Origin of the sequence: Leisingera thetidis (genome assembly GCF_025857195.1) — a bacterium.
GTDB lineage: Bacteria > Pseudomonadota > Alphaproteobacteria > Rhodobacterales > Rhodobacteraceae > Leisingera > Leisingera thetidis.
Map to the genome: position 1 here is coordinate 173015 of NZ_CP109789.1, position 57671 is coordinate 230685.

General features: G+C 60.1%; 39 protein-coding genes and 22 pseudogenes (2 of these 61 running past the window's edge). 21 read left to right on the forward strand and 40 right to left on the reverse strand.

Annotated elements, in window-relative coordinates:
• A protein-coding gene (locus tag OKQ63_RS23505; RefSeq protein WP_264214308.1) for a LysR family transcriptional regulator crosses the window boundary here: on the reverse strand, positions 1-560 show its 5' portion. The gene continues 328 nt to the left of window position 1, outside the view; the window shows 560 of its 888 coding nt (coding positions 1-560); it begins with the start codon at positions 558-560; the stop codon falls past the left edge of the window.
• A gap of 95 nt (positions 561-655) precedes the next feature.
• Here OKQ63_RS23505 and OKQ63_RS23510 point away from each other — a divergent pair, with 95 nt between their 5' ends.
• The 3 genes and pseudogenes from OKQ63_RS23510 to OKQ63_RS23520 form a co-directional block, all read left to right on the forward strand.
• Positions 656-886 (forward strand): hypothetical protein, encoded by a 231-nt coding sequence (locus OKQ63_RS23510; RefSeq protein ID WP_264214309.1) that lies wholly within the window; start codon positions 656-658, stop codon positions 884-886.
• 394 nt (positions 887-1280) lie between these two features.
• Positions 1281-1934 carry a DUF1326 domain-containing protein gene (locus OKQ63_RS23515; protein ID WP_264214310.1) on the forward strand — a complete coding sequence of 218 codons (654 nt, stop codon included), beginning with the start codon at positions 1281-1283 and terminating at the stop codon, positions 1932-1934.
• Between the two features lie 63 nt (positions 1935-1997).
• Positions 1998-2521 (forward strand): annotated as a pseudogene (locus OKQ63_RS23520) (IS5 family transposase); the annotation flags it as partial.
• Here OKQ63_RS23520 and OKQ63_RS23530 read toward each other — a convergent pair.
• Positions 2406-3896, reverse strand: coding sequence for an IS4 family transposase (locus tag OKQ63_RS23530; protein ID WP_434086074.1), 1491 nt, complete (start codon positions 3894-3896; stop codon positions 2406-2408). The pseudogene OKQ63_RS23520 and the gene OKQ63_RS23530 overlap by 116 nt on opposite strands.
• Before the next feature lie 178 nt (positions 3897-4074).
• On the opposite strand from OKQ63_RS23530, the gene tnpA reads away from it, so the two are divergent.
• The 4 genes from tnpA (at position 4075) to OKQ63_RS23550 (ending at position 6807) form a co-directional block, all read left to right on the forward strand.
• Positions 4075-4476 (forward strand): IS66-like element accessory protein TnpA, encoded by a 402-nt coding sequence (gene tnpA, locus OKQ63_RS23535; protein WP_175393025.1) that lies wholly within the window; start codon positions 4075-4077, stop codon positions 4474-4476.
• Positions 4473-4820: an IS66 family insertion sequence element accessory protein TnpB gene (tnpB, locus tag OKQ63_RS23540; protein ID WP_141889229.1), complete on the forward strand. Its 348-nt coding sequence runs from the start codon at positions 4473-4475 to the stop codon at positions 4818-4820. Before tnpA ends, tnpB begins: the two co-directional genes overlap by 4 nt.
• A gap of 62 nt (positions 4821-4882) precedes the next feature.
• Complete coding sequence (gene tnpC / locus OKQ63_RS23545; RefSeq protein WP_264214427.1) at positions 4883-6511, forward strand: IS66 family transposase; 1629 nt, start codon at positions 4883-4885, stop codon at positions 6509-6511.
• Positions 6511-6807 (forward strand): hypothetical protein, encoded by a 297-nt coding sequence (locus tag OKQ63_RS23550; protein WP_264210717.1) that lies wholly within the window; start codon positions 6511-6513, stop codon positions 6805-6807. The genes tnpC and OKQ63_RS23550 overlap by 1 nt, the downstream gene beginning before the upstream one ends.
• 250 nt (positions 6808-7057) lie before the next feature.
• On the opposite strand, the gene OKQ63_RS23555 is transcribed toward OKQ63_RS23550, so the two are convergent.
• The 10 genes and pseudogenes from OKQ63_RS23555 to OKQ63_RS23605 form a co-directional block, all read right to left on the reverse strand.
• Entirely contained in the window at positions 7058-8896 is a 1839-nt protein-coding gene (locus OKQ63_RS23555; RefSeq protein ID WP_264214311.1) for a tetratricopeptide repeat protein, read from the reverse strand.
• Positions 8897-9394: 498 nt separating this feature from the next.
• A pseudogene (locus OKQ63_RS23560) lies at positions 9395-10592 on the reverse strand (IS91 family transposase).
• Between the two features lie 12 nt (positions 10593-10604).
• A pseudogene (locus OKQ63_RS26065) lies at positions 10605-11217 on the reverse strand (tyrosine-type recombinase/integrase).
• Complete coding sequence (locus OKQ63_RS26205; protein ID WP_264214313.1) at positions 11214-11486, reverse strand: site-specific integrase; 273 nt, start codon at positions 11484-11486, stop codon at positions 11214-11216. Before OKQ63_RS26205 ends, OKQ63_RS26065 begins: the two are co-directional and overlap by 4 nt.
• Before the next feature lie 489 nt (positions 11487-11975).
• Positions 11976-12248 (reverse strand): hypothetical protein, encoded by a 273-nt coding sequence (locus OKQ63_RS23580; protein ID WP_264214314.1) that lies wholly within the window; start codon positions 12246-12248, stop codon positions 11976-11978.
• 16 nt (positions 12249-12264) lie between these two features.
• Entirely contained in the window at positions 12265-13611 is a 1347-nt protein-coding gene (locus OKQ63_RS23585; protein ID WP_264214315.1) for an ISNCY family transposase, read from the reverse strand.
• A 119-nt stretch (positions 13612-13730) separates the two neighbouring features.
• A pseudogene (locus OKQ63_RS23590) lies at positions 13731-14214 on the reverse strand (IS30 family transposase); the annotation flags it as partial.
• Between the two features lie 319 nt (positions 14215-14533).
• Positions 14534-15559: an IS110 family RNA-guided transposase gene (locus OKQ63_RS23595; RefSeq protein WP_264214316.1), complete on the reverse strand. Its 1026-nt coding sequence runs from the start codon at positions 15557-15559 to the stop codon at positions 14534-14536.
• A gap of 85 nt (positions 15560-15644) precedes the next feature.
• Positions 15645-16181, reverse strand: a pseudogene (locus tag OKQ63_RS23600) (IS30 family transposase); the annotation flags it as partial.
• A 135-nt stretch (positions 16182-16316) separates the two neighbouring features.
• Entirely contained in the window at positions 16317-16625 is a 309-nt protein-coding gene (locus tag OKQ63_RS23605; RefSeq protein WP_264214317.1) for a hypothetical protein, read from the reverse strand.
• Positions 16626-16867: 242 nt separating this feature from the next.
• Here OKQ63_RS23605 and OKQ63_RS23610 point away from each other — a divergent pair.
• Together OKQ63_RS23610 and OKQ63_RS26285 are read left to right on the forward strand one after the other, a co-directional pair.
• Positions 16868-17472 (forward strand): annotated as a pseudogene (locus OKQ63_RS23610) (IS110 family transposase); the annotation flags it as partial.
• A 69-nt stretch (positions 17473-17541) separates the two neighbouring features.
• A pseudogene (locus tag OKQ63_RS26285) lies at positions 17542-17691 on the forward strand (IS256 family transposase); the annotation flags it as partial.
• A gap of 198 nt (positions 17692-17889) precedes the next feature.
• On the opposite strand, the pseudogene OKQ63_RS23620 reads toward OKQ63_RS26285, so the two are convergent.
• From OKQ63_RS23620 to ribB, 19 genes and pseudogenes are all read right to left on the reverse strand, one after another.
• Positions 17890-19136, reverse strand: a pseudogene (locus OKQ63_RS23620) (IS256 family transposase).
• 100 nt (positions 19137-19236) lie between these two features.
• Positions 19237-19690, reverse strand: a pseudogene (locus OKQ63_RS23625) (transposase); the annotation flags it as partial.
• Between the two features lie 436 nt (positions 19691-20126).
• Positions 20127-20960 carry an S-formylglutathione hydrolase gene (fghA, locus tag OKQ63_RS23630; protein WP_264214319.1) on the reverse strand — a complete coding sequence of 278 codons (834 nt, stop codon included), beginning with the start codon at positions 20958-20960 and terminating at the stop codon, positions 20127-20129.
• A 3-nt stretch (positions 20961-20963) separates the two neighbouring features.
• Positions 20964-22077 (reverse strand): annotated as a pseudogene (locus tag OKQ63_RS23635) (S-(hydroxymethyl)glutathione dehydrogenase/class III alcohol dehydrogenase).
• A gap of 20 nt (positions 22078-22097) precedes the next feature.
• Entirely contained in the window at positions 22098-23024 is a 927-nt protein-coding gene (locus OKQ63_RS23640; protein WP_264214320.1) for an electron transfer flavoprotein subunit alpha/FixB family protein, read from the reverse strand.
• Positions 23024-23782 (reverse strand): electron transfer flavoprotein subunit beta/FixA family protein, encoded by a 759-nt coding sequence (locus OKQ63_RS23645; RefSeq protein ID WP_264212152.1) that lies wholly within the window; start codon positions 23780-23782, stop codon positions 23024-23026. Before OKQ63_RS23645 ends, OKQ63_RS23640 begins: the two co-directional genes overlap by 1 nt.
• A gap of 12 nt (positions 23783-23794) precedes the next feature.
• Positions 23795-24983: pseudogene (locus OKQ63_RS23650) on the reverse strand (acyl-CoA dehydrogenase).
• 15 nt (positions 24984-24998) lie between these two features.
• Positions 24999-26204 (reverse strand): 3-oxoadipyl-CoA thiolase, encoded by a 1206-nt coding sequence (gene pcaF / locus OKQ63_RS23655; protein WP_264214321.1) that lies wholly within the window; start codon positions 26202-26204, stop codon positions 24999-25001.
• Between the two features lie 4 nt (positions 26205-26208).
• Positions 26209-28287, reverse strand: a complete 2079-nt coding sequence (locus OKQ63_RS23660) for a 3-hydroxyacyl-CoA dehydrogenase NAD-binding domain-containing protein (protein WP_264214322.1) — start codon at positions 28285-28287, stop codon at positions 26209-26211.
• Positions 28288-28305: 18 nt separating this feature from the next.
• Positions 28306-28728: a RidA family protein gene (locus tag OKQ63_RS23665; RefSeq protein WP_264214323.1), complete on the reverse strand. Its 423-nt coding sequence runs from the start codon at positions 28726-28728 to the stop codon at positions 28306-28308.
• Entirely contained in the window at positions 28725-29138 is a 414-nt protein-coding gene (locus OKQ63_RS23670; RefSeq protein WP_264214324.1) for an acyl-CoA thioesterase, read from the reverse strand. The genes OKQ63_RS23665 and OKQ63_RS23670 overlap by 4 nt, the downstream gene beginning before the upstream one ends.
• A gap of 39 nt (positions 29139-29177) precedes the next feature.
• Positions 29178-30797 (reverse strand): AMP-binding protein, encoded by a 1620-nt coding sequence (locus OKQ63_RS23675; RefSeq protein ID WP_264214325.1) that lies wholly within the window; start codon positions 30795-30797, stop codon positions 29178-29180.
• Positions 30798-30799: 2 nt separating this feature from the next.
• A pseudogene (locus OKQ63_RS23680) lies at positions 30800-31958 on the reverse strand (acyl-CoA dehydrogenase family protein).
• A 111-nt stretch (positions 31959-32069) separates the two neighbouring features.
• Entirely contained in the window at positions 32070-32870 is an 801-nt protein-coding gene (locus OKQ63_RS23685; RefSeq protein WP_264214326.1) for an enoyl-CoA hydratase family protein, read from the reverse strand.
• Positions 32871-32876: 6 nt separating this feature from the next.
• Positions 32877-33347 carry a MarR family winged helix-turn-helix transcriptional regulator gene (locus tag OKQ63_RS23690; RefSeq protein ID WP_264214327.1) on the reverse strand — a complete coding sequence of 157 codons (471 nt, stop codon included), beginning with the start codon at positions 33345-33347 and terminating at the stop codon, positions 32877-32879.
• A pseudogene (locus OKQ63_RS23695) lies at positions 33347-34106 on the reverse strand (SDR family NAD(P)-dependent oxidoreductase). The gene OKQ63_RS23690 and the pseudogene OKQ63_RS23695 overlap by 1 nt, the downstream one beginning before the upstream one ends.
• Positions 34103-36418, reverse strand: a complete 2316-nt coding sequence (locus tag OKQ63_RS23700) for a bifunctional salicylyl-CoA 5-hydroxylase/oxidoreductase (RefSeq protein WP_264214328.1) — start codon at positions 36416-36418, stop codon at positions 34103-34105. The pseudogene OKQ63_RS23695 and the gene OKQ63_RS23700 overlap by 4 nt, the downstream one beginning before the upstream one ends.
• A gap of 1184 nt (positions 36419-37602) precedes the next feature.
• Positions 37603-38727, reverse strand: a complete 1125-nt coding sequence (locus OKQ63_RS23705; RefSeq protein WP_264214329.1) for an LLM class flavin-dependent oxidoreductase — start codon at positions 38725-38727, stop codon at positions 37603-37605.
• Between the two features lie 169 nt (positions 38728-38896).
• Positions 38897-39448: pseudogene (ribB, locus tag OKQ63_RS23710) on the reverse strand (3,4-dihydroxy-2-butanone-4-phosphate synthase); the annotation flags it as partial.
• Positions 39449-39917: 469 nt separating this feature from the next.
• Here ribB and OKQ63_RS23715 point away from each other — a divergent pair.
• The 9 genes and pseudogenes from OKQ63_RS23715 to OKQ63_RS23755 form a co-directional block, all read left to right on the forward strand.
• Positions 39918-40427: an NADPH-dependent FMN reductase gene (locus OKQ63_RS23715; protein WP_264214330.1), complete on the forward strand. Its 510-nt coding sequence runs from the start codon at positions 39918-39920 to the stop codon at positions 40425-40427.
• Positions 40424-40978 (forward strand): flavin reductase family protein, encoded by a 555-nt coding sequence (locus OKQ63_RS23720; protein WP_264214331.1) that lies wholly within the window; start codon positions 40424-40426, stop codon positions 40976-40978. The genes OKQ63_RS23715 and OKQ63_RS23720 overlap by 4 nt, the downstream gene beginning before the upstream one ends.
• Positions 40979-41163: 185 nt before the next feature.
• The gene (locus OKQ63_RS23725) at positions 41164-41583 is read left to right on the forward strand and encodes a RidA family protein (protein ID WP_264214332.1); all 420 of its coding nucleotides are present in this window, start codon (positions 41164-41166) and stop codon (positions 41581-41583) included.
• Complete coding sequence (locus OKQ63_RS23730) at positions 41583-42497, forward strand: alpha/beta hydrolase (protein WP_264214333.1); 915 nt, start codon at positions 41583-41585, stop codon at positions 42495-42497. Before OKQ63_RS23725 ends, OKQ63_RS23730 begins: the two co-directional genes overlap by 1 nt.
• A 100-nt stretch (positions 42498-42597) precedes the next feature.
• Positions 42598-43812: an MFS transporter gene (locus tag OKQ63_RS23735; RefSeq protein ID WP_264214334.1), complete on the forward strand. Its 1215-nt coding sequence runs from the start codon at positions 42598-42600 to the stop codon at positions 43810-43812.
• 311 nt (positions 43813-44123) lie between these two features.
• Positions 44124-45173 carry an aromatic ring-hydroxylating oxygenase subunit alpha gene (locus tag OKQ63_RS23740; protein ID WP_264214335.1) on the forward strand — a complete coding sequence of 350 codons (1050 nt, stop codon included), beginning with the start codon at positions 44124-44126 and terminating at the stop codon, positions 45171-45173.
• A 20-nt stretch (positions 45174-45193) separates the two neighbouring features.
• Positions 45194-46150, forward strand: coding sequence for a PDR/VanB family oxidoreductase (locus tag OKQ63_RS23745; protein ID WP_264214336.1), 957 nt, complete (start codon positions 45194-45196; stop codon positions 46148-46150).
• Between the two features lie 72 nt (positions 46151-46222).
• Positions 46223-47221 (forward strand): AraC family transcriptional regulator, encoded by a 999-nt coding sequence (locus OKQ63_RS23750; protein WP_264214337.1) that lies wholly within the window; start codon positions 46223-46225, stop codon positions 47219-47221.
• A gap of 199 nt (positions 47222-47420) precedes the next feature.
• Positions 47421-47585: pseudogene (locus OKQ63_RS23755) on the forward strand (transposase); the annotation flags it as partial.
• Between the two features lie 128 nt (positions 47586-47713).
• Here OKQ63_RS23755 and OKQ63_RS23760 read toward each other — a convergent pair.
• Positions 47714-47986 (reverse strand): annotated as a pseudogene (locus tag OKQ63_RS23760) (ATP-binding protein); the annotation flags it as partial.
• 202 nt (positions 47987-48188) lie between these two features.
• On the opposite strand from OKQ63_RS23760, the pseudogene OKQ63_RS23765 reads away from it, so the two are divergent.
• Positions 48189-49434, forward strand: a pseudogene (locus OKQ63_RS23765) (IS256 family transposase).
• A 98-nt stretch (positions 49435-49532) separates the two neighbouring features.
• On the opposite strand, the gene istB reads toward OKQ63_RS23765, so the two are convergent.
• The 8 genes and pseudogenes from istB to OKQ63_RS23805 form a co-directional block, all read right to left on the reverse strand.
• Positions 49533-50324 carry an IS21-like element helper ATPase IstB gene (gene istB, locus OKQ63_RS23770; protein ID WP_264214338.1) on the reverse strand — a complete coding sequence of 264 codons (792 nt, stop codon included), beginning with the start codon at positions 50322-50324 and terminating at the stop codon, positions 49533-49535.
• A complete protein-coding gene (gene istA, locus OKQ63_RS23775) occupies positions 50314-51843 on the reverse strand; it encodes an IS21 family transposase (protein WP_264214428.1) in 1530 nt (509 codons plus the stop codon). Before istA ends, istB begins: the two co-directional genes overlap by 11 nt.
• 475 nt (positions 51844-52318) lie before the next feature.
• Positions 52319-52462 (reverse strand): annotated as a pseudogene (locus OKQ63_RS23780) (IS6 family transposase); the annotation flags it as partial.
• A gap of 64 nt (positions 52463-52526) precedes the next feature.
• Positions 52527-52646, reverse strand: a pseudogene (locus tag OKQ63_RS23785) (transposase); the annotation flags it as partial.
• Positions 52647-52793: 147 nt separating this feature from the next.
• Positions 52794-53499 (reverse strand): annotated as a pseudogene (locus tag OKQ63_RS23790) (maleate cis-trans isomerase family protein).
• 54 nt (positions 53500-53553) lie between these two features.
• Positions 53554-54472 (reverse strand): annotated as a pseudogene (locus OKQ63_RS23795) (fumarylacetoacetate hydrolase family protein).
• Between the two features lie 20 nt (positions 54473-54492).
• Positions 54493-55613 (reverse strand): annotated as a pseudogene (locus OKQ63_RS23800) (cupin domain-containing protein).
• Complete coding sequence (locus OKQ63_RS23805; RefSeq protein ID WP_264214339.1) at positions 55610-56674, reverse strand: carbon-nitrogen hydrolase family protein; 1065 nt, start codon at positions 56672-56674, stop codon at positions 55610-55612. Before OKQ63_RS23805 ends, OKQ63_RS23800 begins: the two are co-directional and overlap by 4 nt.
• 90 nt (positions 56675-56764) lie before the next feature.
• On the opposite strand from OKQ63_RS23805, the gene OKQ63_RS23810 reads away from it, so the two are divergent.
• Positions 56765-57349 carry a LysR family transcriptional regulator gene (locus OKQ63_RS23810; RefSeq protein ID WP_264214340.1) on the forward strand — a complete coding sequence of 195 codons (585 nt, stop codon included), beginning with the start codon at positions 56765-56767 and terminating at the stop codon, positions 57347-57349.
• A gap of 48 nt (positions 57350-57397) precedes the next feature.
• Positions 57398-57671, forward strand: partial view of a type 2 periplasmic-binding domain-containing protein gene (locus tag OKQ63_RS23815; protein ID WP_264214341.1) — the 5' portion only. The gene runs 29 nt beyond the window's last position; 274 of the gene's 303 nt are visible here — the first part of the coding sequence; it begins with the start codon at positions 57398-57400; its stop codon lies off the right edge, out of view.

Consider the following 57671-nt stretch of genomic DNA (forward strand, 5'->3'; position numbering starts at 1 on the left):
AGGTCTTCGACCGAGGTCGGCAACCCGCGTTTTTCAGCGTAGGAACGGGATCCGAACAGCGCGTAACGCGCGGTGCTGATCTTGCGGCAGATCAGGTCTGGATGGGGGGGACTTCTTGTCACGCGCAATGCTACATCCGCTTCGCCAGCCGATAGATCCAGGACTTCGACGCTGGGCAGGAATTCGAAGCTGACATCGGGGCGGAGCAAAGAGAACTCGCTGAAGATCGTTGCAACCCGGGGCGAGAAGTTGCCGGAATAGGCCGTGATCCGGATCGGCCTTGTGCTGCGCAGCGTTTCAACCGTCTGGGCCAGGCAGGTTGCCGCCGCTTCGATTTCTTCCGCGTTCCGCAGGATCGTTCGTGCTGTTTCGGTCGGCCGGAAGCCGCGCGTGTCCCGCTCGAACAGGGTTATGCCAAGCTCATGCTCAAGCGCCTCAATGCGGCGCGCAACGGTTGGCTGGGCCATGCCGAGTTGGCGCGAGGCAGCCAAGGTGGACCCCGCGCGCACGACGGCAAGAAAGACCCTGATTTCTGACCAGCTCCGGAATTCGTTCTTCATTTTTGTAGAATAGCACATCGCCGCGGCCGATACCGGGAAAATCGCGAAGCTGCTACAGTGGGAGCATCTTCGCAGCAGCAGAAAAGGCCCGAGAGATGAACGCATTTATGACCAGCGCCCGCACTGTCCCGCCGCTTCAAAAGGTTCTTGACTTCATCCAGCGTGTTTTTAACTTCGCCCCGCGTCCCCGCCCTGAGGAAACGCAGCCCGATGACGCCCGGGTCCGGCGGGAATTCATCTGGGAGGTTCTTTCCCGCAACCCGGATGCCTTTTCCAGCGACGCCGACGTCCAAAGCATGATGAGTATGTATCCCGGCAGGTTCTGACTAGTTCGGGGCCGACCTTGAGCGCCAATCCGCCGTCCGCTGCAGACCGTCGAATGGCCACTATCGGGCCTGTCGCGCCGATCGGCAAAGCCCAGCCGCCTTTGCTTCGCAAAGTCAGGAAACTGCGGGTCGCTGCCACCCGTGCCGAACACAGCATCATGCACTTTGCGCTTTGAGCGCTCATAGCCTTCGTGAGCCAGGCGGATAGGCTGTGCCACCCTTTGGCGGCGAGTAAACCCATGCGAAAATACCAAATGGCGCTGTGAAATAGGATTTCACGCAAACCAGGCAGAGTAAAGCAAATCGTGGGACGGTTGCCGAAAAGACTGTTCAGATGTACGCTATTTTTACTCATGATGCGCCCAAGTTGTGATAACAAACGAAAGGGCATAGAATGTCAGCTGTTCCGGACTGGCATATTGTCGGCGAATGGTTTGATAACTGCAGCTGCGCCGTAGCTTGCCCCTGCACGTTCGGTCAAGCACCGGATAACAATCTCTGCGAGTTCGTTTTATTCTACTATATCAGGGAAGGTCATTTTGAGACCGTCCAACTTGATGACCTCTGCCTTGCCAGGGTCGGATACTTTGAAGGAAATCTCTGGGACTACGAGGCTTATGTTCGTGGCGGGGCCATTATTGATGTCCGAGCCAGTCATGCTCAGGCCGAAGCAATTACGGAAATATTCTCTGGAAGTGTTGGTGGTTGGCCGCAGGAATTCGCCAAATGCGGAGGGAGGGGTAGAGAATCTCTTGGTTCCGAACGCGGTGCATTTTCATTTGAGATTGCACCCAACCAGTCTCGGTGGGGCGTTGATGTACCGGGTAAAGTTAAAGCGTGGGCAAAAGCGCTAAGTGGACCGACAAGCGCTCCAGGAGAACCTCCAAGATTGAAAAACTCTCCAGGTTGTGAGGTGGGCCCTGGTCAGATTGTCACGTGGGGTAAATCAACAGTTTGCAAAGTAAACGCATTCGGCTTCGAATTTTCGTGGACCGTGAGTTCTTCAAAGCATTGCCCATTTGATTGGCACGGAACGGATTCCTTTTAGGCTCAAGATCCATTGATTTCCTTCTGGCAGCGTGTTTCACGGTTCAAAAAACGAGCGGTGAGCGTGCCTGATCTCTTCTGGCTTACGGACGCGCAGATGGCGCGCCTGAGCCCTGTTTCCCGAAGTCCCAGGGCAAGCCGCGTGTCGATGACCGTCGTGTGTTGAGTGGGATTATCTTCATCAATCGTAATGGGTTGCGATGGCGCCTCCCCCTGCTGAATACGGTCCCCAAAAGACGTTGTATAATCGGTGGAAGCGGTGGAGCGACAAAGGCATCTTCGCGCAGATGATGGCTGGACTGGCTGCCGGGCATGGCGAAGATAAGACCGTGATGATCGACGCGACCTACCTCAAGGCCCACCAGACAGCGACCAGGATGGGCGTGGGAAAGGGGGGGCGGTCGCCTGATTGGCCGGACCAAGGGTGGCATGAACACGAAGCTGCACGCGATCTGCGACAGCCAGTATCGTATCAGGCAGCTCGGCCTGCCGACGGTCCGCTTCCAGGAAAGTGACCAAGGAATTTTGGTAACCGCCCGATTTGACTTGCTGTTACCCATAAGTGTCTGGCGGCGTTGCGATACGGGCTCCTTCGACGAGGTCGGCGAGGCGGGAGAAGCCTCGCCATATGACGGTCGTCCCCGGTGGCGCGTCGGAAGCGCGGTCGAGATAGCCTCCGAGGCGCGCGACCGCTCTGACATAAAAAATCAAGATTGCGCGGTTCTTGCCGCTTTCTGTCCGGGGTCGCGAGTTCGAGCATGCGGCGCTCAGCTTCGGTGAAGACGGCAGCCGAAGATGCTTCAGGTGCCTCCCGGCACAGCATCGTCAGCCATGACACGCGCCAGGCCACGACGCAGCACAACGCGATGCAATTGGCCAGACGATCAGCCGTGGCCAAGCGCAGCTCTTCGATCCGGCACCCGGTTTTAAGGGTCCGGAAAAAGGTCTCGATCTTCCACCGCAGCGCGTACCACTCGAGCTTGTGTACAGCGTCCGCGTGGGTCGCCACCGGCAGGTTCGTGATCAGCTTCCAAATGACGGGCGCCCGGCCTTCCGGCGGGTCGAACTCCTCGGCGTGGATGATCTGGAGGTCCTGATGCCGGTATTTCCGCTGTTTGCCGATCGGCGGCCGGACCGTCATTGTTGCGTACCGGACCGACAGCACAGCGCGATGATCCTTGCCCTGCGCGTCGCGGAACCGGACTTCGTGGGTTCCGCTCGACTGCACCTCCGCCATCACCTTGGCAATGGTTGTGCCGCCATCCTCCGCCAAGCGGTCGACACAACTCCGGACGAGGAAATTCGTCCCGAGTTCTTCAGCCAGGCAGTAGAGCTCGTAGATGTCGCTTTCCCGGTCGCCGACATGCACACAGCGCTCGGGCGCGCCTGCCAGCTCAGTGGACAGGCGCAGATTGTCGAGCCAGCGCATGCTTTCCTTCTGCTCGATCGGTACCCGGGTCGGATTGATCTTGCGCTTGAGCGCGGCGGTCCCTTTGAACTTTGCGCGCGACCAGAACTTGGCGGCGGTCAACCCCAGCGGCAGCCCGTCAGACGTGATCGCCAGGCTGGCATGCATCAGAAGACCGCAGACCGCATGCTTCTGGTAGCGGCCTTCCTTCAACTTGCGTCCGGTCGACACTTTCGTGAACCCGATCTTCTCCGGAGCCGAGCGCTTGAAGGAGAATTCCGTAGTGTCCTGCAGGATCAGGATGGGACCGTCGGTCGCCTGGATGCGCAGGGCAGAGGCGGCGAAATGGCCCTCAAGGATCTTGTCTTCGCTGACATTTCCATTGGAAAAGAAACGGTAAGCAGCCTTGGTATTCGACCAGTCCTGGAACGCCGTGGGCAGCGATTTCCCCGGCCGCTCCCCGAGAGCCTCGAGCATTGCCCCGAGCCGACGGTTCAGCCGGGCGTCACCCAAATCACACCCGGCGGTTTCCGTTTCCACCCACTTCTGCCCCATGCCCGCACCTCAATTATTCGGTGCCACATGACGAATCATGACCGGGGCTTCTCGGGCAAGACCAAGTCTTGTGGGTGAATCAATTCGCCACACGACTTGTGGGTAACTTCAAGCCGATTTGAACCGCCTGCTCGTTTGTCCTGGAGATTGCTAAGAGACGTCCATAAAGACGTCTTTAATGACGTCTCCTACAGGGAGGGAGGCAGCTGTGCGGGGCGAAATTCTTGGCTTGGAGCGTCGGCGCCGCTGGAGTGACGACGAGAAGTTGGCGATTGTGCTTTCGGTCGGGGTGAACGGCGCGACCGTGTCGCAGGTCGCACAGCGCCACGAGATCAGGCGGCAGCAGATCTATGCCTGGCGATACGAGCTGAGGAGGAAGGGGCTTCTGACGCCAGACGACGCGACGCTATTCCTGCCCGTCGATATTACGTCGCCGCCGGAACCGCCGGAAGCGTGCGCCCCTGAAGCGAGCTTGGCGTTGATTGAGGTGGTTCTGCGCAATGGTCGCAGCTTGCGGGTCGATGCCCATGTGGATGCGGCGGTGCTGACCCGTTTGATCCAGGCGGTGGAGGCGGCATGATCGGCCCGGGCACCGGCATTCGCGTTTACCTGGCCTGCGGTCACACTGATATGCGCAAAGGTATCGCGGGGCTTTCAGCGATCGCGCAGGATGTCTTGAGGCAGCGGCCATCGAACGGTGCCGTGTTCGCGTTTCGAGGGCGCCGCGGCGACAGGGTGAAGCTTCTGTATTGGGATGGCCAGGGCTTTTGCCTGTATTACAAAGTCCTGGAGAAGGGTCGTTTCCCATGGCCTGCGGCGACGGATGGCAGCGTGCGTCTGACCGCCGCTCAATTGGCCATGCTCTGGGAGGGGATCGACTGGCGCAGGCCGGATTGGGGCGCGCCACCAGCCCGGACGGGCTGATTTATCTCTCTGGAATTGTTTGTTTTTATGGCGTCCGATCTGGGAGAATGGTATCCACCACCATGTCCGTAGAAGCCACGCCTCTCCCCAATGATCCCTCCGTTCTGAAGGCGATGATCGCCGCGTTGCAGGCGGAGAACCAAAAGATGTCCGCCAGTTTGCGGGCGCATGATCTGCTGGTTCAGGCGCTGCGCGTCCGGATTGCCAGATTGCAGAAGCAGAAATTCGGCTCCAGTTCGGAAAAGATCGAGCGGGAGATCGAGCAACTGGAACTGGCGCTGGAGGACCTGCAGGTTGCGCTCGCCGAGGCGGATGAACTGCCGCCGGAGGGCGATGATGAGCCGGAGACGGACAACCAGACCCCGGAACCAGCCGAACCGCGGGAGTCGAGGCGCCGCCGTCCGAAGGTGTCGCAGGACACGCCGCGCGAACGCCGCGAGCTTGACCCCGGCGACAGTTGCCCGGATTGCGGGGGCGATCTGCGTGTGGTCGGGGAGGATGTCAGCGAGCTGATCGACATGATTGCAGCCCAGCTGAAGGTCATCGAGATCGCGCGTATCAAGAAATCCTGCCGGCGCTGCGAGCGTATGGTTCAAAGCCCGGCACCCAGCCGTCCGATCCCACGGAGCATGGCGGGCCCGAACCTTCTGGCTTATGTGCTGACCTCGAAGTTCGACGACCACGTGCCGTTGTATCGTCAGAACGAGATCTTCGCCCGCATGGGGGCAGACATCCCTGACACGACCCTGGTCGACTGGTGCGGCGGGGCAATGAAGACGCTGGCGCCGCTGATCGAGAAGATCGAGGCCGAGATCATGGCCAGCAATCTTCTGCACGCAGATGACACGCCCATCCGGGTTCTCGATCGCGGCCGCCGCGACAAGGGGCTCGGAAAGGGCGTCAAGAAAGGCCGGATCTGGGCCTATGTCCGGGATCAGCGCCCATGGGCGGGCACGGCCCCGCCGGGTGCGGTCTATCACTTTGCCCCGGACTGGAAGGAAGAGCATGTCCTCGCCCATCTTGGCGAGACCAGCGGCATTCTCCAGGCTGATGGCTACAAGGGGTATGCCAAGCTCTATGCCGCGGACCTGGACGGCAAGAGCCAGTTCCGGGAGGCCGCGTGCTGGGCGCATCTTCGCCGCGACTTTCACGATGTCTGGACCGCGACGAAATCCGCAATCGCGCGCGAGGCGCTCGACCGTATCGGCAAGCTCTACGACATCGAACGGGAAATCAGCGGCAAGCCTGCCGAACTGCGGCTGGCCGTGCGCCAAAAGGAAAGCAAGCCCAAGGTTGATGCGTTCCGGGACTGGGCCGAAAGGCAGCTCACCCGTATTCCCGGTAAGAGTGATCTGGCCAAGGCGTTCCGCTACGGGCTGAGCCGCTGGGCTTCATTCACGCTGTTTCTGGAGGACGGGCGCGTGGCCATCGACAACAATCCCGCCGAGCGCGCGCTGCGGCCCATTGGCGTTGGCAGGCGGAACTGGCTATTCGCGGGTTCGGATACCGGCGGTGAAACGCTCGCCCGCGCCATGACCGTCATCGAGACGGCAAAGATGAACGGCCTCGATCCGCAGGCCTACCTCGCAGATGTCTTGGACCGTATCCACGATCACATGGTCAACCGGCTGGCCGAATTACTCCCTTGGAACTGGAAGCCGGCAGATCAGAAACGCAGCGAGGCTGCGTGATGGCAGCGACGACCTACGTCTGCTCCATCGCCCATGTCGCCAGCCTGCTGGGCGAGGATCCTGGACTTCTCGAGGCCATCGTCAGCAACGACGACAACCTCTCCTACGGCAACATCGTCAGCGTCCACATCGGACGGGACGACTACATTACGGCGCTGACCGACGAGGGCATCGACGAATTGCGCGACATGCTGGCATCAGCACGAGTGTCCGTTGAGGCATGGCACAGCTTCCTCGAAGACTTCGTCGCTGAGCCCGACATCATCGCCCGCGTCAACAATCAACCGCTGCGGTAAAAATCGGGCGCTTACGAATTTTGCGCCGGCAGCATCGTTGGCGCGGCTCCCCTTGTCTACGGCCGCTTTGGGCTGCCTGGCGTCGTCTGGCAGAAGCGTCCTGGTGAAGTTTCGCTGCAACCCTGCCGCCGCATCGCCGCAAGTCGGCAAAGAGCCCATAATGCCGGATGCTGCACCGCGTTCGAGCGGCTGCTACCGGGAAGGTTCGGCCTGATGCGATTACTCAGGCAGGCCGGCCTTGAGCAGGTCATCAGCCCATTTGTCGACGTAAGGACGATGCTTGTATCTGAGCTTCCTGATATCGGCCACAGTCTGATCCGGTTCGTTTTTTCATGTAGGCCGCGATCATTACGCGTGCTTCATCAACACGTCCAACCTGAACCAAAGCAGCCGCCAGTGTGCGGCGAACCCCGTTTGGTGGGTTTACCATTTTCTGCAAAGTCGCAATGGCTTCGTCATGCTGACCGGCCATGTATTGGGCCCAGCCCAGATTCCAGAGATACCATTCCGGGTAAAAGGGATTGTAGCGCATCGCCTCCTGAGCCTGGGCGACCGCTCGGCCGGCGTCTCCTATCGAAACCAGGAGTTCAACCATCTCCATCAGTAATCTTGGATCATTCGGATTGAGCAGAAGTGCCTGGCTGTAGGCGGAAAGTGCCTGATCGGACTCGCCTCGTGCCAAATGGACATGGCCGAGCGCCCACAAATTCCAATAGTCATTGGGATTCAGTGCCACAGCTTTTCGAACGTTGGAGAGGGCCAGATCCAAAGATTCTGACGTGTCTTCGACCCATTCGTAGCGCCAGTCACTTGCATACAAGAAGCCCAATTGCGCGTATGCCCTGGCGTAATCCGGATCTAGCTCTATAGCTTTCTCGAGCGAACGGCGCGCCTTGCCGTTGTTTTCCTTCCCCCAAGCCAGATAGTGGTAAAAGCCCCGCTGATAGTAGTCGTAAGCGCTGAGGTTTTCTGTCGGCCGGTTCAGGGCGCGCTCGAATTCCGCATTGGTCACCTTGACTTGAAGTGTCCCAGCGATCGTCTTGAGGATCTCGCTTTGAATGGCAAAGAGATCTTCTGCCTTGCGGTCGTACCGTTCAGCCCAAAGATGATAGCCGCTCAGAGCGTCAATTAGCTGGACGTTGATGCGGATTGTGTCGCCAGTTCGCTGAATGCTGCCCTCAAGCACGTAGCGGACCCCAAGCTCTTCAGCCACTTGCTGCACTTTGACCGCCTTTCCTTTATAGGAAAAGGTCGAATTGGCGGAGATGACAAACAGGCTTTTGAATTTCGAAAGATCCGTAATCAGATCATTGGCAATGCCATCCGCAAAATACTGCTGTTCCGGGTCGTTGCTCAGGTTTGAAAAAGGCAGCACGGCAAGCGATGGCTCGTCCGGCAAATCATAGGCCATCCTGTCAATTCTTGCCGGACTGAAATCCGGGCCTTGCGCTTGCCACCAGACCGCGCCGCCGATCACAACGGCGAGAACTACTACGGCTGAGATCAGCGCCAGTCGCCAGCGGATCCGGCCCGGCGGCTCTCTGGCCGGTGTTTTCGGTGGCGCCTCCGTTGTCTCTCCAATTACCACGCGGTAGGTCGCCACGGGTTCCTCGATGTTTTTGACGGCCTTTTCACCCAGGTAGTCAAAGGTGAAATTGAGCTTGTTGTTGACCTGACTAAAAACATTGCGGGCGACGCAGACGCCGCCCGGGTCCGCAAGCCCCTCAATTCTTGAAGCCACGTTGACGCCGTCGCCGTAGATGTCTTCACCCTCCACGACGATGTCGCCAATGTTGATCCCGACACGGAAGATTACGCGCAGGTCATCGGGCACCTCACGGTTGCGCATGACCATACTTTGCTGGATCTGAACAGCACATAGCACAGCCTCTACAGCGCTGGGGAATTCCGCGAGGATCCCATCGCCCATGAGTTTAACGATGCGGCCCTTGTGTTCAGTGATCTTCGGCTCGATCAGCTCTTGTATGTGAGCCATGAGCGCAGCGAGCGTGCCCGACTCATCAAAACTTATCAGCCTAGCGTATCCCACCACATCGGCTGCAAGTATTGCTGCTAGTCGGCGATCCATTGGTGGCTCCTTTGGCACCAAGGATAGCAACATCGCTTCAGCGGTTCCATATTGCACGAGAGTTTGCCAGTGGTGCGGAGCCGATCTCAGGCCGTAGTTGCCCCAATGTTGGCCGTGGTGGCCAAAGCGGACGTACGGAATATTCCAGCAATGTCTCCTTCGTCTAAGATTTTTCGATGCGGGCCAGTTGGTTAGGTTGGGCTTGGCGGGGTGGTCCGCGTTGACAAATCTGACAAGGTGGAAGCCGCGGGATGTGTGTGTGCTGCGCTATGGGGAAAGCGCAGGCATCCGCCATGGATATTGGTGGAAGTTTCGCGGGGTTTGCTGAGCTTGGGCGATTGGCGGCACGGCCTTTTGGGGCAGTGTCTGGAAACTTCGCGGGTCTTGCCGGGGCGGTTTTCATCGTCTTGAGCTGCGAGCACGAGCGTAGGCCAAAGCGCACCGTTGACCAGCATGGGAAGTTTCTGATCTCAGAGCGGTTGTGAGACGGGCTTTTCATCATGCGGCCTGCAATCTTGGTGGTGCCCGGGATCGCGGAATCTCGCCGCGCCGGAAGGTTTCGATGATGCGCATGGGTCCGCCGCAATCGGGGCATGGTTCGCGCAGGGCCAGGGGTTCTTTGAGGTCGTCTTCTGGCTGGTCCGGTTCGCCAGAGCCCGCCGTTCCGAGAACCGCGCGGACCCGGGCGACTTTCTCTTTGCGACCACTGCCCGCGAGGAAGCCATAGTGTCGGATGCGGTGGAACCGGTCGGGGAGGACATGGATCAGAAAGCGGCGGATGAACTCGTCGGTTGCAAGTCGCATCACCTTCATCCGGTCCCCGCGCTTGATCCGGTAATCCTTCCAGCGGAACGCTACGGTGTCGGCGTCAGCGCTGACCAGGCGATGGTTTGAGATTGCCACGCGGTGTGTGTACCGGCTCAAATAGGCAAGCACCGCCTCCGGACCACCGAAGGGCGGTTTGGCATAAACAACCCAGTCGATCTTGCGCAGCGGGGCCGACCATTCGGCGAAGGCGGGTGCGTCTGCCAATCCCACAAGATCTCCGAAGAGTCTCAAGTGCCCGGCACCGTGCAGAGCCATCAGCCCGTCCAGAAACAACCGACGGAACAGCCGCGACAGCACGCGCACATGCAAAAAAGAACCCTGGCTTGCACGCAACCCACCTTGTGCCGTCCGGCGACAGGCCGCCACCCGGGACGATCATGTGGATGTGGGGATGATGGGTCAGAGCCGAGCCCCAGGTGTGCAGCACGCTGGTCAAGCCGACACGGGCGCCGAGGCGCTTGGGATCGGCGGCGATTGTCATGACCGTTTGAGCGGACGCTTTGAACAGCAGGCTATAGAGCGCCCGCTTGTTCCAGAGAGCAATCCGCGCAATCTCGGCCGGCAGGGTGAAGACCACGTGGAAGTACTCCACGGGTAGAAGGTCCTCGGCGCGTGCTGCCATCCAGTCTCGCGCCGCTGGTGCCTGACACTTCGGACAATGCCGGTTCTTGCAGCTGTTATACGCAATATGCTGGTGGTTGCACTTGGTGCAGGCCGCCACATGCCCGCCGAGCGCCTCCGTTCGGCAGGCTTCAATCGCTGACATGGCCTTCAACTGCGCCAGGTTCAGATGCCCGACATTGGCCCGCCGATAGGCAGGACCGTGGGTTCGAAAGATGTCAGCAACCTCCAGCTTCGGGCGCGGCACTGCCCGCGCGCGTCACTCCGACCTTCGGTCCCGGAGCTGCACCAGCAACTCGTAGGGGCTGTCGGTGTCGCGGATCAGCTTGGTCGCGACATGGGTGTATTGCGCCGTCGTGCTCAGCTTGGCGTGCCCAAGCAGAACTTGAATGACCCGCACATCTGTTCCGGCTTCTAGCAGGTGGGTTGCGAAGCTGTGGCGCAAACTGTGCAGCGTGCTCCTCGGCTTCTTGATCCCAGCCAGATGCTTGGCTGCGCTGAAGGCACGATGCAATTGGCGGGGTGAGAGCGGATTGATCCGGGGCTTGCCTGGAAAGAGCCAGCCATCCGGCCGCGCCTCGCGCCAATAGTCGCGCAGAAGCGCCAAAAAGGCCAGGCGACAGCATTACCTTGCGATCCTTGCCGCCCTTGCCTTTCTCGACATGGATCAGCATCCGGTCGCTGTCGATATCGGTGACCTTGAGATTGCAGACCTCCGACGCCCGGAGCCCGGTGCCATAGGAAATGCTGAGTGCAGCGCGGTACTTCAGCCCCGGGCCGGGCGCGACCTTCAGCAGCTCGAACACCTCTTCGGCGCTGAACACGACCGGTAGCTTCCTTGGCTCCGTGCGGTAGTGCAGGCATTGCTTCATCTCCGGGCGCTGGCATGTCGTTTCAAAAAAAAGAACCGCAGCCCGACAAGCCGCACATTGTAGGTCGAAGGGGTGACATTCGTGTTCACCATATGCAGCTGGTAAGCGCGCAGGTCTTCGGGCGTTGCAGTATCCGGCGATCGGCCAAGAAACTCGGCAAAATATCGAACGGCCCTGATATGCGCTTTCTGCGAACTCTCCCCGAGCCCTTTGATCCGCATATCTTCGATCATCCGCTCTCGAAGCGGTGTGGTCTTTGTGTCCGCCATGGGACCCTCCTGTCTGTTGATTGAGAGACCCCAATCGTCAGACAGACACGCCCATTCCCAAAATCTCAGTCGTCAGATCATCCCGCAACGGTATCACCGAGCGCCCCTGCCGCGGTAGCGGCTTCGTCCTTGTCCCGCATTGTGTGAGCTCACTGGCTGCAAAACCTCGCAGTCGCAGCGAACGACCGGAACGGCGGGCCGCGCCGCAGCGTAAAACCTCACCTGGTTGCTTTAAACGGCCGAGTTTGCAAATGGCACTATCTGCGCGAAGCGGCCTCAGGTTGATGTGCAGGGTGCTCCTGCAGCGAATGTCTGGGAGCCGCGGCCCGGATGCCTCCTGGGCCGCGCTGTGAGCGCTATGTTGCAACCATCCAGAAATGTCACCGGCTGCGCAAAGCAGAAACGTCACCTAGGGGCGTGACGGGAGCAAGGCTTTGCAGCCCGCAGACCCCAAATATCGGAGGGCTGAAAAGCCTTGCGAGGCTCAGGTCATAGACCGAGCTTTCGCCGCTCTTTCTTATTGTAGAATGCTTTGATGCCTTCTTCTTGCAGGATCTCTTCGAAGGCGCGCCAGGCGAGGCCATCACCGAAGAAGGGCGGGTTATCGGAAACCGTCAACGTGCCGAACTGGTTCTCCACGGACAGGATCCAGCCGGGATCGATGCTGGTCCGGTAGATCTCAACATCGAAATGATGCCCGTCGATGACGACGGATTGCGTGTAATCGGAGAAGATGATCTCTGGGTTGTCGTCGGCAGTCATGCCTTCATTCTTGGGCCTATTCAGCCGCGTGCACAATCTTCTTCTTGGCCCGCGGCCCTGACGGCCGGCCTGGTCTCCGGCCATTCGGCTTGTAACCCATCTTCTCTGAGTTCGTCCGCACCTTGGGCTTGGGCGGGGCGGCCTCCTGCATCTCTTTGATGTGCTCGAGGACAGCGCTCAGGCGTTTGTTGCCGGTGATAGCCGCATGGGTCACGCGCTGATCCATATCGAAGATTTTGTAGGGCAGGGAGCGGCCTTTCCAGCGCACCTCAAACCGGCCATCCACGAAGGCGTAGGTGTCTACATATTTGCCGGCCAGGCCGCGTGTGATCTCGCTTTCCTCGAGCATGATCCGCTTGCGGTCATAGGAAAACGTCAGTTGCTTGCCAACATAGCGGTTCTCGCGCCAGCACAGGACATCTGCCAGCCGATCCGGCTCGACATTCAATGCGCGGTGAAGGTTGTCAGATTTGGCTGGGGCTTTGGCGAACTTGACATTGTAGCGTTCCTTGAAGCCCTGCAGATAAGCGTTTCCAGCCTCCATGTCCGAGATGCCAGCGAGCCGCAGTTCCTTCACCAGCCGGTCCTGCAATGTGCGGTTGGCGCGTTCCACGCGACCCTTCGCCTGGCTTGAGTTGGCGCACAAAATCTCGATGTTCAGCTCACTCAGAGCGCGCCCGAACTGGGTGATCCGCGCGCCGCCCTTGGCGTCTTCCTTGGCCACGCGAAACACCGAGTGCTTGTCACTGTAAAATGCAACCGGCCGCCCATGGGTATGCAGGTAGCTCTCAAGCGCTTCGAAGTAGCTGAAGGTGCTCTCTGACTTCACAAACCGCAGTTCCATCAAGGTGCTTGTCGCGTCGTCAATGAACACAAGAAGAGTGCAGGGCGGCGCGCGATCCTCAAACCAGCGGTGATCCGAGCCGTCGATTTGGATCAGCTCGCCAAAGCATTCCCGGCGCAGGCGCGGCTGGTGGAACTGGCGCCGCTGTTTGCGGGACAGCCAGATGCCGTCTTCAATCATCCATTTGCGCAGCGTCTCACGGGACACCTTGAACCCGTGATGTTCCGCCAGCTTTTCCGCGGCCAGCGTCGGCCCGAAATCCACATAGTGTTCTTTTATCAACGCCAAGGCATAGTCGCGCTTCGCCTTGTGAATCCGGTTGTTCGGCGGCTTGCCACGCGCTTTGTGCCGGACCGCCGCCGCACCATCCAATCGATATCGCTTCAGCAGCCTGAATACCTGGCGCCGCGTCAGATCCAACAGGTTCGCCGCGTTGTCTACCGTCAGCCGGCCATCATCGACCTGCGCCAGAACTTCCACACGATTCAGCTCGCGCTCGCTCATCATCACCCATCCCATGCCCGATCTCTCTGCCTGTTATCATTGCAGGCGAGAGTGACACTTCTGAATTGCTCATGGGTGACATTTTAGAATTGCAGTGTGAACTCACGGCGAAGTGCAGTTTCTGATATCCTGTTTTATTCCAACCGGTTCTGAATTTCCATCAGGTTTGTTTCGAAGACCTCGGCTGGTGTCCGATAGCCGAGGCATTTGCGCGGCGTGGAATTGAGGCGGTGGCAAATCGACCTTAAATATCGGCTTGTCAGCGCCGTCGGTTCGGTCGAGCGGGGCAGGTATTTTCTCAGCCTGTTGTTGGTGTTTTCAACTGTGCCTTTCTGCCAGGGAGCCTCGGGGTCACAAAACCAGCTGTCGGCTCCGATACCATCCTTCAGGCGCTGCCAAGCTGAGAACTCGGTGCCGCGGTCGAAAGTGATCGACTGGCGCGCATCCGCTGGCAGGGGAGCCAACCCGTTGATCAGAGCTTCCATGATCGGCTTCGATTGCCGGTCCTCGTTGCGCATGACGACAGTGTAACGGCTGACGCGCTCAACCAGAGACGTGACGTTGATCTTTCCATGCTCTTTGCGGAACATCATCAGATCGCACTCCCATGTGTGGATACCTCGGTCGATGCAAGCATTCTTCTGGACGGTTCGAACATGTGATCGGGTACGGTCATGTGTCATGTGTGGATACCTCGGTCGATGCAAGCATTCTTCTGGACGGTTCGAACATGTGATCGGGTACGGTCATGTGTCAGGCCTCGATGTGCGGCGTTTCACATGCCGCGGGCCGGTATGGCGATGCGAAGGTTAGGTCCATATCAATGCGCCCGAGCTTGACGCTCTCTGGGAATGTCTGGTTTCCCCAACCTCGATCTGGCCGATCGTTTGTCCTTACTATCCAAATGTCCGTCTCACATCTGCCGGTCAGGGCCGTCTCAGTCGACCGCGACCGGGTCCTTGAAGTCTTCCTGTTTCGTCATCATTGCCCAGATTGCCCGGGCGGTCTTGTTCGCCAGGGCGATGGCGACCAGCATGCGAGGTTTGCGCGCCAGCATCTGCTCCAGCCAGGAACCCTTGGGAGCGCCGTTCCTCACCGCCCACCGGACCCGGGTCATGGCGCCGATGATCAGCAGCCGCCGGATGTCGCGCTGGCCCATCTTTGACGTTCGACCCAGAACCTGTTTGCCTCCGGTGGATTTCTGCACCGGGACCAGCCCGAGCCATGCCGCAAAATCGCGTCCGCGACGGAACCCTTCGAGTGGCGGCGCGAAGGCTTGAATTGCCATGGCGCTGACCGGGCCGACCCCGGGGGCGGTCTGCAGGCGGATCGTCTCCGGGTCGGAACTTGCCTCTTCTTTCAGGCGCTTCTCGATCCCAGCGATTTTCTCTGTGACAGCGTCGAGCTGGTCGAGGTGCAGTCGGCAGAGCTCGATGACGACCGGCGGCAGCTCGCTGTTCGGCGCGTTGATCTGCCTGGCCAAGTGCTTGACGAATGTCCGTCCGGGAGGCGCGACGATGCCATATTCCATCAGGTGGCCGCGCAGGGCATTGATGATCGCATTGCGCTGCCGGACGAAGAGATCGCGGGTCTTGAAGACCATCGATCGGGCCTGTTGCTCGGCGGATTTTACGGGCACGAACCGCATGGTCGGGCGCACGACCGCTTCGGCGATGGCCTCGGCATCGTTGGCATCATTTTTCTGGCGCTTCACGAACGGTTTCACGTAGATCGGCGGGATCAGGCGAACCTCATGCCCCAGCTCCATGATCTCTCGGCCCCAGTAGTGGGATGATGCGCAGGCCTCCATGGCTACGAGGCAAGGCGGCTGTTCGCTCAGAAACTTCAGGACCTGCGCCCGCGAAAGCTTCTTGCGAAATACTGGTGCGCCGGTGGCCGAGGCGCCGTGCAACTGAAAAACCGACTTTGCCAAATCAATGCCGATGACTTTAACCTCTTCCATGGGTACCTCCTCCGATCAGGTGTTTTCGACATCACCACTTTGGCACATTGCGATGCCGTTTCGGGGTGAGGTATCCACACCATCAATGCCCAAACTCCGTGCGCTCTGAGATGCGGTCAGGCCTATGTGACAAGCTCTGGCTGTCAAAGATCCGGGTGCGGTTGTGCCTGCGGTGCCCGCGCGGTCTGCGGCGTCTGCGATGTTCGGGGAGATGGCGGTAAAACTGCTCTTCGCGGCCATCCTTGGAATAGGCGAAACGGTAGATCGTCTCGTGGCTCACGCGGATCGGATGGCGCTCCAGGCGCATCCGGCCTGCGATCTGTTCGGGGGACCAGCCGGCCTTGAGCCGGTCCTCAATGGCAACCTTGAGTTCCGGGAAAACAATCATCTTTCGATGAATGGCACGGCGGCGCTCATACATGTCTTGCGCGGCTACGGCGTGATAACCATCCAGTTCGGGAAGTTCAGAATCTGTGTGCCGGTTCCGTTTAATGTCTCGGTAGATTGTCGAAGCATCACGGCACAAACGATCCGCAATCTCTGCAATCGGCATTTTGGCTTCAAGCCACTTGGCAATCCTCCGGCGTTCATCCAGACTCAGGTGAGAGTAGTGGCGTCCCATTCAACATCCTCCGTGCAAGCTTCTGTATTCGTACAGAATTTGCACTTCGTTTGTGAATCCACCCAGCTACACACTTTTGCACTGTAATCCGGCTTATGTTAAATAGGTCAGCCTATCTGACCTGAATTCCGACCGCTAAGCGTGCGGCTGGCTGATGCAGTATTGTCGACAGGCAGCTGCACGCCACGCGGTTGGCCAGCGCCGGTTCCCAGCTTTGTGCAGAATCACATCCCTCGTTCCTTTCATCGTCTCAATCGCACGGGAAAAACCCGTTCCGCCAGGTCGTGCGCTGATCAGCTGCTCATGCTTGCCAACACCGGTCAGGCCTTCGACATCGGTCTCCATGATCAGCTGCAGAACAGCCACGGCGACGGCGCGCAGAAAATTGCCGCCGTCCTGCTTGTGAAGAAGCTCGGACAGGTCCGTGTTGGTCTTATCCGGCATGTTAAAGGCGGCGCCTTGAAACCCTGCCGGTCCGCGCGGATCGGGGTTAGGATGGCAGCATCCGGGATTTGGTGCGCCGGGAGTACGAGAGTGCGGGCAGACCGAGCTAATGGCATGGGCTGCGAGCCCGAGGTTACATCTGGTTGCCCCTGCGGCTTGCCCGGATGCGCTGCGAGCGCGGATCTGTAGTTGCCGCGTGCCCGCCGACTCCTGCGATGTGAACGCCAACTAAAGGAGCGGCGATGCGGATCATTGGAATGGACATTCACAGGGATTTTGCCGAGGTCATGGCGCTGGAAGGTGGCGAGTTGACACATTTGGGCCGCGTTGACATGACACGCGACAATCTCGCGGCCTTTGCCGTAAAGTGGAGGCTACGGCCCATGTCGTGTCGGAATCGACGAGCAAAACGACGACGGTGGTCGAAATCCTGTCGCCCCACGTGGCCCTGGTTGCGGTAGCCAACCCGCTTCAAGTGCATCTGATCGCGAAGGCCAAGACCAAGACCGACAAGATCGATGCAGGCGTTCTGGCGAAACTCTACGGCGCAGGTTTCTTGCCCGAGGTCTGGATCCCGGACGAAGCGACACTGGCGCGGCGGCGGCAGGTCGCGCGTCGGACACAGCTTGTTAAGCATCGTGTTCGGCTGAAAGCCTACGTTCAGTCGATCCTGCACGCGCATCTTGTCCCGCGGTGCCCCCATGCGGATCTCTTCGGCGGCAAGGGACGCACCTGGTTGGGAGTTCAGGAATTACTGGATGATGAACGCATCGCGGTGGAGCGCCATGTCGCCGAATACGACCGTCTGACCGTTGCCTTGAAGGACATCGAACGAGACATCGCCAAGGCGGAGCTGGCGGGACTATCCTGAATTTTGTGCCTTGGCGTGGTAGTTCAATTTTGAGGAGACCCACGTATGAGCATAGACAAAGACCTGCTGGACCGGCTGATGGAAGGGCGTTCGCCCGGCGACCTTTTCGGCAAGGAGGGCATTCTTTCCGAACTGACCAAGGCGCTTGCGGAACGTGCGCTGAGCACCGAGTTGGACGAACATCTGTGTGAACAAGCATGCAATTTTGGTTCTGACTCAGTTTTGGTGCAACTTTCGGCCCCTCTCAGATCAGGTCGCTTGAACGAGCCGCGCTTTGAGCAGGTCGATGTTCGCCCTTCCATACATCTGGCGTTTGAGTGTCTTGAGGCGGTTAATCTGCCCTTCGGTCTGCCCATTCGAGAGCTATTGTCAAATCTGGTGTTTGGGCGGTCATCAAGCGGCGGCCTGATCTTGTGTTGATGGCTTGATGCCGTTGATGAAATCGACGCCTTCGATGACGTCTGCGAGATGAGCGAAGCCGCGCAGCTTGCGCCAGCTTTTCTCAGCGCATTGGCCGAGCTTGAACATCATGTGGAGCATCCCGTCCCGGCTCAGGCATCCCTTGGTGCGTTTCGTGCGGTGGCGGATGGTGGCGAACGCGCTCTCGATGGGATTTGACGTCCTGATGCTCTGCCAGTGCTGGGCGGGGGAAGTCGTAGAAGGTCAGCAGTTCGTCGCGGTCCTTGACCAGGCATTCGACCGCCTTGGGGTATTTCGCTTCGTAGGTGCCGACGAACAAGTCAAACTCCTTGCGGGCATCTTCACGGGTCTCGGCCTGCCAGATGTCGTGCAGCGCCTTCTTTGCCTTGGGCTGACTGCGCTTGGCAGATAGTTCAGAACGTTGCCCGTCTTATGCACCCAGCAGCGCTGTTGCCGGGTGGAGGGATAGACTTCCTCAAGAGCCGCCCAAAATCCCATGGCCCCGTCGCCGACCGCCAGTTTCGGAGCGTTGAGGCCGCGGCTTTTGAGCCCCAGCAGGACCTCGCGCCAGCTTTGGGTGCTTTCCCGCACGCCGTCCTCGATGGCCAGGAAATGCTTCTCGCCGCGCGCATTGACGCCGATCACGACCGGGCGCAGAGCCGGTCATCTGTGCCGCGCAAGCCGCTGTAGATCCCGTCGGCCCAGACATAGACCCATTCATCACGGCCAAGATCGGCCTTGCGCCAGGCGTCGTACTCCTCCGCCCATTGCGCCTTCAGCCGCGCCACTGTCTTGGCCGAGAAGCCGGTCGCGTCCGGGCCCAGGAGCGCCTTGAGTGCTGCGCCCATCTCGCCCGTAGAGATGCCCTTGAGGTACAGCCAGGGCAGCGCCGCCTCGATCGACTTCGCCTTGCGGACGTAAGGCGGGACCAGCGCCGAGCGGAACGCCACAGGCGCGCCCGTCTTCGAGCGCACCTTCGGGATCTGCACCGTGACCGGGCCGATCCCGGTCTGCACGGCGCGTTCGGGGTGGTGTCCGTTCCGAACAACCGCGGCCCGGCCCTCCGGGGTGCGGTGTTTCGCAAATTCGGCCAGGAAAGCGTCCAGCTCCGCCTCGACCGCCGTTTGCAGAAGCTCCCGCGCGCCCTTGCGCAGAAGATCCGTCAGCGGGTCCGACACGGTGTCTCGACCGGCAAATTCGATGATGGTAGCGTCATTCATGGTGGTGCGTCCTCGATGGTTGGTGGTTTGTTTGGCGACATCAAACCAACCAGATGCACCGCCAGCTTTCAAACCGCCCAAACACCAGATTCAGCCATAGCTGCCCATTCGACCATGGCTCCCTCAGCGCTGCGGCGACCGCGGCTTGATCGCGCCGGAGCCCACGAGCAAAGGCACCGAGCAGCCCGTCCTCCGCTTCTTTTCAGCCATCCTTCCAGCGCGCCTTCGCGAGCATTGCGTATCATGTCCGTAAACCGGTCGGTCAGTCTGCGGGCTTCAGCGAGGGCTGGCAAAGAAGCTTCGATCCTTGCGACTTGGATGGCATCTGCCTTGCACAGATGATTCCGGCCCAAGGTCAGGAGGCGGGCAATCTTGCGCGCGGGCGGCGATTTTTCTGTGCCCGATGGCGCTGCCCGCTCGGCACGGCGCTGGCGCGTGGCCCATTCCCCGACGACACGGAGGCTGCCCTGGAAACCATCGGCCCGCAGCCGGCGCCAGAGTTCGGCGCCGTTCCGGCAGCCGTCCGCCCATTCCCGCTCCAGTCGCGGCAGCCAAGGGGTGTCTGACGTCAGCGCCAATGGGACAGTTTAGGGTGATTTGATAAGAGAGAGTTTCTTCTGTAATGGGGCGTCCCATGTCAACTGTGAACTTCGAACGCGAAATAATCGCGGTATAAGGTCATCTGTGGTCATCGGGGGCTACGTGTGGCCCTTGGTTAAAGTCGCCAAACTCCACCGCGACCATACACCTCGATGGCCACCCGGATTACACCGTTGAAGGCGCGAAATTACACCAAGTGCGCGGACACTAACATGGAAGAACCATGAACCTGGACGGACGAATTGCTTTTCCGGTTGACAAAGTCGCAATCAGAGAACCGATCCGTGAACCGACGCAGCATAACCGTGAGCCTGCGGGAATTGTCCGGCATTGAATTGTAGTTGCCATCTACCGACTCTATGCCTTCATGGCTGATCCACCGCTCAACCGTCACCAATCAGCTGTTAGCCTATCGGCATGCCAGTTCACGTGATCTTCGGCAAAGCTTGCGACGAAAAAGTAGCTGTGATTGTATCCACTGTGCGTCCTGTATAACAGGGGCACAGACGCGTCTGTGGCAGCGTCCACTAGCTCTTGCGGGCGCAATAGATCGAGAAACTGATCATCACCGCCCTGATCAACAAGGATATCCCGTTTCCAGCCTTTTTTGCGGAGCAGTAAGCTGGCGTCATGATCCAGCCACGAGGCCTCATCTGTGCCGAGGTAAGCTCCCAGCTGTTTACGTCCCCAATCAGATTTACTGGGGTTGGCAATGGGCGCAAAGGCGGAAACTGAGCGGTACTGACCCGGGCTGTGTATTGCCAGGGTCAAAGCTCCATGCCCACCCATTGAATGGCCTGTAATTCCATGGATTTCGGTAACTGGGAAAGCTCCGCACACCAATGAGTAAAGTTCCCGGGCAACATAGTTATACATGCGGAAGTGCCGCGCCCAAGGCTCTTGCGTTGCGTTGACGTAGAATCCTGCACCCTGGCCAAGATCATATGCCTCGTCATCCGCAACGTACTCGCCACGCGGTGACGTGTCCGGGAACACAAGTGCTAAGCCACGCTTGGCTGCAAATTGCTGCAAGGAAGCTTTGGTCATGGCGTTTTCATGGGTACAGGTCAGGCCTGACAGGTACCACAATACAGGAACCGAGTTGGATTCGGCTTGCGGAGGCAGATAGATGCCAAAGGTCATGTCGCAGCTGCAGGCATCCGACGGATGCCTGTAAACTGCGTTCTTGCCACCGAAGCAAATTGTGCTTTCGACCAACTCCATAGATTAGAACTCCACTACGGCGCGAATGCTTTCGCCTTTGTGCATCAGCTCAAAGCCTTCGTTGATTTGCTCCAGCGTCAGCTTGTGGGTGATCATCGGGTCGATCTCGATCTTGCCGTCCATGTACCAATCGACGATTTTCGGCACATCGGTGCGGCCTGCGGCGCCGCCAAAGGCGGTGCCGCGCCAGCTGCGGCCGGTGACCAACTGGAACGGGCGGGTCGAGATCTCCGCCCCCGCCGGCGCCACGCCGATGATGATGCTTTCGCCCCAGCCCTTGTGCGCCGCTTCCAGCGCGGTGCGCATCACGTTGACGTTGCCGGTGGCGTCAAAAGGTGTAGTCGGCGCCGCCCTTGGTCAGCTCGACCAGATGCGCCACCAGGTCGCCCTCGACCTCGGCCGGGTTGACGAAATCGGTCATGCCGAACTGCTTGGCCATCTCGACCTTGCCCGGGTTCAAATCGACGCCGACGATCTGGTCGGCGCCGGCCAGCCGCAGGCCCTGGATCACGTTGAGGCCGATGCCGCCGAGGCCGAACACCACGGCGCGGGAGCCGATCTCCACCTTGGCGGTGTTGATCACAGCACCGATGCCGGTGGTGACGCCGCAGCCGATGTAGCAGACCTTGTCAAACGGCGCGTCCGGCCGGATTTTCGCGAGCGCGATTTCCGGCACCACGGTGTGGTTGGCAAAGGTGGAGCAGCCCATGTAGTGGTGGATCGGGGTGCCGTCCAGCATCGAGAAGCGGGTGGTACCGTCGGGCAGCAGGCCCTGGCCTTGGGTCGAGCGGATCGCCTGGCACAGGTTGGTTTTCGGGTTGAGGCAATATTCGCACTCGCGGCATTCCGGCGTGTAGAGCGGGATCACATGGTCGCCGGGCTTGAGGCTGGTGACGCCTTCGCCGACCTCGACCACGACGCCTGCGCCTTCGTGACCCAGGATCACCGGGAAGATGCCTTCGGGGTCGTCGCCCGAACGGGTGAATTCGTCGGTGTGGCACAGGCCGGTTGCCTTGATCTCCACCAGAACCTCGCCCGCCTTCGGGCCTTCCAGGTTCACGTCCATGATTTCGAGCGGTTTGCCGGGGGCAACCGCAACGGCAGCACGTGTGCGCATTTGATTTCCTTGCAATTTCTTCAGAGTTTTTCGGTCAGGGCCGGGAGGGCTTCAAACAGGTCGGCAACCAGGCCAAAGTCCGCAACCTGGAAGATCGGTGCTTCTTCGTCCTTGTTGATCGCCACGATGACCTTGGAGTCCTTCATGCCGGCCAGGTGCTGGATGGCACCGGAGATGCCCACGGCGATGTAGAGATCCGGGGCAACAACCTTGCCGGTCTGGCCCACCTGCCAGTCGTTCGGAGCGTAGCCCGAGTCGACCGCGGCGCGCGATGCGCCAACAGCGGCGCCCAGCTTGTCGGCCAGGCCTTCGATCAGTTTGAAGTCTTCTTCGGAGCCGACGCCGCGGCCGCCGGAGACAACGATCCCGGCCGAGGTCAGCTCGGGACGGTCGCTTGCGGCAACCTTGTCTTCGACCCACTCGGACAGGCCCGGGTTGGCCGCAGCCGAGATCGTCTCAACCGAAGCCGAGCCGCCGGTCCCGGCTGCGTCAAAGGACGCGGTGCGGATCGAGACGACTTTCTTGGCGTCGCGGGACTTCACGGTCTGGATCGCGTTACCGGCATAGATCGGGCGCTCGAAGGTGTCGCCGTCGACAACGCCGGAGACGTCCGAGATCACCATCACGTCCAGCAGCGCGGCGACGCGCGGCAGCACGTTCTTGGCGTCGGTGGTGGCGGGGGCCACGATGTGCTCGAAATCGGAGGCCAGGCCGGCGATCAGGGCTGCGGTCGGCTCCGCCAGGCGGTGGCCCAGCGATGCGTCCTCGGCAACCAGAACCTTGGCAACGCCTGCGATCTTGGCAGCTTCTTCGCCAGCCGCGGCAGCGGAGGCGCCGGCCGCCAGAACGGTCACGTCACCCAGCTTGGAGGCTGCGGCCACGGCCTTGGCGGTTGCGTCCAGCGCCAGCGCACCGTCGGTCACTTCAGCAAGGAGAAGAACAGCCATTACACAGCCCCCGCTTCTTTGAGTTTCTCAACCAGCTCGTCGACGGAGCCGACGATGATGCCTGCGGCGCGGGCCGGCGGCTCTTCGGTCTTGACGATTTCCAGGCGCGGCGTGACGTCGACGCCGTAATCGGCGGCGGTTTTCTCGTCCAGCGGCTTCTTCTTCGCCTTCATGATGTTCGGCAGCGACGCATAGCGCGGCTCGTTCAGGCGCAGGTCCACGGTGATGATGGCGGGCATCTTCACGGAAATGGTCTGCAGGCCGCCGTCGACCTCACGGGTCACCTTGGCGGTGTCGCCTTCGATGTCCAGTTCAGAGGCGAAGGTGCCCTGGGACCAGCCCAGCAGCGCCGACAGCATCTGGCCGGTTGCGTTCATGTCGTTGTCGATCGCCTGCTTGCCGCAGAGCACGACGCCGGGCTGCTCTTCCTCGACCACTTTGGCGAGGATCTTGGCAACCGCCAGCGGCTCGATGTCGGTGTGCACGTCGTCGGCAGCAACCACCAGGATGGCGCGGTCCGCGCCCATGGCCAGCGCGGTGCGCAGGGTTTCCTGGGCCTGCTTCACGCCGATCGAAACCGCAACCACTTCGTCAGCCTTGCCGGCTTCCTTCAGGCGGATGGCTTCTTCGACGGCGATTTCGTCGAAGGGGTTCATCGACATTTTCACGTTGGCGAGATCGACACCGCTGCCGTCCGCTTTGACGCGGACCTTCACGTTGTAGTCAATCACGCGCTTGACAGGCACGAGTACCTTCATATTCACGCCCTCTTAATAGAATGCCTGCAGACCGGTCTGGGCCCGCCCGATGATCAGGGCATGCACATCATGTGTGCCCTCATAGGTGTTTACGGTCTCCAGGTTGACCATGTGGCGGATGACGTGGAAATCCGCCGAGATTCCGTTGCCGCCATGCATGTCGCGGGCCTGGCGGGCAATATCCAGCGCCTTGCCGCAGTTGTTGCGCTTAATGACCGAGATCATCTCAGGCGCCATGCGGCCCTCCTCGAACAGGCGACCGATGCGGAGGCCGGCTTGTAGCCCGAGTGAGATTTCGGTCAGCATGTCGGCCAGCTTCTTTTTGGTAGAGCTGGGTCTGCGCCAAGGGCTTGCCGAACTGCCTGCGGTCGAGCCCGTATTGCCGCGCCCCGTGCCAGCAGGCCTCGGCCGCACCCATCGCGCCCCAGGCAATGCCGTAGCGCGCGCGGTTGAGGCAGCCGAATGGGCCCGAGAGCCCCTCGGCATTGGGCAGGAGCGCGTCTTCGCCCACCTCGACACCGTTCATCACGATTTCACCGGTGATCGAAGTGCGGAGCGAGACCTTCTTGCCGATCTTCGGCGCCGACAGCCCCTTCATCCCCCTGTCCAGCACAAAGCCTCGGACCCTGCCGTCATGGGCGTCCGTCTTGGCCCAGACCACAAAGACATCGGCAATCGGGCTGTTCGAGATCCACATCTTGGTGCCAGTCAGCCGGTAGCCGCCCTCGATCTTCTCAGCCCGGGTCTGCATTGAACCAGGATCGGAGCCGGCATCGGGCTCGGTCAGGCCGAAACAGCCGATCCATTCGCCCGAAGCCAGCTTGGGCAGATATTTCTGGCGCTGCTCCTCCGAGCCATAGGCATGGATCGGATACATCACCAGTGAGCTTTGCACCGACATCATCGAACGATAGCCCGAATCCACCCGCTCAACTTCGCGCGCCACCAGCCCATAGCTAACATAGTCGGCGCCGATGCCGCCGTATTCTTCTGGCAGAGTGACGCCCAGCAGGCCGAGCGCGCCCATTTCCCGGAAGATCTCCGGGTCGGTCTCCTCTTTTAGGAAGGCCTCATCGACCCGCGGCAGCAACTTGTCCTGCGCATAGGCGCGAGCGCTATCCTGGATCATGCGCTCTTCCTCGGTGAGTTGATCTGCCAGCCGGAACGGATCGTCCCAGGCGAATGAATTAGAGCCCTTCATGGCATGTCCTTTCTCTCAAACGCGTTCCAGCAAGAGAGCCACCCCCTGGCCGACGCCGACGCACATTGTAGCGAGCCCGTAGCGACCGCCGGTCTTTTGCAATTCAAGCGCGGCGCTGCCGACAATGCGGGCACCGGACATGCCCAGCGGGTGGCCCAGTGCGATGGCGCCGCCATTGCGGTTCACGCGCGGGTCGTCATCGGCAATGCCCAGCCCGCGCAGCACCGCCAGGCCCTGCGCCGCAAATGCTTCGTTCAGTTCGATCACGTCGAGTTGGTCGGTGCCGATGCCGGTCAACCCAGCCAGTTTTTGTACTGCGGGCACCGGGCCATAGCCCATGACACGCGGCGCAATCCCCGCCGAGGCGGCGCCCACGATGCGCGCCAAGGGTTCTAATCCTTGCGCCTTGGCGCCCGCTTCGGAGGCCACGATAAGCGCCGCCGCGCCGTCATTGACGCCGCTGGCGTTCCCGGCCGTGACCGTTCCACCGGGGCGCACGATCGGACGCAGGCGGGCGAGATCTTCCAGCGTGGTGCCGACGCGGGGGTGTTCGTCCTGCGCTACCTCCGCCGTCTTGCCGCGGCCCAGATCAACGGTGATCGGCGCGATTTCCCTCGCCAGCCGCCCGGAGGAGATGGCCGCTTGCGCACGCTCCTGCGAGCGCAGGGCAAAGGCATCCTGGTCCTCGCGGGTCACACCGTATTCGACCGCCACGTTCTCTGCGGTTTCCGGCATGGAATCGGTGCCCCATTCCGCCTGTATCTTCGAGTGGACGAAGCGCCAGCCGATAGTGGTGTCGTGGATTTCCGGGGCGCGGGCATAGGCGGCGCCGGACTTGGGCATGACAAAGGGCGCGCGGGTCATGCTTTCGACGCCGCCGGCCATCGCCATCGCCATGTCGCCTGCGCGGATGGCGCGGGCGGCGGCGGCTATCGCCTCCATTCCCGAGCCGCAGAGCCTGTTGACCGTCACCCCAGGCACCTTTTCCGGCAGGCCGGCTAGAAGACCGGCCATACGCGCCACATTACGGTTGTCCTCTCCGGCCTGGTTGGCGCAGCCCAGCCAGACCTCCTCGATGGCAACAGGGTTAAGGCCGGGATTGCGCGCTAGCAACGCCGAAATCGGATGCGCGGCCAAATCGTCAGCGCGCACTTTCGACAAGGCTCCGCCATAGCGGCCAATTGGGGTGCGGATGTAGTCGCAGATGAAAGCGTCGTTCATAGGGTCATCCCGTTTTGTCGGCGTGTGTGTCGAAATTGGCGAGGTTGAGGCCTCCGGCGATCAGGCTGTCGAGGAGGGACGGCACGCTCCACGACAGGGGGTCGTTCTTGGCATAAGTCGCGATGCGGCGGCGCAACTGATCCAATCCAACCTTTTCGGCAAAATGCATCGGTCCCCCGCGCCACCGCGGGAAGCCATAGCCATGCACCAGAACGAGGTCGATGTCCGCGGCCCGATGTGCGATTCCCTCGTCCAGGATACGCAATCCCTCGTCGATCATCGCTGTGATGGCGCGGTCGGCAATTTCTTCATCGCTGAAGTCACGGCGGATCACACCGGCTTCGCGCGAAGCAGTTTCGATCAGCTCTGTCACCACCGAGGGCGAAGTATCTTCGGCAGCGCCCGGGTAGTCATACCAACCTGCGCCGGTCTTGCGGCCAAGCCGTTCTAGCTCTTCCACCATCCGGTCGGCTATTGGGATGTAGCGGATGCCCTCAGCGTCGCTCAGGTTCTTTCGCTGCCGGTTGGCATAGGCGATGTCGAGTCCGGACAGATCCTGCACCGCATAGGGGCCCATGGCCATTCCAAACCCAGTCATCGCCTTGTCGATCTGCCAGGGTAGAGCGCCCTCCAGCAGCATTACGTCGCAGATTTGGCGGTAGCGGGTGAGGATTCGGTTACCTATGAACCCGTCGCAGACACCGGCTTCGACAGGGATCTTACCCAGCCGTGCAGCCAAGCCAAAGACGCTGGCGAGGGTCTGGTTCGTGGTGCCGGCGCCCGGGATGATCTCCAGCAGCTTCATCAGGTGCGCAGGGCTGAAGAAATGCAGTCCCAGGCAACGGCTTGGAGCGGATATGCCTTCAAATACCTTGTTGACGTCCAGATAAGAGGTGTTGGTGGCTAAGATCGCAGAGGTGGGAAGTACGGCGTCGAGCTCTGCAAAGACCTGGCACTTGACGTTCAGGTCTTCGAATACCGCTTCGATAGCGATGTCGAAGGCAGGCAGGCTGCCGTAGCCGGTCTGCACCGCTATTCGGGCCTTGCCTGTTTCGGCCTCTTGCGCGCTGATCTTATCGCGTTTGACGGCCTGGTCGAACAACGAGGCGATATTGGCCCGGGCCTTGTCCGCGGCGCTGATGCTGGCTTCGACAACGGTGACCGCCACCTTGGCCTGGTCAAGCGCATAGGCAATGCCTGCACCCATGGAGCCGCCGCCGACAACCAGAGCGGTTTCGATTGGCGTAGGCCGGGAGCCGCGTTTGGTTCCCTGGGACTTCGCCGCGGTTTCAGCAAAGAACACATGACGCAGTGCAGCCGCCTGCTCTGTCTGGCGCAGCTCCAGAAAGCTGGTCCTTTCCTGCGCCATGGCTTCAGAAAATGGCAGCCGAGTGGCAGCCTCAAGCAGGTCAAGTGCAACCTGCGGCGCGGTCTGGCCGCGGGTGCGTTTGGCTGCCGTTTGTCGCAGGTTGGAAAAAAGTCCGGGTTCCGGTTGCGGCGCCGGGAGGGCGCTGGCAGGCAGCGCCGCCGCCAGCACCCGGGCGGGCACTTGCTGAGCTGCGGTCAGCGTATCCGGCGCCACCTCATCCACCAACCCCAGCTCTTCTGCGGCTAAAGCGCCTATCCGGCCGCCCTGAGTGATCAGACCCGCAGCCTTGGCAAGGCCGGTGATCCGCGGCAGCCGTTGGGTGCCGCCCGCACCGGGCACCACGCCCAAGGTTACTTCGGGGAGGCCAAGAAGCGCTTCGGGCGCGGCAATTCGATAGCGGCAAGCCAAAGCGATTTCCAGCCCGGCGCCAAGGGCGATGCCGTTGATCGCGGCGATGCTGCCCATCGTCTCAAGCCGGTTCAGCACATCCGGCAGATGCGGCTCCTGCGGCGGGGCGTTGAATTCGCGGGCATCACTGCCGGCGGAAAAGGCCCGGCCCGCGCCGGTGACGATGATCCGCTCCGCCTGCGCTATCTCCGCTGAGTCCAGAGCCGCGTTCAGCTGTCGGCGCATGGTCTGGCCAACCACATTAAGCGGCGGGTTATCAAGCGTAATTATGCATGTGCCGCCTGAGATTTTGTAGCGAAGTGCCATCACTCACCTCTGTATCATTCATTCACCAGCGAGGGCCTGGCCCTGCGGCGCGATAAAGGCGGTAGCTTCGATCTCAACCAACGCCTCTTCCTCGGCCAGTTCGCTGATGACCAGCATAGACATGGCTGGGAAATGCTTGCCGAAGACTCGCTGGTAGGCCTTGCCCACTTCGCGCTGTTTAGCCAAGTATTCCTCCTTGTCGGTGACATACCAAGTCATCCTGCCGACATCCGTGACCTCGCCGCCGGCGGCGCGCACAATTTCGGCTATATTGCTCAAGGCCTGCTCCATCTGCCCCAGAAAGCCGCCTGCCGTGAATTTCTTGTCCTTATCCCAGCCGATCTGGCCGCCGATATGCAGGGTGCCATCCGCCATCAGCATGCCATTGGCATAGCCCAGAGCCGACGCCCAGCCTTCGGGATGAATTGTCCGTGGCTTCATCTGTTTGCCTCCATCAATCTGTTCAGTTTCGCCCGTACGGCTTCTGGCCAGGGGGCGGGGCGGCCGTCAGGGCCGGTGAAAACCATCCGCTGATCAACCTCGAACCGCAGATCGCCCGCAGATGCGCCGACGGCCTGGGTGGTCAGCGACAGGCTGGTCCTGCCGACATGATTCAGCGTGCACCGCAGCTCCAGCTGATCGCCATGGCGGCACGGTGCGCGAAACCGCACATTTAATTCTGCCGTCGGGACGGCGTTTTGCTCATGGATTGCCTCGAAAGGCCACTCCAGCAACTCGCTGAACATCGCCTCGATGGCATCGTTCAGCATTTCCAGAAACCGCGGATAGAAAACGATCCCGGCCGGGTCGCAATGTTTGAACAGGATCTTCTGCGGATAGGTGAAATGCATGTCACACCCGCCTTTCGGCCGCGGCAAGCTGCGCCCGGCTCATCCGCCGCTCCTAAGCCGGAAGCGCTGGATCTTACCGGTTTCGGTTTTGGGCAGGGCCTGCCAAAAGACAACCGAGCGCGGGTATTTATATGGCGCAATCGCGGATTTCACGTGATCCTGCAGCAGTTTGACGGTCTGCTCCGAGGCCTCTTGGCCTTCAGCCAGCACCACATGCGCCTCGACGATGGAACCTCGCGCCGCATCCGGCACGCCGATCACCGCGCATTCGGCCACCGCCTCATGGGCCAGCAGAGCGGCCTCCACCTCGGGACCGGCAATGTTGTAGCCCGAGGAGATGATCATGTCGTCATTACGGGCGGCGAAATGGAAATAGCCATCTTCGTCCTGGAGGAAGGCATCGCCGGAGATGTTCCAGCCGTCCTGCACATATTCCGCCTGCCGTTCGCCGCCCAGGTAGCGGCAGCCGGTGGGGCCGCGCACCGCCAGTCGTCCGACCTCGCCGCGGGGTAGTTCCTGGCCATTCTCGCCGACCACTTTGGCCTGATATCCGGTGACCGGCTTGCCGGTGCAGGCCGGGTGGTGATCGGAGAGGCGGTTGGTGATGAAAATATGCAGCATCTCAGTGGCGCCTATGCCGTCCAGCATCGGCTTGCCGGTTTTCTGCATCCATTCGTCATAGACCGGCGCAGGCAGGGTTTCGCCCGCCGAGACCGCAGCGCGGAGCGAGGACAGGTCGGCGCCCTTGTCCATTGCCGTCAGCATGGCGCGGTACGCGGTGGGCGCGGTAAAGCAGACGGTCGCCTTATAGGTCTCGATGATTTCGACCATGCTGGGCGGGGTTGCCTGTTCCAGTAGTGCAGCGGCGGCGCCAAAACGAAGCGGGAAGACCGCCAGACCGCCAAGGCCAAAGGTGAAGGCCAAGGGCGGCGAGCCGACAAAGACGTCTTCAGGGGTGACTCCCAGGACTTCCTTGGCATAGCCGTCGGCGATGATCAGCAAATCGCGGTGGAAATGCATGGTGCCCTTGGGCTCACCGGTGCTGCCTGATGTGAAGCCGATAAGTGCCACATCATCCTGGCTGGTCTGGATGGCATTGAAATGTGCAGGTTTTTCCAGCGCCAGCCGGTCCAGTTCGGCATCGTGATTGGCAGTGCCGTCAAATCCAACCACGGATTTCAGAGTGGCACTGGCCTTGGCGCAAAGTGTCATTTCATCCATTAACCGGGTATCGCACAGCGCATGGGTGATGCCAGCCTTCTCAACATATTTGGTCAGCTCGGCGGCGCGCAGCATCGGCATCGTGTTGATCACCACCGCGCCGGCTTTGGTGGCGGCCAGCCAGCAGGCCACCATCGCCGGATTGTTGGCAGAGCGGATCAGAACCCGGTTGCCGGGCATCACACCCAGATCCTCGACCAGCACATGGGCCAGCCGGTTGGTCCAGTCGCTCAGCTCCTTGTAGGTACGCCGCCGCCCGTTGCCAATCAGGGCTGTATGGTCGCCAAAGCCTTTTTCGACCATGGCATCGGTCAGTTCGACTGCAGCATTCAACCGGTCAGGATATTCAAACCCTTCCAGCCTCAGCTCCGGCCAGCTGTCCGGCACAGGCAGGTTCGAACGGGAAAATGTGTCGGTATGAGCGGTTTGTCCCAGCATTTTCAAACTCCCTGTTGATTTGCCAAGGTTTGGCGGGCAATCACCACTCGCTGGACGTCAGACGCCCCTTCATAGATGCGTAAAGCCCTGATTTCACGGTACAGTTTCTCAACGGTCTCGCCGGATCGGACGCCGTCGCCTCCATGCAACTGCACCGCCCTGTCGATCACTGCCTGTGCCTGATCGGTCGAGAACAGCTTGGCCATCGCGGCCTCGCGGGTAACTCGCGCGGCTCCCGAATCCTTGACCCAGGCGGCGCGGTAGACCAGCAGCGCTGAGGCATCCACATCCAGCGCCATATCGGCGATATGGCCCTGCACCATCTGCAGACCGGACAGCGGTGCGCTCTGCACCTGCCGCGCCGTGACCCGATTCAGTGCCTCGTCCAGCGCCCGCCGGGCAAACCCCAGCGCCGCCGCCGCCACGGTCGAGCGGAACACATCCAGCACCGACATGGCGATCTTGAAGCCTGCCCCACGCTGGCCGATCAGGGCAGACGTCGGAATACGGCAATCGGTGAACCGCAACCGCGCCAGCGGATGCGGCGCAATCGTGTGCAGCCGCTCCACCACCTCGAACCCCGGCAACCCGGCTGGCACCACAAAAGCGCTGAGACCGCGGGCTCCTGGCGCCTCGCCGGTGCGGGCAAACAGCGTATAGACGTCCGCAATGCCGCCGTTGGAGATCCAGGTCTTCTCTCCGTTCAGGACATAAGCATCGCCATCCAGCGTGGCGGTCATAGTGGAATTGGCCACATCCGAACCGGACTGCGGCTCGGTCAGGGCAAAGGCCGAGACCGCCTTTCCCGCCCGGGTCAGCGGCAGCCATTCCTGCTGCTGTGCTTCAGTTCCGAACAGGGGAAACCGCCCCGGTGCCCAACCCCTGCATTGCAAAGGCGAAATCTGCCAGCCCGTCATGCCGCGCGAGCGTTTCCCGGATCAGGCAGAGCGTGCGCACATCCAGCCGCTCACCCTGCATCGCAGCCGCATGCCGGGTCCAGCCCGCCTCACCCAAAGCGGACACCAGCCCCCTGCAGGCGGCATCGGTATCGCTGTGATCGATCCCGGCCAGAGCACCGCCGGCCCAGGCCTCAAGCTCCGCCGCCAGTTCCCGGTGCCGGTCCTCAAAGAACGGCCAATTCAGAAATGACCTATCTGCCATAGTCTCTCCTCCCGGCCGGAAAACGGATCCGCTCCTTCTTCTAGCCTTCAAACATCCCCGCCGAGGCACCCGCACCCTCCTCCGGCGCAGACTCCCGCAGCTCAATGCGCCTCAATCGCCTTCAAAAGCCGGTTTGTCCTTGTTCACAAAGGCGTGGTAGGCTCGTTCGAAATCCGCCGTCTGCATGCAGATCGCCTGGGCCTGGGCCTCGGCCTCAATCGCCTGTTCGATCGACATCGACCATTCCTGCGCCAGCATGGTCTTGGTCATCATATGGCCGAAACCGGGACCTGCCGCGATGCGTTCTGCCATCCGGCCCGCCTCGGCCAGCAGATCCTCCGCCGCGACCAGCTTGTTGTGGAATCCCCAGGCCGCGCCTTCTTCGGCGCTCATCGAGCGGCCGGTGTACAGCAGTTCCGCCGCGCGGCCCTGGCCGATGATCCGCGGCAGGATCGCGCAGGCGCCCATATCGCAGCCCGCCAGCCCGACACGGGTGAACAGGAACGCGGTCTTGACCTCCGGCGTGGCGATCCGCAGGTCCGAGGCCATGGCTATGATCGCGCCGGCGCCCACGCAGACCCCGTCAATCGCCGCAATGATGGGCTTGCCGCAATTGACCATCGCCTTGACCAGATCCCCAGTCATCCGGGTAAAGGCCAGAAGCTCCTTCATGCTCATCTTCGTCAGCGGGCCGATGATGTCATGCACATCGCCGCCCGAGCAGAAGTTGCCGCCGTTGGAGGCAAAGACCACCGCCTTCACCGTGTCGTCATAATGCAGATCGCGGAACCAGTCGCGCAGCTCAGCGTAGCTGTCGAAGGTCAGCGGGTTCTTGCGATCCGGCCGGTCCAGGGCCACGGTGGCAATGCCGCCGGAAATCTCACAATTGAAGTGGGATACATCTGTTCTCATCTGTCATCACTCTCGCTTGCCGGGCGCTGCGACCAAGGAATCCAGAAGCGCGGAAACAGTTTCGATATCCTGGCCAGAAAGCCCGCCCAGCAGTTCATTGACCCAGCTTTCGTGCGCTCTGGCCTGTGCCCGGAACGCGGTTTGGCCCTTCGGCGTCAGCGTCACCAGCGAGGCGCGCCGGTCGCCGGGCACCGGCACCCGCAGAGCCAGGCCTTCGTCAGCCAGCTTGTCAACAATACCGGTGATATTGCCGTTGGAGACCTTGAGCAGCTTGGAGATCTGGCTCATCTTCAGCCCCTCAGGGAAGCGCAGCAGCGCCGACATCACATCAAACCGCGGCAGGGTGCTGTCGAATTCGCTGCGCAGGCGGCGGCGGATTTCATCCTCGACCGCACTGCCGGCCTTCAACAGCCGCAGCCACAGCCGCAGCCGGTCCTTGGACAGATCACCTGTGAAGAGTTCGGTGGGTTCTGCCATCAGATCTCTCCTCCTGACAGACTGAGCGAATGGCCATTCACTGACCGGGCCCCGTCAGAGCACAGCCAAAGAGTGGTCTGCGCCACCTCATCGATCTGGATGAAGCGTTTCTGGGGGTTGCCTGCCAGCAATGAGGCGCGGGCCTTGTCCTCGCTCATCCCGGTCTTGGCGGTGATATTGTCGATCGAGCGCTGAAGCATCGGGGTTTCGGTGAACCCGGGGCAGATCGCATTGGCGGTGACGCCGCTGCGGCCCAGCTCGATTGCCAAGGACCGGGTCAGCCCGACCACCGCATGTTTTGCCGCGCAATAGCCGCAAACATAGCCATAGCCCTTCAGCCCTGCAGTGGAGGCCACCGCGATCAGCCGCCCCCATCCAGCCGCTTTCATGTCCGGCAGCGCCGCCTGCCAGCAATTCACCACGCCGCTGAGATTGACCGCCAGCATCCCGTTCAGCTGTTCAGCTGTCATCTGCTCAAACGGGCAGCTTTCGGCGGCTCCTGCATTGGCAACCATCACCTCAACCGGCCCATGCTGCTGGCGGGCCTGGCTGAACGCCTCTGCCACGGAATCCGGATGTGTCACATCGCAGGCCGCCCAATTGATCTGGGGGATGGCTGGCAGCGACCTCCTGCAGGGGAGGCTCGCGGCGGCCCAGGATGGTGACCTTGGCACCGGCTTTGGCCATAGCGGTTGCCACGGCGGCGCCGACGCCGCTGCCGCCGCCGGTGATCACCGCATGTCTGCCTGCGGCGCTCATACCCGGATCATCTCGGCTTCGCGGTCGGCCAGGCGCCAGACCTGATCACGCCCGGCGTGGTAGGGCGGCAGCCAGTCCTGCTGCCGGTCGCCGATCCGCGCGGCTTCGTGATGGGTCCAATAGGGATCGGCCAGATGCGGGCGCCCAACAGCAACCAGATCGGCGCGCCCGGCCATCAGGATCGAATTGGCGTGGTCGGCCTCGTAGATATTGCCCACCGCCATGGTGCGGATGCCGGTCTCGTTGCGGATCTGGTCCGAGAACGGGGTCTGGAACATCCGGCCATAGACCGGCCGCGCTTCAGGTGTGGTCTGGCCCGCCGATACATCAATGATATCGGCGCCTGCGGCCTCGAAGGCCTGCGCAATGGCCACCGCCTCTTGCGGCGTCACGCCGTCCTTGCCAACCCAGTCATTGGCGGAGATCCGCACCGACATCGGCTTTGACGCGGGCCAGGCCGCGCGCATTGCCCGGAACACCTCCAGCGGGTAGCGCAGGCGGTTTTTCAGGCTGCCGCCGTAGTCATCGCTGCGCCGGTTGGAGACCGGAGAAATGAAGGAAGAGATCAGATAGCCATGTGCAGCGTGCAGCTCGATCATGTCAAAGCCTGCACGGTCTGCCATTTCAGCCGCCGTTACAAACTGATCGCGCACCGTGTCCATATCGGCGCGGGTCATTTCTCGCGGCGTGTCATTGTCCGCTGACCAGGGCAGCGGCGAGGCAGAAAGCAGCTCCCAGTTGCCGTCGGGCAGCGGCTTGTCCATACCCTCCCAGCCGATGTTGGTCGAACCCTTGCGGCCGGAATGGCCGATCTGGCAGCAGATGCGGGCGCTGGTCTCGGCATGCACGAAATCCGTCAGCCGCTTCCACGCAGCCTCATGTTCCGGCGTATACAGGCCCGGGCACCCCGGTGTGATGCGGCCGGTTGGCGACACACAGGTCATCTCGGTATAGACCAGCCCTGCCCCGCCTTTGGCGCGCTCACCGTAGTGGATCAGATGCCAGTCGGTGGGGCAGCCTTCCACCGCCTTGTATTGCGCCATCGGCGACACCACGATGCGGTTCTTCAGTGACATGTCCCGCAGCTGGAACGGTGCGAACATCGGCGCCCGGACCGGAGTGTTTTCCGCCGGGGTTTTCGCGGTCTGTGCCGTGCCGAACTGCTGCTGGAACCAGCCTTCGGCGGATTGCAGCCACTTGGGGTCGCGCAGGCGCAGGTTTTCATGGGAAATCCGCTGTGAGCGGGTCAGCAGAGAATAATTGAACTGCACCGGATCAAGATCCAGATAGCGCTCCACCTGCTCGAACCACTCCAGCGAGTTGCGGGCGGCGGACTGCAACCGCAGCACCTCCAGCCTGCGCTCCTCCTGGTAGCGTTCAAAGGCGGCCTCAAGCGTGGGTTCCGAATGCAGGTAGCTGGCCAGCGCAATCGCACTATCAAACGCCAGCCGGGTGCCAGAGCCGATCGAGAAATGCGCGGTGGCCGAGGCATCGCCAAGAAGCACCACGTTTTCGTGGTACCATTTCTCGCACAGCACCCGCGGGAAGTTGATCCACACCGCCGAGCCGCGCAGGTGGTCGGCATTGGACATCAGCTCATGGCCGCCCAGGTGGTTTTCGAACACCTTGCGGCAGGTCTCGACGATCTCTTCCTTGCTCATCGCTTCAAAGCCGAAATTATCCCAGGTCTGCTGCGAGCATTCGACGATGAAAGTCGCGGTCTCGTCGTCGAACTGGTAGGCATGGGCCCAGATCCAGCCGTGTTCGGTCTTTTCAAAGATGAACGTGAAGGCATCGTCAAAGCGCTGGCGGGTGCCAAGCCAGATGAACTTGCATTCGCGGGCGTCGATATTCGGCTTGAAGGTGGCGGCATATTCGCTGCGCACCTTGGAATTCAGACCGTCGCAGGCGACCACCAGATCATAGTCCTGCCGCAGTGCCTCGGCGCTGTCGAACTCGGTCTCATAGCGCAGCTCCACCCCCAGCTCGCGGGCGCGCTCCTGCAGCAAGAGCAGCATCTTCATGCGGCCGATGCCGGCAAAACCATGGCCGCCCGACACCGTGCGCACACCGTCATGCACCACCGCAATATCGTCCCAATAGGCGAAATTGCTGCGGATCGCCTCGGCGCTCTTGGGATCGTTGCGCTCCAGGCTTTCCAGCGCGTCGTCCGACAGCACCACCCCCCAGCCAAAGGTGTCATCGGCGCGGTTGCGCTCGATCACCGCAATCTCGTGAGAGGGATCACGCAGTTTCATCGAAATCGCAAAGTAGAGCCCGGCCGGCCCTCCTCCCAAACAGGCAACACGCATGATCTTTTCTCCCAGAAACGCCGGATTATCCGGCCAAGCTTCAAGCTGTTTGCACAGCATAGACGCAAATTGTAGTTTAGTTCAAGCTTAAAATATCAAGGCTTAAAATTTTTATCCCTGCAGGTCTAATGGCCCTAGGGCGCTTAGCCAGGGTTCAACGCTGGCGCAGTTTAAGGTGCTGGAATCTGTGCGTTTCAACGGTAACTCAAATCCTTCTCAATCTATTTCTGCATCGATCAGCCGGTGCTAGTAAGGACCCTTTGATCGATATTCTCACCGGTAATGAAGGCGCTCATGGCGTCCACCCCCGGACGCCTTCTGTCATTTGGCCATTTGTTGGCACCCTTTTTGTTGGGTCTGACTGCTGCCAGGTGTCATGCTTCTGACCGGGTTCGGCGTAGGTGCTGCCCCATGATACGGTCGGAACAGGCAGGATCGGTCTGTCTCCGAAGTGGCATTGCGTTGCCAAGGCGTCCAGCGACCTGATCCTGCCCATCGTCCCCCGCGGCTGTCTAGTCCGCTTGGAAACCACTCTGTATTTTAGATTTCAGGCGCGAGATGGAAACGGGTTATCCATGGTTTCGTTAATCCTCCGGCGATGCATGAGCACTCCGGTTATGCGTGCCGAGGACGCATTAACCGATCGAGTAAAAGGAAAGAATGCGCTGGCTCGTCAATCAGGGCCTGATCACTGAGCAGGCGGGCACCCGCTATTTGGAAGCAGATCACGAACCTGCCGATACCGACCTAAGAGGTCGCTGCACTCAAGATTGAATGGTACGCGGTGGCTAGAAGATCGGGACCCACTTCAGGCCCCATAAAAGCCGAGCGCCGCATCCTCGAGCTAGTGACCCCGGACAGATAACGGCAAGACCCGCGCAATCTGAATTTCTGTGAAAGGGCGGGCCCGCTCCTCGGAGGCCATCTCAACCGCGTTTCTGACGCGACATTGGAGACAACTGTCATATGGCGAGGCCTTTCCCGCCTCGCCGACTTCCTCGGAGGAGCCTGTATCGCAACGCCGCCAGATGCTTATGGGCAGCTTCAAAAGACACCGGGCGCTTAACAACTAACCTTCTATAGCGTAGAGAATATGGACATGTCTGACTTGGACGAGGACGTTGATCGTTCTAAAAAGATGACCCTAACTATTCCAACCAACGACCTCGGCGAAAGGCTCGCTTCTATTCAACCACAACACTGTTTGGCACAGCAGTTGTCCGGCCGACAGAGCACTCAATGCCGAAATCGGCGAGCCGCGGCAGCGTTCGCGTTCCTAGCTGGTTGAGATGGCTAATATAGTCGGGGACGATAATAAGGATCCCATCAAGATCTGCCTCATTGACCTGTTTTGCGATCTTACTAGCCAGGTTTTCATACGAGCCAACAATCGCACCGGGCATGACCGCCTTGTAATCTGCTCCTCCGAGAGGGGCTAGGGACGAGGCGCTCAGCTTGTCGAACCCCTTTGTATTTTTTTGATAGCCACTGGCCAGGTCGGCCAATCCTACCAAGTCGGCGCCAACCTCTAGATGTTCGAGCAATTCCTGGGCCGCTTCGTCTGTTTCGCCCGGGATGATAGTCATTGCACCAAAAACCTTAAAATCGGGCTTGTTGCGATCTTTCGCCAGCTGCTTTGCTAGCTTGGCCTGTTCGACAAACTTGGCATCGCCGCCGCCCATCAGAAACGCAATGTCGCAGCTATCGACGGCGAATTTTAGGCCGCGGGGCGATGCTCCGGCATTGACTAGGGTGGGCCGTTTTGCTGGGCGAGGGCTGAGGATTCCGCCATCGGCTTTGAAATAGGGGCCATCGTGAGTAACAACTTCCTCGCTCCAGTACTTGCGAATGACTGAGACCCAGTCTTCAGCCATGTCGTAACGCTCGTCATGGCCCATGTCATCCCAAAAGCCCAGCGGATAGAGTTGCATGTAATTGCCGCCCGTCACCACATTCAGGCCGATGCGGCCATCTCCGATTTCAGACAACGAGGCTACTATTTTAGCGATGGTCGCTGGCTTATGCACTGAGACGTGGGCTGTGCACCAAACATTGATCCGGTCGGTCGCTTGAGTAAGCGCGCCTGCGGCGGCGATGGAATCGACTGTATCACCCCAGAAGCGGTGCGGACCTTGAGCCCCTCGCCAATTTTGCGGGCTAAGCACGAAATCGAAGCCTAGGTATTCGGCAAGGCGTGTAACCTCTAGCGCGTGTTTGAACGAGCCTGGCGTGTGAGGGGCGTTTGTTGAGTGGACCCAGCCGCTACGAACGGTAGGGATGAAGACTCCGGCTTCGATTTTCTTTTCCATGGCTGTTCTCCTGTCGGTAAGTTCGGATTTTCGGATTAGTCGGCCCATCAGGCGGAAGGCTAAAATGTCGGCGACCAGATCAGCTGTGCGATGTCGCTGTCTCGGGAATGGTGGCTTCAGGCAAATTCTTCGGTCTAGCGCTAGGTTTGCCAAGGGGGGCGGTGTCAAATTTGTTGCGCCAGTAGGATAATTCCTCGATCGTGAGGCAAGCCAGATCATGCTGTGCAGCGAAGGCGGTAACCTGCGCCCCCTTCATCACCGTCCCGTCGTCATTGAACAATTCGCAGATGACCCCCACAGGTTGCAGCCCGGCTAGTCGGCACAGATCAACGGCGGCCTCGGTGTGGCCGGTCCGTTCCAATACGCCGCCATCGCGTGCGATCAGCGGGAACATGTGGCCCGGTCGGACGAAATCAACCGCCAAAGAATCAGGGTTGGCCAGTTCTCGCGCCGTCATGCAACGTTCGGCGGCTGAGATCCCGGTGAGCAATTCCTTACGGGCATCGACCGAGACAGTAAAGGCAGTCGCCAGCGGTGCATCATTCACAGCGACCATCGGCGGCAGTTTAAGCCGGGCAGCAACCTCGCCGCTCAGCGGCACGCAGACAATACCGCAGCCATGACGGATGATGAAACTCATCTGTTCAGGTGTACAAAGCTCTGCCGCGACGATTAGGTCGGCTTCGTTTTCGCGATCCTCGTCATCAGTGACGAGCACCATCTCACCGAGCGCCAGTCGGCGCAGAGCATGAGTGACACGGCAACGGTCCTGGTGGGCGCCTGCGTGCCGAGAGAAGGATTGGCCACTGGGCTTCCGCGAACCAGCGGAACCAGCGGAACCAATGGTGTTAACATCGCCGATCGTGCTGCTAGTGATGGACATAGCCTCTCCAATCTCAATAGTAAGTTGCCGACCCGTAGCGGGCCGGATCGTTGAGAACTATGCCGGACGCGGCAAAATCCAGCTATCCGCCCAACGCCTGAACTTTATCCACTGCTCCTTTGTTAAGCTGGGTTCACTAGAGCCCAGCGGCGGCTTGCTAAATGGGCAAAGTGTATAGACCGACGTAGAAAATCGGATAGCACAATCGGTTAATGGCCTGCCACAATCGGGAACGAGGGCGACGTGGCTATCAGTTACTTCAGTCCAGGTGGAATTCCGCCAAACTAAACCTATAGGAGGAGAGACTATGCCTACTGTTGTCGTTGTCGGAAATCCCAAGCCTGCGTCGCGCACCGCTCAAGCAGCTTCACTTCTGGCTGAGGCTTTGACTGAAAAAGCGCCGGATCATGTGATAGATGTTACCGATCTGGGGCAAGGTCTTCTGGAATGGGAGAACCCGAAAGTCTTAGAGGCGGTAGGTTTGACTGGGCAGGCTGGTCTCGCCATTGTTGCCACTCCGACCTTCAAGGCCACCTATTCCGGCCTCCTGAAGCTATTCCTTGATCAGTTCGCCACGGCCGAGGGGCTGCGTGGCGTAGTCGCGGTGCCGCTGATGCTGGGTGCTGGCCCTACTCACGCTATGGCGCCCGATCTGTTCTTGAAGCCGCTGCTGACTGAACTTGGGGCAACCTGCCCGGCTCCGGGGCTGTATCTGTCGGATAAGACCTATGAGGACGGGGTGCAGATCGCAAAGTATGTTGAAGCCTGGGGTGGCGTGCTGAATGACGCCGTAGCCGGATGGGGGGCACGGAAATGAGCAATTACAGCGGTGTGAACCTGACACCCGATCCGCCTTTTCAAGGACTGGCCGGGGTCGAGGACAAAACGGGACTTCTACGCAGCGCATACGGCTGTTTTCCCTCGGGCGTCGTCGCGGTTAGCGGTCTGTCCGAGGGAAAGCCGGTTTCGATGGTTGCCAGCAGTTTTGTTGGTGTCTCGATAGAGCCGGCACTAGTAGCTTTTTGTGTCCAATGGAGTTCAAATACCTGGGAAGTGCTGAAGGGACTGCCTCGGATCGGCATCTCTGTCCTAGGCGAGGGGCATGACCAAAACGTACGACGACTTGCCTCTCGGGCCGAGGACAAGTTCGATCAACTTGGCTTGTCGGTCAGCGAGGAGGGTGCGGTCTTTATCGATGGTGCGACCGCATGGTTGGATTGCACGCTTCATTCTGTATTGCCAGCTGGCGATCACGGCATCGTGCTGCTTGAGATCGAAGCCCTGACATTGCGGCCGGAAGCCGAGCCGCTGATCTTTCACGGGAGCAGATTTCGCGCCCTGCAGGAGCGCCCGAAAGCCGAGCGCTGAAACTGTCACCGCTCCGACACAACAGGCCATTTCGGCATCTGATTTAAAGCGGCCATCTCCCAGAAATAATCTGGCTCGTAATCCGGATGGGCAGCCAACAATCTCTGGGTTCAAGCCGGAATATCTTCGCAAGTTGCTCCATGCCTTAAAGCGTGGTGCCAGACCTTTCACACTGGAGGAAAGCCATGAAAGCGCATCACAACACATCCGTCGCAGCAGAGTGGGAATGGGAAAAGGACATGCCCCCAGCCCCCGGTATCAGAGCCGGAGACACCATCTATCTTTCTGGTCAGATCGCACTTGATTCTGCCGGCAAAGTGGTAGGCGAGGGCGATCTGATCGCCCAGACTAGGCAGTGCTTTGACAACATTAAGGCTATTCTCGCGCGCGAAGGCGCGACGATGCGCGATATCGTCAAGATGACGACCTATTTTTCTTGTCCGCTGTCAGCCGAAGTCACCCGCGACTACTGGAAGGTGCGGGCCGAGTATTTTGGAGATTACCGACCGGCTAGCACAGGCGTCTCAATCTCCTCGCTGGTGTTTCCTTCGCTTCTCGTCGAAATTGACGTGATCGCTGTTGTCAAAGCGGTCGGTGGCGCCTGATGGCTAGTATCTCACAAGAGGGGTCAACGCTGGAGGCTCTCGAAGTCGATCTATTCTTTTCGGATCTTGGACAACGCAGCATCGAATACAATGCCCGTGCTTCGGTGCCGGATTTTGAAGCCTGTGTCGCTGAATATGCTCGGCTGTCGACCGAGGCCAAATCTGCCTGCTCTGGGCTGTATAACCTGAAATATGGCCCAACCCGCGCTGAAGCACTCGACCTGTTTTTGGCTCCAGGCTCCCTGCAACTTAGCCCAGTCTTTGTCTTTATCCATGGCGGCTATTGGCGGTCGCAAAGTAAGGACGATGCCGCGCTGATGGCCAAGGTTTTCACCGATGCCGGAATCGCGGTCGCAGTGTTGGAGTATACACTTCTTCCGCTAGCGACTCTGGCAGAGGTGGTGCGTGAGATGCGCGGCGCCATTTCGTGGCTTCATCAAAACGCCGCATGTTATGGGATTGACCCGACGCGGATCTTCATCGGCGGCAGTTCGGCTGGGGCGCATTTGGTGGGAATGCTGTTGGCTGATGGCTGGCATGAAGAATTTGGTGTGCCAGTGGATACGGTGAAGGGAGCGATGGCAATTAGCGGCCTCTATGACATCCGCCCCATCTGCGACATTGAGGCTAATGACTGGTTGCGGTTGGTGCCCTCGCAGGCAGAACGGCTGAGTCCACTCTTCAAGATCCCAGATAAAGCGCCGCCGCTGGTGCTGTCGGTCGGCGGCTTGGAGACGCAAGGCTTTCGCAACCAGACACGTGCCTATGCTGAGGCCTGGCGTGCGAAGGGGCATCAACTAATGATGATTGATGCTCCGGATCGAAATCATTTCAACCTGCTTTCAGAACTCGCCTGGCCAGACCGTTCTCTGACGTGCGCGGTGCTGAACATGATTGAGAACAGCCGCCGCTGATCGGTGTGGTCTGCATAAATAGCGTACCCTTTAACAAAGATGGCGAGTGGCTGCCAGGGCTAAAAAATATCGAAAAACTCACCAACACGGAGGACACGAAATGAACAGATGGACCGCGCTTACAATAATTTCGGTTTCTTTTCTACAATGCACCCTGAACTGGTTTGGCATCGTGCCGGCCTTTGGCTCGCTGATGACAGAAATGGGGCTGGGTTATCCCGAGCTTGGGCTGCTCGTCGGTATTTTCGTAGCCGGCTATGGTATTGCTCATATCCCGGCCGGGCTGATCTCCGAAGCGTTCGGGATGCGTTTTGCTATGGTTGCAGGGATTGCGGTGCTGACACTGGGAACGGTGCTAGCCGCCGTTACGTCTAGCTATCAAATCCTGCTCGTCGCCCGCTTCATTAGCGGGGTCGGAGCTTCGATCTATGTTGGAGCGGCTCTTGGCCTTACCGCAGCCTGGTTCCGGGGGCATGAACTTGGCACTGCCTATGGCATTGTATCCGGAGTCGCTTTTACGCTTGGCGCTTTGCTTGGGCTCTATGTCTGGATCGACGTCGTCGCTGCGCTAGGCTGGCGCGGCGCGCTGCTGGCCGCCGCTGGTGTGGCGGCTGCGACCTTCCTGCTGCTGCTGATCATCTTCCCGGTTCCGACAGCCGGGGAAGATCAACAAGAGGTTGGGGCAAGTAACCTTAACACAGGCTCCTTGAAGCGGACCTTTGGAAATCATGATCTCTGGCTGATTAGTGCCAGCTTCATCGGTGGTTATGGAAGCTATCTGACAGCTTCGCAGCTTCTGCCACAATTTGCCTCCGAGCACTTGCAGATCGAGGCCCATGATGCGAGCTTGCTGGGTGCGGTTTTGCTTGTCAGCGGCATAGTAGGTGGGCCGCTCGGAGGCTGGTTGGCCGATCGTGTTTTTGGCATGATCCCGACCTTTATTGCCGCCTGTATCGTACAATCCGCTGCCCAATTTCTCGTTCCACATCTTGGCTTTGCCGGGTTGGTGGTCGCGTCGGCAGTGATTGGCACATCTTCCATCATGGCATTCTCAGCTTGGATCTCGACCCCCGGTTTCTGCCGTGACTGGCTAGAAATATCGGACATTCCCACAGCCTGCGGGCTGATGCTGACCATTTCAGCCATCGGCGGGTTCATCGTCCCGATCCTCTATGGCTGGATGATGGCAAATGCTGGCCATCAGGCTGCCTGGTTTTTACTTGGTGGATTGCCTGTTGCGACGATGCTGATCTGTGTCTTCGCACCGTTGCGGTCGCTGAAAACTCGCCAAGTCGAAGCGACAGCCGAATATTAACCGATGAAATGGCGGTGTGAAACCGCAACCAGGAAGCCGTGCGTACACAGTGCGGCTTCTTGTCGTCAAATCTGTGAGAGTTGCCCGCGGAAAAGCGGATAGACCAACTCAGCAAATCGGATAGCTGGTTTTTCGATATCGGATATAGTTAGTTTCGAGGCGTACCGGACGCGAGATCTTTTGCCGGTCTGATGAAGATGAAGTCTAAATTTGTGGCCTGTGGCGTCCGGTTTGACACATAGTTTCCACATGAGTCCAAGACCAGTACATGGTCTTCGGCGCCGCGTTGCTCAGAAAACCCGGAGAATAAAATGTTTGTACCAGCGAAAAACCAGCAGCAGCAGGAGAGTCTGCCCCTTAACTGCAGCTTTGAACGTTCGGACTGGGAGATTTTAGCTAGCTTTTGGCATCCTGTCGCTAATAGCGATGAAGTGACCGATGCGCCTGTTCGCGTGCACTTACTCGACATGCCCGTAGTTCTTTTCCGTACACCTGACGGAATTAAAGCGGCTAAGGACGTCTGTATGCATCGCGGCGGGCAGTTGAGCCTCGGTTCAGTCTGCAACGGCATCCTTGTCTGTGGCTTCCATGGCTTCGAATATAATGGCGAGGGCACCTGCGTCGGTATTCCAGCGCTTGCAAAGGGGTCGCCTATCCCGAAGAAGTTGCGACTGAAGAATTTTCAGTGCCGGGAGCGCTACGGACTGGTTTGGGTTTGCCTCGCTGATCAGGCTCGTGCCGAGATGCCAGAATGGCCGCAGATAGAGGATGGATCGGGTAAGGTTATTCCTGTTCCCTCCTACGAAATACGGGCTTCAGCCGGACGCCGGGTCGAGAATTTCAACGATATTGCCCACGTGCCTTTCTTGCACCGCGACTCATTCGGTGGTCCGCCTACAGATATTGCTCCTTATGAAGTCGTCTCGGGCGACAACACCTTGGCCTTCAAAGTCGACATCCTCGAACAGACCCGTTACTCTGGCGAGTATGGCGGTAAGCCTGCTTATCATTCTTCAGTCTATTCCTATGAACTGACCTTGCCGTTTGCATCTTCAGCCAAAATTTCAAATCCCGAAAGTGGTGATGTATATCGGGTTTACGACATTGTTAGCCCTGTCTCCTCTGACCGCTCTCGGGTGTTCCAGATCGTTGTCGATGAAAGCTTCAAGATGACACCCGAAGCGGTTCGGGCTTTCAATGATGTGGTGAACAAGGAAGATTCGCCACAGGTCGAGGCTCAATCGCCCTTTGACCTACCCTTGGACCTCCGCGACGAGATCCATATTCCTGCCGACCGTATGTCGGTGGAATATCGTCGGAAGCTAGCGGCTTTGGGGCTGGGAGCCGAGGCATATCGATAGGCACGGAATTGGAGGAAGGCATGACTGAGTCCATCGAAGTTGTAGTTCGGAGCGTGACCGACGAGGCAGAGTGCATCCGGTCTTTCGAATTGGTTCGACCTGAGGGCGGCCCGTTGCCGGGTTTTTCCGCGGGTGCTCATATCGACGTGCACACACCGAACGGAAAGCTTAGGCAATATTCCCTGGTGAACGACGAGCGTGAGACTTACCGCTACATCATCGCTGTGCAGAATGAAGAAACTGGGCGCGGCGGTTCGCGCTCTATGCATGTTGATGTCGGGGCAGGCACGCTGCTCCGTATCGGCATGCCACGCAACGCCTTTCCACTGGGGAACCACATCCCACCTACGGTTCTATTGGCAGGCGGTATTGGTGTAACCCCGCTGCTAGCGATGGCGCGCAGCCTCCAGGCGCGTGGGAAGCCGTTCGAGTTCCATTTCGCCACCCGATCGCGAGCGAGCACCCCCTTTCTCGACCAGCTTCTGCACGGCCCCTTCAAAAAAAATACCCGTGTATATCATGATGACCAACCCGGCATGAAATTGGAGATCGACTGCTTTGTCGACCAGTTGCTCCCACAATCGCATCTTTATCTCTGCGGTCCGAGCGGGTTCATGTCCGCAGTGTCGGATGCTGCCGAAGCTCGGGGAGACATCGTCCTTCACCGGGAATATTTCGGAGCTCCGGTCACGGAAATAGGATTGAGCGAAGCGTTCAGTCTTGAATTGGCCCGTTCTGGAATAAAAACCACTGTGGCGGCGGATCAGAACATACTCGAAGTGCTGCAATCGCTGGATATTGACTGCGCGACTAGTTGCGAGGAAGGTATCTGCGGAACTTGCTTGACAAAAGTCCTAGCCGGTGAAATCGATCACAGGGATCATTTCCTTTCGGCGTCGGAAAAGGCGCTTGGGGATCGCATGCTTGTCTGTGTGTCTCGGTGCAAGGTTGGCTCGAAGTTGATTCTTGATCTGTAGCTTCCTTGGTATAGACTGTTTCTATCGGAAATAGGTTCGGCGAGTGTCCAGTGCGTGTCGGAGGATAAAGCCATGAGCATCAGCCTGCTTCGAGCACAGAGGTTTGCACAGGTCAGCGAAAGACAGGCGTCATCGGTGCATGAGTTCATGGAGAGTATCTCCGGCCCGCACCAACTGGAAATTTATCACCAGAAGGAACTGGCATTTAGCTATGCGGGCAACGCCGTCCCATCGGCCAATATCTCGTTCGGCTATCTTGAATATGGTACCCAAGTCAGTGTCGAGATGGGCGCGGGCATCGAACACTACACGGTGAACTTGCCGCTTACCGGGCATCAGACGGTGTCCCACGGACAAAGGAAGATAGCTTCGAACCCGCAGCACGGCATTCTGCTCTCGCCCAAAATGCAGTTGCAGATCGATATCGACCACGAATACCGCTCTATCTTCGTGGTCATCAACAGGGGGATGATAGAACTTGCGCTTAGTCGGTTGATCGGACGGCGGACCCAGCAGCCACTGGTCTTTGATATCGACATGCCGATGCAGGTGGCTGCAACGGCTTCCTGGTGGCGCATGACCGAACACTACCTGAACGAGATGTCGATCGAGGGCAGTATCCTGTCCTTTAAGAATGCCGCCAAGGAACTGGAACTGTCGATGGTGCGCGCCCTTCTTGTGCACCAGAAGAACAATTATTCCGATGAAATCTCGTGCAACCTGTTCGAGTTCATGCCCCCCTACATGCAGCGGGCCGTGCGTCATATTGAGGACTTCTATCAGGACGAGATTCCGCTGGACCGTTTACGCAACGTGGCCGGGGTCTCGGCCGACAAGCTATGTGCCGGGTTCAGGGAGTATTCCGGCACCACGCCGATCGGCTATATCAAGAAGACACGGCTGATGAAGGCGCGCGAGCAGTTGATGACCGACACGGCGGGAAAAGGCGTCTCGACCATCGCGTTCGACGTAGGCTTCAACCATCTCGGGCGGTTCTCGGTCGATTATCGCGCCATGTTCGGGGAAAGCCCTTCGGAAACGGCGGCCCGCACTCGGCAGGTTCGTTTGTAGCAGTGCAGAGCAGGTCCAGATGGCGCGACGCTGGCCACGTTCTGAGAATCTGGAATTTTCATGTTAACAGCATGTGTGAGAACGGCGGTGTGAAAGTCGACCACGGTAGCGGCGGGATGTGAGCTGCTCCCTGAAATTCGGACACTGACGTAAGCTACGATTTGCTGTCTGTTGATCTTCGACGAATTGGAGATCAGATATGTCGAAGCGGAAGAACCATTCACCTGAGTTCAAGGCCAAGGTCGCGCTTGAAGCATTGAAGGGGGAGCGGACGGTCGCCGAGCTGGCCAGCCAATTTGGCGTTCATCCGACGATGATCCACGGTTGGAAACGGGCCTTGCTGGAAGGTGCATCCGGTGTGTTCGAGCGTGGCAGCAAGAAAGCCCCCGCGATCGACGAAGAGCAGGTTGTTGATTTCCGCTTAGATCTGACCCGGGATTTTCATCGAGAACTGACCCGCCTGATAGTTATGTTCTGGTGGTTATGTCTGGGTCAACGGCTCTTTCCCTCCTGTTCTGATTTTGCGGCGGCGGAACTGGCTTTGAAGCGGTAGCTGTCGTTTCCGGTTTCCAGGATGTGGCAGCGGTGGGTGAGCCGGTCGAGGAGCGCCGTGGTCATCTTGGCATCCCCGAGGACGGCGGCCCATTCGCTGAAGCTGAGGTTTGTCGTGATGATCACGCTGGTGCGCTCGTACAGCTTGCTCAGCAGGTGGAAGAGCAATGCGCCCCCGGATGCACTGAATGGCAGGTAGCCCAGCTCATGTAAATTGTAAAACTTCCGACTTGATCTGACGGACACCTCAGCTTTCAGTGCTGAGAATGGCTTGCCGGCTGTCCGAAGTCTCGGAAGTGTTGATTTCCGCTGCAGCTATGGCTGAATCTGGTGTTTGGGCGGTTTGAAAGCTGGCGGTGCATCTGGTTGGTTTGATGTCGCCAAACAAACCACCAACCATCGAGGACGCACCACCATGAATGACGCTACCATCATCGAATTTGCCGGTCGAGACACCGTGTCGGACCCGCTGACGGATCTTCTGCGCAAGGGCGCGCGGGAGCTTCTGCAAACGGCGGTCGAGGCGGAGCTGGACGCTTTCCTGGCCGAATTTGCGAAACACCGCACCCCGGAGGGCCGGGCCGCGGTTGTTCGGAACGGACACCACCCCGAACGCGCCGTGCAGACCGGGATCGGCCCGGTCACGGTGCAGATCCCGAAGGTGCGCTCGAAGACGGGCGCGCCTGTGGCGTTCCGCTCGGCGCTGGTCCCGCCTACGTCCGCAAGGCGAAGTCGATCGAGGCGGCGCTGCCCTGGCTGTACCTCAAGGGCATCTCTACGGGCGAGATGGGCGCAGCACTCAAGGCGCTCCTGGGCCCGGACGCGACCGGCTTCTCGGCCAAGACAGTGGCGCGGCTGAAGGCGCAATGGGCGGAGGAGTACGACGCCTGGCGCAAGGCCGATCTTGGCCGTGATGAATGGGTCTATGTCTGGGCCGACGGGATCTACAGCGGCTTGCGCGGCACAGATGACCGGCTCTGCGCCCTGGTCGTGATCGGCGTCAATGCGCGCGGCGAGAAGCATTTCCTGGCCATCGAGGACGGCGTGCGGAAAGCACCCAAAGCTGGCGCGAGGTCCTGCTGGGGCTCAAAAGCCGCGGCCTCAACGCTCCGAAACTGGCGGTCGGCGACGGGGCCATGGGATTTTGGGCGGCTCTTGAGGAAGTCTATCCCTCCACCCGGCAACAGCGCTGCTGGGTGCATAAGACGGGCAACGTTCTGAACTATCTGCCAAAGCGCAGTCAGCCCAAGGCAAAGAAGGCGCTGCACGACATCTGGCAGGCCGAGACCCGTGAAGATGCCCGCAAGGAGTTTGACTTGTTCGTCGGCACCTACGAAGCGAAATACCCCAAGGCGGTCGAATGCCTGGTCAAGGACCGCGACGAACTGCTGACCTTCTACGACTTCCCCGCCCAGCACTGGCAGAGCATCAGGACGTCAAATCCCATCGAGAGCGCGTTCGCCACCATCCGCCACCGCACGAAACGCACCAAGGGATGCCTGAGCCGGGACGGGATGCTCCACATGATGTTCAAGCTCGGCCAATGCGCTGAGAAAAGCTGGCGCAAGCTGCGCGGCTTCGCTCATCTCGCAGACGTCATCGAAGGCGTCGATTTCATCAACGGCATCAAGCCATCAACACAAGATCAGGCCGCCGCTTGATGACCGCCCAAACACCAGATTTGACAATAGCTCTTTCCGCTGAGAAGTGACCCGGTATTTTCACCGAGATTTGACCCACCCTCAGTATGCGACTTTGCTCATGACCTGGTCAATGTAGCGGACTCCTTTCTTGTCTTCTTGGCAGCCTCGGCGCTCGCCTTGAAGCGGTAGCTGTCGTTGCCGGTTTCCAGAATGTGGCAGCGGTGAGTGAGCCGGTCGAGGAGCGCGGTTGTCATCTTTGCGTCGCCGAAGACCTGGGCCCATTCCGAGAAGCTGAGGTTTGTGGTGATGATCACGCTGGTGCGCTCGTAGAGTTTGCTCAGGAGGTGGAACAGCAACGCGCCGCCGGATGAGCTGAACGGCAGGTAGCCGAGTTCGTCGAGGATGACCAAGTCAATCTTGGTGAGCATCTCGGCCATTCTGCCGGCCTTTCCAAGCGCCTTTTCCTGCTCCAGCGCGTTGACGAGTTCCACGGTCGAGTAGAAGCGCACTTTGCACCTGTGATGCTCGATGGCCTGGACGCCGATGGCCGTTGCGATGTGGCTTTTGCCGGTGCCCGGTCCGCCGATCAGGACAACATTCTCGGCGTTTTCCATGAACGCGCCACGGTGCAACTGCCTGACGGTGGCTTCATTAATCTCACTGGATTTGAAGTCAAAGCCCGCGAGGTCCTTGTAGGACGGGAAGCGCGCCACCTTTGTGTGATAGGCAATGGAGCGCACTTCTCGCTCTGCCACCTCGGCCTTGAGCAACTGGGACAACATCGGCGTTGCGGCCTCGAACGCTGGCGCGCCCTGGGCGATCAGATCATCAACGGCCTGCGCCATACCATGCAGCTTGAGGCTGCGCAGCATGATCACAATCGAGGCGCCTGCAGGGTCATGACGCATGGCGCTTCTCCCCCGCCTGTCTCAGGTTGTCATAGCGGTCGACGTTGGCCTTTGGTGCCGTTTCCAAGGTCAGGGCGTCTGGCGGATCGACCTCGGGAAGGTCGGGCTGCTTCTTGTCGATCAGCCTGTGGAGCAGGTTCAGGATGTGCGTCTTGGTGGGCACGCCGGCTTCCAGCGCCAGTTCGACGGCGCACAGAACGGTGTCTTCGTCGTGATGCAGAACTAAGGATAGGATATCGACCATCTCCCGGTCACCACCCTCCTTTCGCAGCATGTGATCCTGCAGACGGCGGAAGGCATCAGGCATCTCCGTGAACGGCGCGCCGTTGCGCAGGGCCCCGGGTTTTCGCTGGATCACCGCCAGATAATGGCGCCAATCATAGATGACCTTTCCAGGTTTATGGTGTGACCGCTCGATGATGCGGTCATGGATGCAAACGGTTTGGCCTTCGGCCACCACCACCAGCCGGTCCGGATAGACATGCAGGCTGACACGGCGGTTCGCAAAGCTGGCGGGCACGCTGTAGCGATTGCGCTCGAAGGTGATCAAGCACGTCGGCGATACCCGTTTACTGTGCTCGACAAACCCATCGAAAGCCGGGGGCAGCACCATCAGCATCGGCTTCTCTGTTTCCCAGGCATCAGCAATCGTGCCGGGCAGGTCCCGGTGTTTTGTCTCGGCCCAAAGGGCCACACAGCGATCCTCCAACCACTGGTTCAGTTCATCCAGATCCTTGAAGACAGGCATGACCTGCCACAGGCGGTTGCGCGCATCCTGTACGTTCTTCTCAACCTGCCCTTTCTCCCATCCGGCTGCCGGGTTACAGAACTCAGGCTCAAAGACGTAGTGGCTGGCCATGGCCTTGAAGCGGGCATTGACGTCACGCTGTTTGCCTCGACCAACACGATCCACCGCCGTCTTCATGTTATCGTAAATCCCGCGACCAGGAACGCCGCCGAAGACACGGAACCCATGCCAATGGGCGTCAAACAGCATCTCGTGGGTTTGCAGCGGATAGGCCCGCACCAGGAACGCCCGGCTGTGAGACAACTTGACATGAGCGACCTGCAGTTTGGTCCGTTCGCCGCCGATATTGGCCCAATCTTCGCTCCAATCGAACTGGAACGCTTCGCCTGGCTGGAACACCAAGGGCACGAATGTGCCGCGACCCGTCGTCTGCTCCGCCCGGTGCCGATCCGCACGCCAGGTGCGGGCAAAGGCCGCCACACGCCCGTAGGACCCTTCATAACCAAGCTGCACCAGATCAGCGTGCATTTGCTTCACGCTGCGGCGTTCCTTACGCGACTTCCGCGTCTGCACCAGCAACCAGGCTGACAGACGATCCGCATACGGGTCCAGCTTGCTCGGCCGAGGTGGCGTCTTGAACTTCGGCTCTACCACGCCTTCGCGCAGGTACTTTCTGATGGTGTTACGAGACAGGCCCGTGCGCCGGGAAATCTCGCGGATTGGCATTTTGTCACGCAATGCCCAGCGTCGGATAACACTCAAAAATCCCATGTCGATCACTCCATATCTCCCCGACCAAATCCGTCGGGGCAGCGTGTTCACATGGGTCAATTCTCAGTGGAAAATTATGAGGCTACCGGGTCACTTCTCAGCGGAAATCAACACAGGGGCGCAAAGCGGGCCAAAACAGCTCTCGCACGCAAGATCGGGGTGCTCCTGCATCGCCTGTGGATTGACGAAACCCTGTTTAAGCCGTTTCCATCCCGCGCCTGAAGTCTAGAATACCGAGAGGTTCCCAAGCGGAGCAGACGGCCGCCGGGGACGATGGACAGGATCAGGTTGCTGGACACCTTGGCAACGCAATGCCGCTTCGGAGATAGACCGATCCTGCCTGTTCCGACCGTATCATGGGACGGCACCTACACCGAGCCCGGACAGAAGCATGACACCCGGCAGCAGTCAGGCCCAACAAGAGGGGTACCAATAGATGACTAAATGACAGAAGGTGTCCAACTTGCCAATCCCCGTAGGACACGTCGATGCCGCGCTCAAGCAGCAATTCCTCCACCTCCCGCAAGCTCAGATAGAACCGCACGTAGAGCCAAACCGCACGGGCGATGATTTGCGGTGGGAAGCGGTGGCGCTTGTAGCTGATGTTCGGCGTGTTCATCGTTGCCAGCTATGGCCAAATCGCAACGCAAGCAATCGTGGGTTGGTTTGTGTGACAACACCGACCCGGCGCTTTTCGCCGCGGCCCAGGCCGCCTCGACCAGCATGGCGCGGGCATGGCTGCGTCCGGCCTTGCTGATCCGGCCATGGTAGGCAGGCCCGAGGCCGGACTGGCGCACCCACGGGAAGTTAATGTGAGATTGCCACCAGAGTCCAAGTCGCCTTCGCCCGGATCGTCCTCAAGCTCGGTCAGCCGATAAACAACTGACCGCTTTTTTTGCAGTGAAATGGCGCGCAGTCACAGCTGCGCGCTCCCCTGTGCTCTCAGGTGTTCAGGCAAATTTTCCTGACAGCAGCGTTCCGGCATCCGGCACGCGGGCTTCGAGGCCGAGCGCCTTGAGCATCTGGTGCGTGGTCGCGACCGCGGCCGAGAGCACCGGGATGCCGCATTCGTCCTCGACTTTCTGGATCGCCGCCAGCGAGGGCATCTGAACGCAGGCCGAGAGCACCAGCGCGTCGATGTTCTTGAGGTTCACGCGCTTGTAGATATCCAGCAGGTTCAGCGGATCCTGCGCGGCCACTTCCAGATTGTCGGGGATCTCCAGCGCCACGTAATCGCTGACTTCGACGCCCTCGGCCTCGATGTAATCGGCAACCATCTGGGTCAGCGGTTTCATGTAGGGCGCGACGATGGAGATGCGTTTCGCACCCATCAGGTGCAGCCCGTCGACCAGCGCGCCGGCCGAGGAAACCACCGGGGCCGGATGGCCGTTTTCCACCGTGACCTCATGCAGGCGCTTCTGGCTTTCGCGGTGGTAGCCCTTGCCCATCGACATGATCGCCACCAGGCAGGCGTAGCCCATCACATCGACATCGGCATCGCTGAGTTCCAGCGCGCAACGGTCGCTGTCGCGGTCCATCGCGGCCAGTTCCTCGGGGGGTGACCTTCTTCATCCGCATCCGGCTGGAATGGAACGAGAAGCGTTCCGGCAGGATGGTTTCGCGGGCGCGCAGCATCGCGGGGATCTCGCGCTCCATCGTCAGGTTCGACGATGGAACGATCTGCCCGATCTTGTAGGAATTCGCCACGGCTCAGTCCCCGATCTTGATGACGGGATTGCGCAGAACGCCAATTCCGTCGACACCGCATTCGATCACGTCGCCGGGCCACATCCATTCCTGTGGGTCCCGGCCGGCGCCGACGCCGGCCGGGGTTCCGGTGGCGATGATGTCTCCGGGCTCCAGGGTGATGCCCGAGGAAATGTCGGCGATCAGCGTCGGGATGTCGAACAGCAGGTGCTTGGGTGTTGGAGCGCTGCTTCTCTTCGCCGTTCTTCTTCAGCCAAAGAGTGAGGTCATGCGGATCGGCCACCTCGTCGGCGGTGACGATTGCCGGGCCCATCGGGCAATAGCTGTCCTGGCCCTTGGAGAAGATCCACTGGCCGGCGCGGCGGTTGTCGCGGGCCGAGATGTCGTTGATCACCGTGTAGCCGAAGACATGGCTCATCGCGTCGTCCTTGGCGATCCTCGTGGCGCGCTTGCCGATGATCACACCCAGTTCGACCTCCCAGTCGAGCATCTGGGTCATGGCGGCATTGTGCTGGATCGGTTCGCCGTCGGCGATCACCGAGGTCGGCGGCTTGGAGAACACCACCGGCTTGTCCGGCAGATCGGCCGAGGTATCCAGCGATTTCGCCGATTCCGCTACATGTTCGACATAGTTCAGGCCGATGCCAAAGATGTTCTTGCGCGGCCGCGGAATCGGCGCCAGCAGGCGGGCGTTTTCCTGCGCCAGCGAGATGCCGGCCGGGCGGCTGCCGTCGGTTTCGGCGATTGCCCGTGCCAGGGCGGCAAGGGCGTCCGGCCCTTGGTCGATCAGGTCCAGCATGGTGGCGGGGAAATCCTCGCCGACGACGGTTCCGAGAGCTTCGACGTCAATGATCAGCCCGTCGTGGATGGCGCCGAGACGGCCTTCGCTCGCCGCGGAGCTGCGATAAGTAACAAGTTTCATGAGTGTCTTTCCAGATTTGCTTAGCTTTCGACGATCTGATGACCGTCGTTGTCTTCGAGCGCCTGCTCGGCATAGAAGCCCAGTTTGCGCATGGTCGGCAGGTCGTGGAACGAGAACAGGCAGGCGTCCTCGCCGGCTTGCGTGTTGCAATGCTCGTGCCACATCCAGGGCGGCACGCAGAAGATATCTTTTTCCTTCCAGTCGAACCGCTTGCCGTTGATCACCGAATAGCCTTCGCCCTTGGCCACCTGATAGATCACGTTGCCGGTGTGGCGGTGCGCCTTGGTGTGTTCAGAGGGGCGCAGCAGCTGCATGTTGGCGCCCATGGTCAGCATCGGATCGGCGCCGGTCTTGGGGTTGATATAGCGCATGATCACGCCGTCATAGGGCGAGCCGTCGGTGACCTTGGCGTAGCTCTGCAATGCCTCGTAGGTCTGGTCCCAGCGGAACTTGAGCAGCGGCGAATAGGGTTTGTCCCAGCGGTCCAGCTCGGGCATCAGCGCCGGGTGGCCATAGGTTGCCGGGCTGTCGTCCAGTGGCAGGCTGGTGGTCTGGTAGTCGTTCTCGTGGACGGTATAGAAATTGGCCTCGAGCGCGTTGGTCAGCGGGATGTCGAGACCGTCCTGCCACAGGCAGGTCGAGCCGTCTTCCTCGATGCCGTGCTCGTGCCAAGTCCCGTTCGGCGTCAGCACGAAGTCGCGCGCCCCGAGGCTCATCTTGTGGCCGTCGACAATCGTGTAGGCGCCGGTTCCCCTCCATGATGAAGCGCAGCGCGGAGGCCGCGTGCTTATGCGCGCCGGCCCGCTCGCCGGCCTTCATGGTCTGGATGCCCGAGAACAGCCAGCCGCAGGCGGCGCTGACGTCGCGGCGCTTGGGGTTGCGCAGGTAGACCACCCGGCGGCCCGCATCCTCGGGGCGGACCAGGTCGATGGCGCGCAGCACCTGCGGCCGGATCTCATCCCATTTCCAAAGCACCGGTGCCGAAGCCGGGGTCGGCTTCCCAGGGTTCGATGTCGTTGGCCACGGTCCAGAGCGCGCCGGTGTCGATCTTGGCCAGATCCTCGTAGAAGGCTTCCAGCTCCGGGTTGTCCTTGACCCGGGCGCGGCCCATCTGGTTGTCTCGTTCGTCAACAGTGGTCATGTCGTCCTCCAGGCTTTATCAGATCCGTTTGAAGTGTCGGCCGCCTGCGCGCCGGTCTCCGGCTCCGGTGCGTTGGCCGATGGACGCGGGGCAGCGGAAAGCGTCAGCGGCGCTTGCGGCGCATTGTTGAGATGCAGCGCGAAGACATCGAAGCGGTTGTAATGGCCGGTGATGTCATGCATCTGCTTGGGCTGGATGCAGCGCGCCAGGTCGATCTCGCCATAGACGATGCCTTCGGCGTCGATCAGCCCTTCGGTCACCTCCCGGCCGTCCGGGCCAATGATCCCCGAATAGGCGCCGGATTTGCGCTCCAGAAGGGTGCGCGCATCGGGGCGGATTTCCTCCATCGCAGTGATGATCTCCTCGGATACCGTCGAGGTGGAGATCACGGTGAACACCTTGCCCTCGAAACTGTGCGACATGCCACGCAGTTTGATCGCATCGGCCATGTCGTAATCGGGCGGCGCCACCGGCAGCGCGATGTAGCTGGCGGCATGCACCAGCTCGCCCTGCGCCAGCAGCGAGAACCGCGCCAGCGTATTGGTGTTCTCGCCGCAGGCCAGCCCGCCCAGCGGCCCGATCGCGGTGTCATGGACACGCAGGCTCGATCCGTCGCCGCCGGTCCAGGTCAGCTTTTCCGCCCAGGTCGGCACCAGCTTGCGGTGCTTGCCGAGGATCGTCCCGTCAGGGCCGATGAACACCAACGTGTTGTACAGCGTGCCCAGGGACACCGGGCTGCGTTCGTTCACCCCGATCACCACATGCACGCCGTGGCTCGCCGCGGCCTTGCAGACGATGTCGATTTCCGGCCCCGGCAGGAACACCGAGGCGCGCACCAGCTTCTCGAACCAGGCGCTGCCGGTCACCGGATCGGTGATCCAGCTCCAATAGGGGTAGCCGGGGATGTAGACCTCGGGGAACACCACGAGCTGCGCCCCGTTGCCTGCTGCCTCGGCAATCAGCCCGGCAGCCTTTTGCGCCGTTGCGAAGGCATCCAGAAACACCGGTGAAGACTGCACCGCCGCAGCGGTGAATGTGCCGAGAAAGGTATCGGGGTTCATTGGATCACCATGAATAATTCAGTTCCTTTACCTGTGTCCCAAATCTGGACTATTAGTTCTAGGAACTATTTCTTGGCTTGGTATAATGTAATGGATATACGAAAATCCGCCTCCTGGACCCGCAGGCTGAAGCTGCGCCATCTCGAAATCTTCTCTAGCCTCGTGGTTGCGGGCAACCAGTCGGCAGCGGCCGACAAGCTGAACATGACCCAGCCGACCCTGTCCAAATGGCTGCGCGAGCTGGAGCAGGACATTGGCGCGCAGCTCTTTGTGCGTGGCAAGACGCTGCGCCTCACCTCCTTGGGCGCCGAATTCCTGTTGTTTGCCGAACATGTGCTGGGCGAGGCGGAAAATGTCTCGGAAGTGCTGCAGGACATGCGCGCCGGGCGGGCCGGGCGGGTGCGGATCGGCGTGCTGCATGCGGTGGTGTCGGATTTGGTGCCGACGGCAATCCTGAAATTCCGCGAGAGCGCGCCCAAGGTGCGGATCACCGTGGTCGAGAATACCCTTGTACCCCTGCTTGATGCGCTGTTGCGGCGCGAGCTGGACGTGATCATCGGCCGTATTCAAGGAGCGGTACTGGAAGGGGTTAATGCCGAGGTTCTCTATGACGAGCAGGTGGTGGCCGTGGTGCGGGCCAGCCACCCGCTTCGCTTGTCGGCGCGGCCGAGCTGAGCGGCCGCCGGCAAGTTTCCCTGGCTGGTGGCGCCGCCGGGCACGCCGATGCGCACCCGGATGGAATCCGAGTTCGTCAATGCCGGGGTGCCGTTTCCCGACGAACTGCTGGAATCGCGATCGGTGATCGTGAACGAGACCCTGCTGCGCAATGCCGACATGATCACCCTGATGTCAAAAAACGTCGCGCGCTACTACACCCAGCATGGCGTGCTGACCGAGCTGGGCCTGCCGATGACCGGCGGGCTGGGCCCGATGGGGATGTATCTGGCCGATGAGAAACCGCGCCCCGCGGTGGGACGCTTTGCCGAGATCGTCCGCG

Bases quoted from the DNA above. Each gene is read 5' to 3' on its own strand.
- OKQ63_RS23705 (WP_264214329.1), bottom strand. From the start codon at position 38,727: ATGGAAAAGAAAATCGAAGCCGGAGTCTTCATCCCTACCGTTCGTAGC.
- OKQ63_RS23750 (WP_264214337.1), top strand. From the start codon at position 46,223: ATGAGCATCAGCCTGCTTCGAGCACAGAGGTTTGCACAGGTCAGCGAA.
- OKQ63_RS23720 (WP_264214331.1), top strand. From the start codon at position 40,424: ATGAGCAATTACAGCGGTGTGAACCTGACACCCGATCCGCCTTTTCAA.
- OKQ63_RS23595 (WP_264214316.1), bottom strand. From the start codon at position 15,559: ATGGAAGAGGTTAAAGTCATCGGCATTGATTTGGCAAAGTCGGTTTTT.
- OKQ63_RS23745 (WP_264214336.1), top strand. From the start codon at position 45,194: ATGACTGAGTCCATCGAAGTTGTAGTTCGGAGCGTGACCGACGAGGCA.
- pcaF (WP_264214321.1), bottom strand. From the start codon at position 26,204: ATGAACGACGCTTTCATCTGCGACTACATCCGCACCCCAATTGGCCGC.
- tnpC (WP_264214427.1), top strand. From the start codon at position 4,883: ATGTCCGTAGAAGCCACGCCTCTCCCCAATGATCCCTCCGTTCTGAAG.
- OKQ63_RS23675 (WP_264214325.1), bottom strand. From the start codon at position 30,797: ATGCTGGGACAAACCGCTCATACCGACACATTTTCCCGTTCGAACCTG.
- OKQ63_RS23810 (WP_264214340.1), top strand. From the start codon at position 56,765: ATGGATATACGAAAATCCGCCTCCTGGACCCGCAGGCTGAAGCTGCGC.
- istB (WP_264214338.1), bottom strand. From the start codon at position 50,324: ATGCGTCATGACCCTGCAGGCGCCTCGATTGTGATCATGCTGCGCAGC.
- OKQ63_RS23530 (WP_434086074.1), bottom strand. From the start codon at position 3,896: ATGGGGCAGAAGTGGGTGGAAACGGAAACCGCCGGGTGTGATTTGGGT.
- OKQ63_RS23580 (WP_264214314.1), bottom strand. From the start codon at position 12,248: ATGACTGCCGACGACAACCCAGAGATCATCTTCTCCGATTACACGCAA.
- OKQ63_RS23700 (WP_264214328.1), bottom strand. From the start codon at position 36,418: ATGCGTGTTGCCTGTTTGGGAGGAGGGCCGGCCGGGCTCTACTTTGCG.
- tnpA (WP_175393025.1), top strand. From the start codon at position 4,075: ATGACGTCTCCTACAGGGAGGGAGGCAGCTGTGCGGGGCGAAATTCTT.
- OKQ63_RS23735 (WP_264214334.1), top strand. From the start codon at position 42,598: ATGAACAGATGGACCGCGCTTACAATAATTTCGGTTTCTTTTCTACAA.
- fghA (WP_264214319.1), bottom strand. From the start codon at position 20,960: ATGGAGTTGGTCGAAAGCACAATTTGCTTCGGTGGCAAGAACGCAGTT.
- OKQ63_RS23550 (WP_264210717.1), top strand. From the start codon at position 6,511: ATGGCAGCGACGACCTACGTCTGCTCCATCGCCCATGTCGCCAGCCTG.
- istA (WP_264214428.1), bottom strand. From the start codon at position 51,843: ATGGGATTTTTGAGTGTTATCCGACGCTGGGCATTGCGTGACAAAATG.
- OKQ63_RS23660 (WP_264214322.1), bottom strand. From the start codon at position 28,287: ATGGCACTTCGCTACAAAATCTCAGGCGGCACATGCATAATTACGCTT.
- OKQ63_RS23665 (WP_264214323.1), bottom strand. From the start codon at position 28,728: ATGAAGCCACGGACAATTCATCCCGAAGGCTGGGCGTCGGCTCTGGGC.
- OKQ63_RS23690 (WP_264214327.1), bottom strand. From the start codon at position 33,347: ATGGCAGAACCCACCGAACTCTTCACAGGTGATCTGTCCAAGGACCGG.
- tnpB (WP_141889229.1), top strand. From the start codon at position 4,473: ATGATCGGCCCGGGCACCGGCATTCGCGTTTACCTGGCCTGCGGTCAC.
- OKQ63_RS23515 (WP_264214310.1), top strand. From the start codon at position 1,281: ATGTCAGCTGTTCCGGACTGGCATATTGTCGGCGAATGGTTTGATAAC.
- OKQ63_RS23585 (WP_264214315.1), bottom strand. From the start codon at position 13,611: ATGGGATGGGTGATGATGAGCGAGCGCGAGCTGAATCGTGTGGAAGTT.
- OKQ63_RS23715 (WP_264214330.1), top strand. From the start codon at position 39,918: ATGCCTACTGTTGTCGTTGTCGGAAATCCCAAGCCTGCGTCGCGCACC.
- OKQ63_RS23805 (WP_264214339.1), bottom strand. From the start codon at position 56,674: ATGAACCCCGATACCTTTCTCGGCACATTCACCGCTGCGGCGGTGCAG.
- OKQ63_RS23555 (WP_264214311.1), bottom strand. From the start codon at position 8,896: ATGGATCGCCGACTAGCAGCAATACTTGCAGCCGATGTGGTGGGATAC.
- OKQ63_RS23645 (WP_264212152.1), bottom strand. From the start codon at position 23,782: ATGAAGGTACTCGTGCCTGTCAAGCGCGTGATTGACTACAACGTGAAG.
- OKQ63_RS23730 (WP_264214333.1), top strand. From the start codon at position 41,583: ATGGCTAGTATCTCACAAGAGGGGTCAACGCTGGAGGCTCTCGAAGTC.
- OKQ63_RS23725 (WP_264214332.1), top strand. From the start codon at position 41,164: ATGAAAGCGCATCACAACACATCCGTCGCAGCAGAGTGGGAATGGGAA.
- OKQ63_RS23670 (WP_264214324.1), bottom strand. From the start codon at position 29,138: ATGCATTTCACCTATCCGCAGAAGATCCTGTTCAAACATTGCGACCCG.
- OKQ63_RS23510 (WP_264214309.1), top strand. From the start codon at position 656: ATGAACGCATTTATGACCAGCGCCCGCACTGTCCCGCCGCTTCAAAAG.
- OKQ63_RS23605 (WP_264214317.1), bottom strand. From the start codon at position 16,625: ATGCCGGATAAGACCAACACGGACCTGTCCGAGCTTCTTCACAAGCAG.
- OKQ63_RS23640 (WP_264214320.1), bottom strand. From the start codon at position 23,024: ATGGCTGTTCTTCTCCTTGCTGAAGTGACCGACGGTGCGCTGGCGCTG.
- OKQ63_RS23685 (WP_264214326.1), bottom strand. From the start codon at position 32,870: ATGAGAACAGATGTATCCCACTTCAATTGTGAGATTTCCGGCGGCATT.
- OKQ63_RS26205 (WP_264214313.1), bottom strand. From the start codon at position 11,486: ATGGCGGACACAAAGACCACACCGCTTCGAGAGCGGATGATCGAAGAT.
- OKQ63_RS23740 (WP_264214335.1), top strand. From the start codon at position 44,124: ATGTTTGTACCAGCGAAAAACCAGCAGCAGCAGGAGAGTCTGCCCCTT.